Annotated in this window: 54 protein-coding genes (2 of these 54 running past the window's edge); 40 read left to right on the forward strand and 14 right to left on the reverse strand. The window is 67.3% G+C overall.

Annotated features, from left to right (window positions below; genetic code table 11):
- From ACYYG1_RS05905 to rpoD, 29 genes are all read left to right on the forward strand, one after another.
- On the forward strand, positions 1 to 525 hold the 3' portion of the coding sequence (locus ACYYG1_RS05905; protein ID WP_461209363.1) for a protein-L-isoaspartate(D-aspartate) O-methyltransferase. Its footprint begins 120 nt before the window's first position; only the last 525 of its 645 coding nucleotides appear in the window; its start codon lies beyond the left edge, outside the window; it ends in the stop codon at positions 523 to 525.
- A gap of 198 nt (positions 526 to 723) precedes the next feature.
- Positions 724 to 1,683 carry a DUF368 domain-containing protein gene (locus ACYYG1_RS05910; RefSeq protein WP_461209364.1) on the forward strand — a complete coding sequence of 320 codons (960 nt, stop codon included), beginning with the start codon at positions 724 to 726 and terminating at the stop codon, positions 1,681 to 1,683.
- A 125-nt stretch (positions 1,684 to 1,808) separates the two neighbouring features.
- The gene (locus tag ACYYG1_RS05915) at positions 1,809 to 2,723 is read left to right on the forward strand and encodes a P-loop NTPase (protein ID WP_461209365.1); all 915 of its coding nucleotides are present in this window, start codon (positions 1,809 to 1,811) and stop codon (positions 2,721 to 2,723) included.
- Between the two features lie 32 nt (positions 2,724 to 2,755).
- Entirely contained in the window at positions 2,756 to 3,337 is a 582-nt protein-coding gene (locus ACYYG1_RS05920) for a lytic transglycosylase domain-containing protein (RefSeq protein ID WP_461209366.1), read from the forward strand.
- Between the two features lie 3 nt (positions 3,338 to 3,340).
- On the forward strand, positions 3,341 to 3,904 hold the full coding sequence (gene pgsA / locus ACYYG1_RS05925; protein WP_461209367.1) for a CDP-diacylglycerol--glycerol-3-phosphate 3-phosphatidyltransferase: 564 nt from the start codon (positions 3,341 to 3,343) through the stop codon (positions 3,902 to 3,904).
- A 63-nt stretch (positions 3,905 to 3,967) separates the two neighbouring features.
- Positions 3,968 to 5,050 carry a type IV pilus twitching motility protein PilT gene (locus ACYYG1_RS05930; RefSeq protein ID WP_461209368.1) on the forward strand — a complete coding sequence of 361 codons (1,083 nt, stop codon included), beginning with the start codon at positions 3,968 to 3,970 and terminating at the stop codon, positions 5,048 to 5,050.
- Positions 5,051 to 5,067: 17 nt separating this feature from the next.
- On the forward strand, positions 5,068 to 6,237 hold the full coding sequence (locus ACYYG1_RS05935; protein WP_461209369.1) for a type IV pilus twitching motility protein PilT: 1,170 nt from the start codon (positions 5,068 to 5,070) through the stop codon (positions 6,235 to 6,237).
- Between the two features lie 161 nt (positions 6,238 to 6,398).
- A complete protein-coding gene (locus ACYYG1_RS05940; protein WP_461209370.1) occupies positions 6,399 to 7,061 on the forward strand; it encodes a hypothetical protein in 663 nt (220 codons plus the stop codon).
- Positions 7,062 to 7,083: 22 nt separating this feature from the next.
- A complete protein-coding gene (locus ACYYG1_RS05945) occupies positions 7,084 to 7,350 on the forward strand; it encodes a hypothetical protein (protein WP_461209371.1) in 267 nt (88 codons plus the stop codon).
- Positions 7,351 to 7,353: 3 nt separating this feature from the next.
- Positions 7,354 to 7,692 carry an FtsB family cell division protein gene (locus ACYYG1_RS05950; RefSeq protein ID WP_461209372.1) on the forward strand — a complete coding sequence of 113 codons (339 nt, stop codon included), beginning with the start codon at positions 7,354 to 7,356 and terminating at the stop codon, positions 7,690 to 7,692.
- Entirely contained in the window at positions 7,676 to 8,611 is a 936-nt protein-coding gene (locus ACYYG1_RS05955) for a tetratricopeptide repeat protein (protein WP_461209373.1), read from the forward strand. The genes ACYYG1_RS05950 and ACYYG1_RS05955 overlap by 17 nt, the downstream gene beginning before the upstream one ends.
- Positions 8,612 to 8,736: 125 nt before the next feature.
- Positions 8,737 to 9,537 (forward strand): hypothetical protein, encoded by an 801-nt coding sequence (locus ACYYG1_RS05960; protein WP_461209374.1) that lies wholly within the window; start codon positions 8,737 to 8,739, stop codon positions 9,535 to 9,537.
- Between the two features lie 157 nt (positions 9,538 to 9,694).
- Complete coding sequence (gene fbp / locus ACYYG1_RS05965; RefSeq protein WP_461209375.1) at positions 9,695 to 10,735, forward strand: class 1 fructose-bisphosphatase; 1,041 nt, start codon at positions 9,695 to 9,697, stop codon at positions 10,733 to 10,735.
- The gene (tsaD, locus tag ACYYG1_RS05970; RefSeq protein WP_461209376.1) at positions 10,713 to 11,831 is read left to right on the forward strand and encodes a tRNA (adenosine(37)-N6)-threonylcarbamoyltransferase complex transferase subunit TsaD; all 1,119 of its coding nucleotides are present in this window, start codon (positions 10,713 to 10,715) and stop codon (positions 11,829 to 11,831) included. The genes fbp and tsaD overlap by 23 nt, the downstream gene beginning before the upstream one ends.
- 139 nt (positions 11,832 to 11,970) lie before the next feature.
- Positions 11,971 to 12,288 (forward strand): thioredoxin, encoded by a 318-nt coding sequence (gene trxA / locus ACYYG1_RS05975; RefSeq protein ID WP_461209377.1) that lies wholly within the window; start codon positions 11,971 to 11,973, stop codon positions 12,286 to 12,288.
- Between the two features lie 201 nt (positions 12,289 to 12,489).
- Entirely contained in the window at positions 12,490 to 13,218 is a 729-nt protein-coding gene (locus ACYYG1_RS05980) for an outer membrane protein assembly factor BamD (protein WP_461209378.1), read from the forward strand.
- A gap of 67 nt (positions 13,219 to 13,285) precedes the next feature.
- Positions 13,286 to 14,173 carry a hypothetical protein gene (locus ACYYG1_RS05985; RefSeq protein ID WP_461209379.1) on the forward strand — a complete coding sequence of 296 codons (888 nt, stop codon included), beginning with the start codon at positions 13,286 to 13,288 and terminating at the stop codon, positions 14,171 to 14,173.
- 62 nt (positions 14,174 to 14,235) lie between these two features.
- The gene (gene fusA / locus ACYYG1_RS05990; protein WP_461209380.1) at positions 14,236 to 16,287 is read left to right on the forward strand and encodes an elongation factor G; all 2,052 of its coding nucleotides are present in this window, start codon (positions 14,236 to 14,238) and stop codon (positions 16,285 to 16,287) included.
- Between the two features lie 36 nt (positions 16,288 to 16,323).
- Positions 16,324 to 16,854 carry a DUF2062 domain-containing protein gene (locus ACYYG1_RS05995; protein ID WP_461209381.1) on the forward strand — a complete coding sequence of 177 codons (531 nt, stop codon included), beginning with the start codon at positions 16,324 to 16,326 and terminating at the stop codon, positions 16,852 to 16,854.
- Positions 16,855 to 17,118: 264 nt separating this feature from the next.
- Positions 17,119 to 17,931: a trehalose-phosphatase gene (otsB, locus tag ACYYG1_RS06000; RefSeq protein ID WP_461209382.1), complete on the forward strand. Its 813-nt coding sequence runs from the start codon at positions 17,119 to 17,121 to the stop codon at positions 17,929 to 17,931.
- A 94-nt stretch (positions 17,932 to 18,025) separates the two neighbouring features.
- The gene (locus ACYYG1_RS06005) at positions 18,026 to 19,495 is read left to right on the forward strand and encodes an alpha,alpha-trehalose-phosphate synthase (UDP-forming) (RefSeq protein WP_461209461.1); all 1,470 of its coding nucleotides are present in this window, start codon (positions 18,026 to 18,028) and stop codon (positions 19,493 to 19,495) included.
- Positions 19,496 to 19,558: 63 nt separating this feature from the next.
- Positions 19,559 to 20,377 (forward strand): 16S rRNA (adenine(1518)-N(6)/adenine(1519)-N(6))-dimethyltransferase RsmA, encoded by an 819-nt coding sequence (gene rsmA, locus ACYYG1_RS06010; protein ID WP_461209383.1) that lies wholly within the window; start codon positions 19,559 to 19,561, stop codon positions 20,375 to 20,377.
- A gap of 269 nt (positions 20,378 to 20,646) precedes the next feature.
- Positions 20,647 to 20,919, forward strand: a complete 273-nt coding sequence (locus ACYYG1_RS06015; RefSeq protein WP_461209384.1) for an HU family DNA-binding protein — start codon at positions 20,647 to 20,649, stop codon at positions 20,917 to 20,919.
- A gap of 15 nt (positions 20,920 to 20,934) precedes the next feature.
- A complete protein-coding gene (locus tag ACYYG1_RS06020) occupies positions 20,935 to 21,120 on the forward strand; it encodes a hypothetical protein (RefSeq protein ID WP_461209385.1) in 186 nt (61 codons plus the stop codon).
- 165 nt (positions 21,121 to 21,285) lie between these two features.
- The gene (rpsU, locus tag ACYYG1_RS06025; RefSeq protein ID WP_461209386.1) at positions 21,286 to 21,486 is read left to right on the forward strand and encodes a 30S ribosomal protein S21; all 201 of its coding nucleotides are present in this window, start codon (positions 21,286 to 21,288) and stop codon (positions 21,484 to 21,486) included.
- 140 nt (positions 21,487 to 21,626) lie between these two features.
- Positions 21,627 to 22,076 (forward strand): GatB/YqeY domain-containing protein, encoded by a 450-nt coding sequence (locus ACYYG1_RS06030; protein WP_461209387.1) that lies wholly within the window; start codon positions 21,627 to 21,629, stop codon positions 22,074 to 22,076.
- 11 nt (positions 22,077 to 22,087) lie between these two features.
- Positions 22,088 to 24,382, forward strand: a complete 2,295-nt coding sequence (locus tag ACYYG1_RS06035; protein WP_461209388.1) for an endonuclease MutS2 — start codon at positions 22,088 to 22,090, stop codon at positions 24,380 to 24,382.
- Positions 24,383 to 24,391: 9 nt separating this feature from the next.
- Positions 24,392 to 26,128: a DNA primase gene (dnaG, locus tag ACYYG1_RS06040; protein ID WP_461209389.1), complete on the forward strand. Its 1,737-nt coding sequence runs from the start codon at positions 24,392 to 24,394 to the stop codon at positions 26,126 to 26,128.
- Entirely contained in the window at positions 26,115 to 27,887 is a 1,773-nt protein-coding gene (rpoD, locus tag ACYYG1_RS06045; protein WP_461209390.1) for an RNA polymerase sigma factor RpoD, read from the forward strand. Before dnaG ends, rpoD begins: the two co-directional genes overlap by 14 nt.
- Before the next feature lie 74 nt (positions 27,888 to 27,961).
- Here the strand turns inward: rpoD and ACYYG1_RS06050 are convergent, their stop codons facing one another.
- Complete coding sequence (locus ACYYG1_RS06050) at positions 27,962 to 28,741, reverse strand: substrate-binding periplasmic protein (protein ID WP_461209391.1); 780 nt, start codon at positions 28,739 to 28,741, stop codon at positions 27,962 to 27,964.
- Positions 28,742 to 28,873: 132 nt separating this feature from the next.
- On the opposite strand from ACYYG1_RS06050, the gene ACYYG1_RS06055 reads away from it, so the two are divergent.
- The 5 genes from ACYYG1_RS06055 (at position 28,874) to ACYYG1_RS06075 (ending at position 35,690) form a co-directional block, all read left to right on the forward strand.
- The gene (locus ACYYG1_RS06055) at positions 28,874 to 29,536 is read left to right on the forward strand and encodes a thermonuclease family protein (protein ID WP_461209392.1); all 663 of its coding nucleotides are present in this window, start codon (positions 28,874 to 28,876) and stop codon (positions 29,534 to 29,536) included.
- A gap of 216 nt (positions 29,537 to 29,752) precedes the next feature.
- A complete protein-coding gene (locus ACYYG1_RS06060; protein WP_461209393.1) occupies positions 29,753 to 31,795 on the forward strand; it encodes an acyl-CoA dehydrogenase family protein in 2,043 nt (680 codons plus the stop codon).
- Positions 31,796 to 31,809: 14 nt separating this feature from the next.
- Positions 31,810 to 33,675: a 4Fe-4S ferredoxin gene (locus ACYYG1_RS06065; protein WP_461209394.1), complete on the forward strand. Its 1,866-nt coding sequence runs from the start codon at positions 31,810 to 31,812 to the stop codon at positions 33,673 to 33,675.
- Between the two features lie 164 nt (positions 33,676 to 33,839).
- Positions 33,840 to 34,643, forward strand: a complete 804-nt coding sequence (locus tag ACYYG1_RS06070; protein WP_461209395.1) for an electron transfer flavoprotein subunit beta — start codon at positions 33,840 to 33,842, stop codon at positions 34,641 to 34,643.
- 33 nt (positions 34,644 to 34,676) lie between these two features.
- Positions 34,677 to 35,690: an electron transfer flavoprotein subunit alpha/FixB family protein gene (locus ACYYG1_RS06075; protein ID WP_461209396.1), complete on the forward strand. Its 1,014-nt coding sequence runs from the start codon at positions 34,677 to 34,679 to the stop codon at positions 35,688 to 35,690.
- A 79-nt stretch (positions 35,691 to 35,769) separates the two neighbouring features.
- On the opposite strand, the gene ACYYG1_RS06080 is transcribed toward ACYYG1_RS06075, so the two are convergent.
- Both ACYYG1_RS06080 and ACYYG1_RS06085 read right to left on the reverse strand, forming a co-directional pair.
- Complete coding sequence (locus tag ACYYG1_RS06080; RefSeq protein ID WP_461209397.1) at positions 35,770 to 36,597, reverse strand: metallophosphoesterase family protein; 828 nt, start codon at positions 36,595 to 36,597, stop codon at positions 35,770 to 35,772.
- Positions 36,598 to 36,657: 60 nt separating this feature from the next.
- Complete coding sequence (locus ACYYG1_RS06085) at positions 36,658 to 37,446, reverse strand: peptidoglycan-binding protein (protein WP_461209398.1); 789 nt, start codon at positions 37,444 to 37,446, stop codon at positions 36,658 to 36,660.
- Positions 37,447 to 37,594: 148 nt separating this feature from the next.
- On the opposite strand from ACYYG1_RS06085, the gene ACYYG1_RS06090 reads away from it, so the two are divergent.
- Entirely contained in the window at positions 37,595 to 38,281 is a 687-nt protein-coding gene (locus ACYYG1_RS06090) for a DUF554 domain-containing protein (protein ID WP_461209399.1), read from the forward strand.
- A 43-nt stretch (positions 38,282 to 38,324) separates the two neighbouring features.
- Here ACYYG1_RS06090 and ACYYG1_RS06095 read toward each other — a convergent pair whose 3' ends face one another.
- Positions 38,325 to 39,773: an esterase/lipase family protein gene (locus ACYYG1_RS06095; RefSeq protein ID WP_461209400.1), complete on the reverse strand. Its 1,449-nt coding sequence runs from the start codon at positions 39,771 to 39,773 to the stop codon at positions 38,325 to 38,327.
- A 481-nt stretch (positions 39,774 to 40,254) separates the two neighbouring features.
- Between ACYYG1_RS06095 and ACYYG1_RS06100 the strand changes: the two genes are divergently transcribed.
- The 3 genes from ACYYG1_RS06100 to ACYYG1_RS06110 all read left to right on the forward strand — a co-directional run bounded on the left by ACYYG1_RS06100 (position 40,255) and on the right by ACYYG1_RS06110 (position 46,720).
- Positions 40,255 to 44,817 (forward strand): glutamate synthase-related protein, encoded by a 4,563-nt coding sequence (locus ACYYG1_RS06100; protein ID WP_461209401.1) that lies wholly within the window; start codon positions 40,255 to 40,257, stop codon positions 44,815 to 44,817.
- A 109-nt stretch (positions 44,818 to 44,926) separates the two neighbouring features.
- Entirely contained in the window at positions 44,927 to 46,306 is a 1,380-nt protein-coding gene (locus ACYYG1_RS06105) for a serine/threonine-protein kinase (RefSeq protein ID WP_461209402.1), read from the forward strand.
- A gap of 171 nt (positions 46,307 to 46,477) precedes the next feature.
- Entirely contained in the window at positions 46,478 to 46,720 is a 243-nt protein-coding gene (locus tag ACYYG1_RS06110) for a hypothetical protein (RefSeq protein WP_461209403.1), read from the forward strand.
- 117 nt (positions 46,721 to 46,837) lie between these two features.
- Here ACYYG1_RS06110 and gap read toward each other — a convergent pair whose 3' ends face one another.
- Together gap and ACYYG1_RS06120 are read right to left on the reverse strand one after the other, a co-directional pair.
- Positions 46,838 to 47,860, reverse strand: coding sequence for a type I glyceraldehyde-3-phosphate dehydrogenase (gene gap / locus ACYYG1_RS06115; RefSeq protein ID WP_461209404.1), 1,023 nt, complete (start codon positions 47,858 to 47,860; stop codon positions 46,838 to 46,840).
- Positions 47,861 to 47,923: 63 nt separating this feature from the next.
- A complete protein-coding gene (locus tag ACYYG1_RS06120; RefSeq protein ID WP_461209405.1) occupies positions 47,924 to 48,484 on the reverse strand; it encodes a GAF domain-containing protein in 561 nt (186 codons plus the stop codon).
- Between the two features lie 245 nt (positions 48,485 to 48,729).
- On the opposite strand from ACYYG1_RS06120, the gene ACYYG1_RS06125 reads away from it, so the two are divergent.
- Positions 48,730 to 50,094: a TrkH family potassium uptake protein gene (locus tag ACYYG1_RS06125; RefSeq protein ID WP_461209406.1), complete on the forward strand. Its 1,365-nt coding sequence runs from the start codon at positions 48,730 to 48,732 to the stop codon at positions 50,092 to 50,094.
- An 18-nt stretch (positions 50,095 to 50,112) separates the two neighbouring features.
- Positions 50,113 to 50,775, forward strand: coding sequence for a potassium channel family protein (locus tag ACYYG1_RS06130; protein ID WP_461209407.1), 663 nt, complete (start codon positions 50,113 to 50,115; stop codon positions 50,773 to 50,775).
- A gap of 75 nt (positions 50,776 to 50,850) precedes the next feature.
- On the opposite strand, the gene ACYYG1_RS06135 is transcribed toward ACYYG1_RS06130, so the two are convergent.
- From ACYYG1_RS06135 to hemA, 8 genes are all read right to left on the reverse strand, one after another.
- Positions 50,851 to 51,723: a menaquinone biosynthetic enzyme MqnA/MqnD family protein gene (locus ACYYG1_RS06135; RefSeq protein WP_461209408.1), complete on the reverse strand. Its 873-nt coding sequence runs from the start codon at positions 51,721 to 51,723 to the stop codon at positions 50,851 to 50,853.
- A gap of 52 nt (positions 51,724 to 51,775) precedes the next feature.
- Positions 51,776 to 52,003 carry a hypothetical protein gene (locus ACYYG1_RS06140; protein ID WP_461209409.1) on the reverse strand — a complete coding sequence of 76 codons (228 nt, stop codon included), beginning with the start codon at positions 52,001 to 52,003 and terminating at the stop codon, positions 51,776 to 51,778.
- A 12-nt stretch (positions 52,004 to 52,015) separates the two neighbouring features.
- A complete protein-coding gene (locus ACYYG1_RS06145; protein ID WP_461209410.1) occupies positions 52,016 to 52,294 on the reverse strand; it encodes a hypothetical protein in 279 nt (92 codons plus the stop codon).
- Between the two features lie 20 nt (positions 52,295 to 52,314).
- Entirely contained in the window at positions 52,315 to 52,659 is a 345-nt protein-coding gene (locus ACYYG1_RS06150) for a hypothetical protein (RefSeq protein ID WP_461209411.1), read from the reverse strand.
- A gap of 78 nt (positions 52,660 to 52,737) precedes the next feature.
- Positions 52,738 to 53,403: an adenylate kinase gene (locus ACYYG1_RS06155; RefSeq protein ID WP_461209412.1), complete on the reverse strand. Its 666-nt coding sequence runs from the start codon at positions 53,401 to 53,403 to the stop codon at positions 52,738 to 52,740.
- A gap of 62 nt (positions 53,404 to 53,465) precedes the next feature.
- Positions 53,466 to 54,512, reverse strand: coding sequence for a tRNA lysidine(34) synthetase TilS (gene tilS, locus ACYYG1_RS06160; RefSeq protein ID WP_461209413.1), 1,047 nt, complete (start codon positions 54,510 to 54,512; stop codon positions 53,466 to 53,468).
- Between the two features lie 249 nt (positions 54,513 to 54,761).
- The gene (locus tag ACYYG1_RS06165; RefSeq protein WP_461209414.1) at positions 54,762 to 55,097 is read right to left on the reverse strand and encodes a hypothetical protein; all 336 of its coding nucleotides are present in this window, start codon (positions 55,095 to 55,097) and stop codon (positions 54,762 to 54,764) included.
- Positions 55,098 to 55,107: 10 nt separating this feature from the next.
- A protein-coding gene (gene hemA, locus ACYYG1_RS06170) for a glutamyl-tRNA reductase (protein WP_461209415.1) crosses the window boundary here: on the reverse strand, positions 55,108 to 56,159 show its 3' portion. Its footprint extends 310 nt past the window's final position; the window shows 1,052 of its 1,362 coding nt (coding positions 311–1,362); its start codon lies beyond the right edge, outside the window — the gene reads right to left on this strand; its stop codon occupies positions 55,108 to 55,110.

The following is a 56,159-nucleotide window of genomic DNA, read 5'->3' on the forward strand; positions in this document are numbered from 1 at the left end:
GACGAGGCCCTGCACGCCCAGGCCTATGCGGACAACCCCGTGCCCATCGGCCACCGCCAGACCATTTCCCAGCCGTACATCGTGGCCCTCATGAGTCACCTCCTGGAGGTGGAGCCCGGCATGCGGGTCCTGGAGATCGGCACGGGCTCCGGCTACCAGGCCGCCGTGCTGGCCGAGATGGGCGCGCAGGTCTTTACCGTGGAGCGCATCCGGGAGTTGCACCTGGCCGCGCGCAGGCGCATGACCCGCATGCGCTATTCGGCGGTGCGCTGCAAGCTGGACGACGGCACCCTGGGCTGGCCCGAGCAGGCCCCCTTCGACCGCATCATCGTCACGGCCGGAGGCCCCGAGGTCCCGCCGCCCCTGGTGGACCAGCTGGGCGACCCGGGGCTGATGCTCATCCCCGTGGGCGGTTCGCGCCAGAACCAGGACCTGGTCATGGTGCGCAAACAGAACGGGGCCGTGACCCGGGAGAAGAAGGGCGGCGTGCTTTTCGTGGACCTCGTAGGCCGCCACGGCTTCTAGCGCAGGCCGCCCCAAAGCAGCGATCTGCTGCGTTGCTGCGAAAAATCCAGACCCTCGCGTATTGGGATACGCGTCGGGCCTGAATTTTTCTTGCGCCTTGCATCTCACTACTTTGGAACGGCCTGCGCAAACCGATGTTTTTAATGATTTGCCAGGCTCGAAGACCGGAAGGAACCCGCGCCGGAGGATTTTCCGCACATGACCTATAAGCAAGCCTGGATGGCCGGCCCCGGGCCGCGCACCTGGCCCCAGGCCCTGCTCCTGGCGGCCAAGGGCTTCTGCATGGGCGGCGCGGATATCATCCCCGGCGTCTCCGGCGGCACCATGGCCTTCATCACCGGCATCTACGAGGACCTCCTCCTGGCCGTGCGCTCGGTGAACGTCCGGTTCCTCCTGGCCCTGGCCCGGCTGGACTTCAGCGCGGCCCTGGCCGAGGCGCATTTCCGCTTCCTGGTCCCGCTCCTGGCGGGCATCGGCCTGGCTCTGGTGTCCATGGCCGGGCTGATGCACTGGCTGCTCACGAACCATCCCGTGCCCGTGTGGTCCCTGTTCCTGGGGCTGGTGGGGGCCTCGGTGCTGGTGGTGGGCCGCGAGGTGCGGCGCTGGAACGCGGGCGCGGTCCTGGCCCTGGGGGCCGGGGCCGTGGCGGCCTGGTGCATCGTGGGGCTCATCCCCGTGACCACCCCCGAGGACCCGTGGTTCTTGTTCCTCTGCGGGGGCATCGCCATCTGCGCCATGATCCTGCCGGGCATCAGCGGCTCGTTCCTGTTGCTCATCCTGGGCAAGTACGAGTTCGTCACCGCGGCCCTGCGCAACCCGCTGGACGCGGGCAACCTGGCCGTGCTGGCCGTGTTCGCCACGGGCTGCCTGGTGGGCATCGCGGGGTTCTCGCGGCTGTTGTCCTGGCTTTTGGCCCGGCACCACGGGCTCACCGTGGCCCTGCTCACGGGCTTCATGCTCGGAGCCATGCGCAAGATCTGGCCTTTCAAGGAAACCTTGCAGACCGTGGTCATCCGGGGCAAGGTCCATGTGCTGGCCGAAAAGAACGTCTTGCCCGCCTCCCTGGACGGCGAGGCGCTCCTGGCCCTGGGCCTGGCCCTGGCCGGGGTCCTCGTGGTGCTGGGGCTGGAATGGGCGGCGCGTCGCGGCCGGGCGTGAGTTTTTTCGTCCCGGGGCTTTTGCCTGGCCCGGGGAAGCAGTAAGGTGAACTGGACATCCCGGGACCGGGCGGGCATTCCCCGCCCTGGAAATGACCCAACCATAGCAAGCATGAGGACCGCAATATGAGTTCCTGCAAGACCTGCTCTTCAACTTCCTGTTCGTCCGCCTCCGGGGCCCAGGGCGCCGCCGAGGGCAAGAGCGCCAAGCTGCTCATCCAGGACGAGTTGATCAACTCCACCCTGGGACGCATCAAGTACAAGCTGTTCGTCATGAGCGGCAAGGGCGGGGTGGGCAAGAGCTCCGTGTCCGTGAACATCGCCGCGGCCCTGTCCGCCCAGGGCTACAAGGTGGGCATCATGGACGTGGACATCCACGGCCCCAGCGTGCCCCGGCTCCTGGGCCTGTCCGGCGGCGGCCTGGACTCGGATCGCGGCAGCCTGCTCAAGCCCAAGGACTACAGCGAGAACCTCTGCGCCGTGTCCATGGACTCCCTGCTCAAGGATACGGACCAGGCCGTGATGTGGCGGGGGCCCATGAAGACCTCGGCCATCCGCCAGTTCATCTCCGACGTGAACTGGGGCCCTCTGGACTTCCTGGTTATTGACTCTCCCCCCGGAACGGGCGATGAACATATGACGGTCTTGAAGACCATCCCCGACGCCCTGTGCGTCGTGGTCACCACGCCCCAGGAGATATCCCTGGCCGACGTGCGCAAGGCGGTGAATTTCCTGCAGTACGCCAAGGCCAACATCCTGGGCGTGGTGGAGAACATGAGCGGCCTGGTCTGCCCCCACTGCCACGAGGAGATCGATCTCTTCAAGAAGGGCGGAGGCAAGGATCTGGCCGAGAAGTACGGGCTGCCGTTCCTGGGGGCCATCCCCCTGGATCCCGCCACCGTGGTGGCGGCGGACCTGGGCAAGCCGGTGGTCTTCCTGGACGCCGACTCCCCGGCCAAGGCGGCCATGCAGGAATTGGCGAAGACCATCGCCCGGGCGGCCGAGGGCAGCCTGGAGGCGGTGTCCTCGTCGCACGTCTAGCCCCGGGCGGTGTTTCGGGGAGGGCGGGGTACATGCCGCGTACCATGTCAGCATATCTGGCCGGGCTGGCCCTGGCGGCCGGCCTGGTCCTTGTTCCCGGGCCGCCCGCCTGTGCGGACATGTATTTCTACCGCGACGAGAACGGGGCCATGCATTTCACCAACCGCCCCTCGTCCACGGCGTATCGCGTGTTCGCGGTGTTCAGGAACTTCCCCGGGGCCAAGCGCGAGGACATCCTGCGCGTTGTGCGCAGCCGTTCCCGGGCCCACGGGGTGGACCACCGCCTGGTGCAGGCCGTGATCCAGGTGGAGTCGGACTTCAAGCCCGGGGCCGTGTCCGACAAGGGCGCCCAGGGGCTCATGCAGCTGATGCCCGACACGGGCAGGCAGATGGGCATGCAGAAGCCCTTCGACCTGGAGCAGAACATCGAGGCGGGAGTGCGCTACCTGAAGATGCAGCTCGACCGCTTCGGCAGCAACGCCCTGGCCCTGGCCGCGTACAACGCGGGCCCCGGGGCCGTCGAACGCTACGGCGGCATCCCCCCATACAAGGAAACCCAGGATTACGTGCGCAAGGTCCTTTCTCTTTACCGCAAACTCACAGGCGGCGTCTGACTCATGCTCGACAAGCTCAATCTGGCCAACAAGCTGACCCTGGGGCGCGTCCTGGCCGTGCCCGTCATCGTGATCCTGCTCCACTTCCCGGGCAGGGTCACCTGCCTGGCCGCGCTCCTCTTGTTCATGGCCGCGTCCTTCACGGACATGGTGGACGGCATCGTGGCCCGGCGCTACGCCCAGGTCACCAACTTCGGCAAGTTCCTGGATCCCCTGGCGGACAAGATCCTGGTGGGGTCCGTGCTGATCATGCTCGCGGCCAACGCCTGGGTGCCCGCCTGGATTGTGGTGGTCATCGTGGCCCGGGAGATCACGGTCACGGGCCTGCGCGCCGTGGCCGTGGAGCAGGGGGTGGTCATCGCCGCGGACAGGCTGGGCAAGCTGAAGACCGTGGTCCAGTCCCTGGCCCTGTGCCCCCTGACCCTGCACTATGACTGGTGGGGCTTCGATCCCAACGGGGTGGGCCTGCTGCTGCTCTACGCGGCCCTGGTCCTGACCGTTTTTTCGGGGGCAAATTACCTGTACACTTTTTATCGAAATTGGGTATACGGAAAGCAGTCCGAATAGTTAGCGGTTCCGCCGCGCTCGGGGCCGCCCAGTCCAGTCAGAACATCGCAAAGGGGGGGAACAATGGCACAGATAGATGCCTTCTTCAAAATGATGAACGATATGGGGGCCTCGGATCTGCACCTGTCCGCCGGCAACCAGCCCATCATCCGCCTGCACGGCGACCTTGAGCGCGTCAAGTACAAGGTCCTGGCGCACGACGAACTCAAGAAACTGCTCTACGAGATATCGCCCGAAGCCAAGATCAAGGAGTTCGAGGAAACCGGGGACGTGGACTTCGCCTACGAGGTTCCCGGCCTGGCCCGCTACAGGGTGAACTTCTTCAACCAGGCCCGGGGCGTGGCCGCGGTGTTCCGCGAAATCCCCTCGGAGATCCTCACCGTGGAGCAGCTCAGCCTGCCCCCGCTCCTGAAGAGCCTGGCCCTGTTGCCCAAGGGCCTGGTGCTGGTCACGGGCCCCACGGGTTCCGGTAAATCCACCACCCTGGCCGCCATCATCGACTACGCCAACAAGAACCGCAAGCAGCACGTCCTGACCATCGAGGACCCCATAGAATTCGTGCACAAGCCCCAGCAGTGCCTCATCAACCAGAGGGAGCTCGGCCGCGACACCAAGAGCTTCGCCGCGGCCATACGCGGGGCCCTGCGCGAGGACCCGGACATCATCCTGGTGGGCGAAATGCGCGACCTGGAGACCATCCAGCTGGCCATCGAGGCCGCCGAGACCGGCCACCTCGTGTTCTCCACCCTGCACACCATTTCCGCGGCCAAGACCGTGGACCGCATCATCGAGGTCTTCCCCGGGGACCTGCAGGAGCAGATCCGCGCGGGCCTTTCCGAGTCCCTGCGCGCCGTGGTTTCCCAGACCCTGTTCAAGCGCGTGGACAAGAAGGGGCGCTGCGCGGCCCTGGAGATCCTGGTGGGCATCCCCGCGGTGCGCAACCTGATCCGCGAGAACAAGACCTTCCAGATCAACTCCGTGATGGAGACCGGGAAGAAGTACGGGATGCAGACCCTCGACGACGAGATTCTGCGCCTGCTCAACCAGCGCTGGATCGATCCCAACGAGGCCTACGAGAAGGCCCTGGACAAGGCCAAGTTCAAGCAGTTCCTGACCAAGGCGCCCGAGGACTTCACGGACGCGTAGACAAGAGGGGGGAGACCATGCAGCGAGCACAGCTCGATCATATCATCGGTCAGGTCCTGGACTTCGCGCCTTCCACCTCGGACATCTTCTTCGTGGCGGGCAAGCCGCTGCAGGCGGAGGTCCACGGGGTGCTCACGGACGTGGAGCTGAACCCGGTCCTGGGGCCGCTCAAACCTTTCCAGACCGAGGCCTGCGCCCTGTGCATGATGGGCGGCAACACCCGGCTCTACCAGGACATGGTGGATCACGGGTCATGCGATCTGTCATACGAACTGTTCGGCAGGGCCCGGTTCAGGGTCAACGTCTTCAGCCAGCGCGGGTCCGTGTCCATCATCCTCCGGCAGCTGTCCATGGACGTGCCGCGGGCGGACAAGCTGGGCCTGCCCTCGGTGTTCGAGGAGATGGCCCACGAGAAGTTCGGGCTGATCCTGGTCACGGGCGCCACGGGCTCGGGCAAGTCCACGTCCCTGGCCGCGCTCATCAATTCCATCAACGAGCAGTACCCCGTGCACATCCTGACCCTGGAGGACCCGGTGGAGTACGTGCACCCGCACAAGCGGGGCACCGTGAACCAGCGGGAGATGGGCCAGGACTTCGATTCCTTCGCCTCGGGCCTGCGCGCGGCGCTCCGCCAGGCGCCCAAGGTCATCCTGGTGGGCGAAATCCGCGACCACGAGACCATCGAGATCGCCCTGCAGGCCGCCGAGACCGGCCACCTGGTGCTGGGCACCCTGCACACGGCGGACACGGGCCAGACCGTGAACCGCATCATCGGCATGTTCGACCCCAGCGAGGAGCCGCTGATCCGCCAGCGCCTGGCCGAGAGCCTGAAGTTCGTGGTCTCCCAGCGCCTGCCCCAGAAGGCGGGCGGCGGCCGGGTGGCGGCCTTCGAGATCCTGCGCAACAACCTGCGCATCAAGGACATCATCCAGAACGGCGAGTCCGGCGAGAAGACCTTCTACAACGTGGTGGAGCAGGGCGATGCCTACGGCATGATGACCTTCGACCAGTGCCTGGGCGGCCTGTTCACCGAGGGCAAGATCACCGAGGAGACGGCCATGCTCTACGCCTCGGACAAGTCCAATCTCATGCAGCGCCTGGACAAGATCAAGACCGAGCGCGGCGAGAAGGTCACGGACATCGGCGATCTGACCCTGGATGACCAATACGGCAATGGCGATCAATAAGCCATTGAAATAAATCCTTTTAAGCAGGCAGTTCAAAAATGGTGATATGCAAAGCGCAAGGAAAATTCAAGACCGACGCGTACTCCCCGTACGCGAGGGTTTGAATTTTACGCAGCAACGAAGCAGATCGCCGTTTTTCAACGGCCTGCCGGGGGGAGGCGATGCAGTTCAAAAGTCCCTACAACGGCAAGGAATTTTCCATACCCGACGAGAAACTGCCCGACGCGCCGCGCTTCGCCATGAAGTGCCCGTTCACGGGCAAGAAGATGGTCTTCGAGCGCGGGGAGCAGGGTTTTTCCGTGACCGCGGCCGAGACCGTGGCCCCGGGCCCGGCGCCCCGGCCCGCGCCTCCCGAGCCCGTCAAGCCGGCCCTGAACCTGCCCCAGGTGGAGCCCGAGGTCTTCGCGCCCGGCTCCAAGGTGGCCTTCCTGTTCCTGGCGGACGGGGCCTGGGCCGAGGGGGCCAGGAGCTTCTTCGCGGGCAAGGGCTATGAGGTCAGCGGCGCGTCCGACGAGTTGGAGGCCATCGCCAAGCTGCGCCTGGGCGAGTACCACGTGCTCGTGGCCCAGGACGGCGAGGGCGCGGCCAACCTCCTGGACGAGGTCGCCGGGTGGCCCGGGGGCAAGCGCCGCAGTGTGAACTTCTTGCTGGTGGGCGGCGATGCCCCGAGCAACGACCAGCAGGCCGCTTTCGTCAAGGGCGTGAATGCTTATCTGGCCTTGGCTGACGGGCCTCGGGCCGGGGACTTGCTGGAAGGCGCCCTTAGGGGTTATGATCTGTATTACCAATTGATGAACATGGCCGCCAATCGCGAGCAGGGATAACGCAAAGGGGCATATGGATTCCATGACATCGGTCCTCCAGTCGCGGCTCATGAACTGCCTGGAGACCATCATCGAGCTGGAGCGCCATCTGGAGCGCCTGGAACTCGGGCATGTGCTGTTGTCCGAGTTCAACCAGCTTCGGGATTTCATGGACAGGATCGATCAGGTCGCAGTCAACGAAGAGGACGTGCGCCGCATCGAGGCGGCCACGTCCCATTTTTTGGAAGAGTTGAAGGGTCCGCTGGGGCAGCAGGCCCAGGGGCCCGATTCGGACAAGGTCGTGCAATAGGCCATGGCCGCAAGACGTATCTTCCTCGTATTTCTGGTTGTTCTGAATCTGATTCTCGGCTATCGCCTGTTGGTGGGCGATGAGGGATGGTTCGGCTACCTGAAGCTCAGGCGTGAGCATGAAGTCATGCGCCAGCGCCTGGACGAGGCCCGGGAACGGGCCAGGGAGCTGTCCGCCGAGATACGCCGCCTGAAGTCCGACCCGGCCTACCTCGAGGATGTCATCCGCCGGCGGATGAATTACGTGGGGCCGGGCGAGACGTTATATGTTTTCCCTCCGGACGAGGAGGGCCAGGCCGCACCCAACAGCGCGGGAGCCCAGGGGCATGAAAACGAAAATTAAGTGGTTCAAGGAAGTCCTGGAACTGGAGCCCGGCTCCAAGGTCTTTTTCCCGCTGGCCCGCCTGTATTACGAAGACGGCCTGCTGGACGAGGCCGAGGAGACCCTGCTGCAGGGCCTGGAACGCAACGCGGACCATTTGGAGGCCCGTTTCCTGCTGGTGGAGATCCTCGAGCGCCAGAACGAAGACCTGCGCGCCGCCGAGGAGGTCCAGGCCATCGCCCGGGTGCTGTCGCGCTATCCGTCCTTCTGGCAGAAGTGGGCCCAGAACTCCGCGGGCGCGTCCAGGGACTCGGCCATGGCCCTGTCCTTCCTGGCCGCCGGTTTCCAGGGGCAGCCCATCTCCTGGTCCCAGGTCATCGAAAAGGGCCTCGACGTGCTCGTGCCACAGGGGGGCGGCGCTTCCACGGCCACCGCGCCCGCCGCGTTCGCGCCCGCGTCCGACGACGGGGCCAACCTGCGCACCCGCACCATGGCGGACCTTTTGGCCGAGCAGGGCGACCACCAGGGGGCCCTGGATATTTACGAAGAACTGGCCGCTGGTTGCGCGCCGGGCGAGGAGGGCGACCTGCCCGATCACATCGCCCTGATGCGCGAGAAACTCGGCCAGGACGGGGACGAGGACGACCTGGGCGAGACCGTGACCCGCTTCTTGGACGGGCTGGCACCGTCCCGGGCCCTGGAGGACGATTCCCTGGCGCCCCCGGACTACGAGGAACTGGCCGAACTGGAGGCCGCCCCGGACTTCGACGCCGTGGCCCCGGAGGCCGAGCCCCACGAGGCCCTGGACGACCTCGACACTCTGGACGCCCTGGGCGAGCCCGCTCCCGAGGGCCCGCAGCGCGGCATGCCCGGCAAGGACCAGTTGTTGCAGACCCTGGAGGCCCTGGCCGACCGCCTGGAGGCCCGCTCGGCGGTGTAGCGCCCCGTGTTCCGCGCCCTGGCGGGGAAGATTGGCCTTGAACAAACCCGCGATATCTGACACACCACCGGAAACGATGTGCGCGCGCTCCGCGCGGCGTCGAATCCAGCATGAGAGGAACCGAATTGCGTAGGACCGCCCTAGCCTTGTGCGCGTTGTTGGCGTCCTGCCTGTTGCTTTCCGGTTGCGAGAGCATGGGCAAGACCTGGGATTCCACCTGGACCTCGACCAAGGAATACTACAAGGAATACATCAACCCCGAGCCCGTCGTGGACCTCGCGGGGGTGGATTATTCCAGCAACGAGGAAAAGCTGGCGGACCTTTTCGCCCCCGTGGACAGGCCCATGGGCGCCCTGGCCACCTACCTGAACAGCACCGACGTTTTCCCGGGCGAGAAGTGGCAGGACGAGCTGTTCAAGCGCTTCCCCTGGCTCAACGGCTGCGAGGTCAGCACCCTGGCGGGCGAGGTGGTCATGCGCCGCCCCGAGACCACCCTGAAGCCCCTGAACCTGGCCCCGTTCCAGGAGATCGGCCAGGAGATGGCGGACCGCAAGCTGCGCTGCCATCTGGACATGACGCCCATGGGGCCCGAGGTCTATCTGGCCACGGCCATGTTCAAGGGCAACGACATGGTAGGCTTCATCAGCGTGCATTTCGACCCCCGCAGCCTGATCAAGGCCGCGGGCGAGCCCGCAGACCTGATGGTCCTGACCCCCGAGGCCGTGATCTGGCCCGGGCAGGTCGCGGACCGGGACATCCTGGGCGAGCCCTGGAACGAGCTCCTGGCCGACGAAGTGCAGGGCTACCTGGACCGGGGCGGCAAGACCTATTTCTGGATGACCCGCTACCTGGGCGAGAAGCAGTTCGTGTACCTCACCGAGGCCGTGCCCGAGAGGGAGGACGATTCCTTCCTCTGGTTTTTCTAGGCCGACCGGATCGCATTTTCCGGCCGGGCGCGGTTCGCCGCGCCCGGCCGTTTTCTTTGCCCCGGGGCGCATTGCCTTGGCCGACAAGCTGATTTATGTTCGGGTCTTGCCCGGGGCGGCCGCCCGCCGCCCGCAACAGGATACATAAGGAGCGTTCATGCGCCAGGTTACCGTGACCGAACACCTGCTCTTGCACCAGAAACAGTCCCCCATGGCCACGGGGCAGTTCACCCGTCTGCTGTCGGAGCTTATCCTCTCGGCCAAGCTCATTTCCCGCGAGGTCACCAAGGCCGGGCTGGTGGACGTCTTGGGCTTCACCGGCGAGACCAACGTGCAGGGCGAAAAGGTCCGCAAGCTCGACGAATTCGCCAACAACGTCCTCATTCACCGCCTGCGCCGCTCGGGCGTCCTGTGCGCCATGGCCAGCGAGGAGAACGGGGACCTGATCCAGGTCTCCGAGGAGTTCCCCAAGGGCGACTACATCCTGATCTTCGACCCCCTGGACGGGTCCTCCAATATCGACGTCAACGTGTCCATCGGCACCATCTTCTCCATCTACCGCCGCCCCATGAAGAAATCCGGCGAGAGCCCGAGCCTGGACGAGGTGCTCCAGTGCTGCGACAAGCAGGTGGCCGCCGGTTATTTCATCTACGGCTCGTCCACCATGATGGTCTTCACCACCGGCCAGGGCGTGCACGGCTTCACCCTGGACCCCAGCGTGGGCGAGTTCCTGCTCTCGCACCCGGACATGAAGATCCCGGAGCAGGGGCGCATCTATTCCGTGAACGAGGCCTACTGGAACCTCTGGGACGACGCCACGCGCGAGGCCGTGGCCCATTTCCGGCGCACGGAGACGCCCAGCGGAAAGCCCTATTCCTCGCGCTACATCGGCTCCCTGGTGGCGGACTTCCACCGCAACCTGCTCTACGGCGGCATCTTCATGTACCCGGCCAAGACCAACCCGGTCACGGGCAAGCGCTCCGGCAAGCTGCGCCTGACCTGCGAGGCCGCGCCCATGTCCATGATCGTGGAGCAGGCCGGGGGCATGGCCACGGACGGGGTGAACCGCATCCTGGACTACACGCCCACGGAGCTGCACCAGCGCGTGCCCCTGTACATCGGCTCCAGGAACGACGTGCAGGCCGTGAAGGACATCATGACCCGGAAGGAGACCAGTGACGCTCTGCCTGGGAGTTGAGACCAGCTGCGACGAGACCGCCCTGGCCCTGGTGGAGGACGGCCGCCTGCTGGCCGAGCGCATGGCCACCCAGGTGGACGCCCACGCCCTGTTCGGCGGGGTGGTGCCCGAGTTGGCCGGGCGCGAGCACCTGCGCGTGCTCGGGGTCCTGAGCAAGGACCTGTTCCGGGTCGCCGGGCGCGGGCCCTCGGAGCTGGACGCCGTGGCCGTGGCGCGCGGGCCCGGGCTCTTGGGCTGCCTGCTGGTGGGCATGAGCTTCGCCAAGGGCATGGCCCTGGCCACGGGGGCGACCCTGGTGGGCGTGAACCACCTCTGGGCCCACCTCCTGGCCCCGGCGCTCACCGGGGAGCTGGAATTTCCGGCCCTGGGCCTGTTGGTCTCCGGCGGCCATACCCAGACCTATCTCATGCTCTCGCCCCGGGACATGCGGCCCCTGGGCCGGACCCTGGACGACGCGGCGGGCGAGGCCTTCGACAAGGCCGCCAAGACCCTGAACCTGCCGTATCCCGGCGGGCGCTTCATCGACGAGCTGGCCCGGCTGGGCCAGCCGGACAAGACGCTCTTCCCGCGCCCCTACGTGAACAACGACAATCTCGACTTCAGCTTCAGCGGCGTCAAGACCGCCATGGTCAACGCCGTGGCCGAGCGGCCGCATCTGCGCCTGCCGCGCATGGTCTCGGATTTCGCGACCCTCAAGAGCCTCCTGGAGGAGAACGGCCGCCTGGAGGAGACGGCGCTGGTCTGCGCGTCCTACAACTGGTGCATCGCCGACGCCCTGCGCATCAAGGTGGAGCGCGCCCTGGACTCCGTGGCCGGGGAGGGCGTCCTGTCCCTGGTGGTGGCCGGGGGCGTGGCCGCCAACTCCATGGTCCGCGAGACCATGAGCGCCCTGGCCCGGCGCAGGGGGCTGGCCCCGGTGCTGCCGGAGCTGTCACTGTGCACGGACAACGGGGCCATGATCGCCCTGGCGGGCCTGCGTCTGGTGGAGGCCGGCCTCTGCCATGGCCTGGACCTGGAGGCCGTGCCCCGGGGCAGGAAAATCCCCTGGGATTATCGGCGGCTGGACGGGGCCAAACCGGGATACGAAGGCATTTGAAGCTTGACAGGCCCATAGCCAATACTTAGTGTCGGAGTCTGAATCCAACATCGGGTTTCGGCTTGTAACGGGAGGCCGGGAGGACCGGGCCCCCTTTACCGCCACTGCGATTCATTCATAACGCCCAAGGAGAATAGACATGGCTTTGCAGGTCACAGACAGCAGTTTCGAGACGGAAGTTCTTCAGTCCGACGTGCCGGTGCTTGTGGATTTCTGGGCGCCCTGGTGCGGTCCCTGCCGGGCCATGGGTCCTGTCGTGGACGAGCTGGCCACCGAGTTCTCCGGGCAGATCAGGGTGGTCAAGATGAACGTGGACGAGAACCAGTCCACTCCGAGCAAGTACGGCATCCGGGCCATCCCGACCCTGATCCTGTTCAAGGGCGGCGAGGTCCTGGAACAGGTCACCGGCGCCGTGTCCAAGAGCAGCATCAAGGAAATGATCAGTTCCAAGCTCTAGGGCGGCGGCGCGCCACAACGCTTTGCAGAGGCGGCCCGGGTTGGCCCGTGGCCGCCTTTTTCCGTTTTCTTCGCCTGTGGCGTCTTGGTGCTTGACCCGGGCGACCCGCTTTTTGTACGTATCCGTCAGCCGCCGTGCGTCGGCTTCGGCCGCAGGGGATATCCGCCCCGGCGTCCGAAACATCATCATCCGGAAGGGACTATGAGAAAAATTCTTGGACTGGTTTGCCTTGTGGGAATGCTCGTCGTGCTCCCGGGCTGCGGAATCATCGACTACTACTTCCTTCCCGCGCCCGAGGACACCGCCCAGGAGCTGTTCGAGGCGGGCATGAACGCCATGCAGGAGAAATCCTACGACAACGCGGCCGAGTACTTCCAGAGCCTCAAGGACCGCTATCCGTTCAGCCCCTACACCACCAAGGCGGAACTGTCCCTGGCCGACGCCCGTTTCCTGGGCGAGGAGTACCAGCTGGCCGCCGACGCCTACACGGAATTCGAGGCCCTGCATCCCCGGCACGAGATGATCGAATACGTGCTCTACCAGATCGGGCTTTCCAACTACAAGCTGTCCCAGGGCATCGACCGCCCCCAGACCAACGTGGACATGGCCATCGAGTATTTCCGCCGCTTGGTGGGCGCCTTCCCGGAAAGCAAATACGTGCCCCAGGCCGAGATCTACCTCAAGGACTGCCGGCGGCTGCTGGCCGAGCACGAGGTCTTCATCGCGGACTTCTACTGGCGGGCCGAGGAATACGGCCCGGCCTGGGAGCGCTACAACTTCATCAAGGACAACTTCCAGGACATGCCCGAGATAGCGGCCTACGCGGAGAAGCGGGCCAAGATATCCTGGCTGCGCCACCAGGAGCAGTCCTCCGAGGCCGAGCGCGAGCGCATCCAGGGCAGCTGGAAGCAATGGTTCGACTGGCTGTAGGCCGGATGTTTCGGGCGGCTCCGCTAGCGGGGCCGCCTTTTTTGTCGCACGAGGGGAGGGCGGAGCCATGACCGACTCGGGATACCAGGACTGGATGCTGGACTGTCTGGTGGACGACGACCTGTTCGCCGAGGCCTACGGTTCCATGCCCGGCGAGCGCCGTGCCTGGATCAAGCAGACCGCGGCCCAGGCCCACGCCCTGGCCGGGGCCGCCCCGGCCGTCGAGGAGCGCCGCGACGTTCTGGGCAGGCAGGGCTACCGCGTCCTGCGCGAGCTGCGTCCGGTGGAATACGCCGTGATGTTCCTGGACTCCACCTGCTTGTCCCCGGCTCGCGTGGCCGCGGTGGCCGTGCCCATGGTCCTGTCGGGCGCGCGCCATGTCTGCGCGGTGCGCGTGAGCGGGGGGCCTCCCGCTGCCGACGCCGTCCTGACGGCTCTGGAGCTGTCGGGCCTGGAGACGGTGTTTCACCTGGACGAGGGCGCCGCGCGCCGGTTCACGGCCTTTCTTTCGGATCTGGGCTCGGCCGCCGTCGTGTTTTGCGGCCGGGGGCCGGAGCTGTCGGCCCTGGCCGCGGCCGCTGGCTACGCCTCGCCGCCCCTGAAGCTCTGGCGGCCCCTGCCCGGCGAACGGCTGGGGGTCTGGGCCGGAGCCGGGGGTGACTGGGACTGGGAGACCTTGGCCTGGGCCCATCCCTGCTCGGAATTCGAGGTCTGGGGCGCGCGCTCCGGGCTGCCGGACCTGCCCGTGAACTTCAAGGCCGCGCGCGGCGGGTTCGAGCGCTTCCTGGAGGCCGGGTATCCGGCCCTGTACGTGCCCGAGGCGCGCCTGGGCGAGGCCCTGGGCCATGCGCCCCTGGTCCTGGCCCCGGGCCAGGAGGGCTGCTGGGCCTGGCCGGACCTGCCGATGTCCTTTTCCCGGTCGGAAACACTGGCAATCGGCGCCTGGAACAGGTAAATACACGTCCCAGGCCTCGTTCGCAGGCCGTTTTTTCAGGACCGGAGACCAAGGACACGCACATGGGCAAACAGCCTGCCGCACCCAAGGACCATCTGAAAAAGCTGCGCAATATCGGCATCATCGCCCACATCGACGCCGGCAAGACCACTCTTACCGAGCGTATTCTCTATTATTCCGGTAAGATCCATCGCATGGGCGAGGTCCACGACGGCACGGCCACCATGGACTTCATGCCCGAGGAGCAGGAGCGGGGCATCACCATAGGCTCGGCCTGCGCCACCTGCCTCTGGCGCGACTCGGAGATCAACATCATCGACACTCCCGGGCACGTGGACTTCACCATTGAGGTGGAGCGTTCCCTGCGCGTGCTGGATGGGGCCGTGGGCGTGTTCTGCGCCGTGGGCGGGGTGGAGCCCCAGTCCGAGACCGTGTGGCGGCAATCCGAGCACTACAAGGTGCCCAAGCTGGCCTTCGTGAACAAGATGGACCGCCTGGGCGCGGATTTCGCGGCCGTGCTCGACGCCATGCGCGACAAGCTCGGGGCCGTGCCCCTGCCCATGGTCGTGCCCCTGGGCGAGGGCCAGGATTTTTCCGCGGTCATCGACCTGGTGGAGATGAGAAAATGCGTTTTCGACCAGGAGACCAACGGCGCCGAATGGGAGCGGGTGGAGCTGTCCGCCGCCGAGGAGGAGCACGCCTCGCCCTGGCGCGAGCGCATGCTGGAGACCCTGGCCGAGGCGGACGAGGAATTTCTGGACCTCTATCTGGGCGAGGGCGACGCGGGCCCCGAGGCCGTGCGCGCCGCCGTGCGTCGGGCCGTGCTGTCCCTGTCCCTGGTGCCTGTGTTCTCGGGCTCGGCCCTGCGCAACATCGGGGTCCAGCCGCTGTTGGACGCGGTCTGCGAGTATCTGCCGAGCCCCCAGGAGGTGGCCGGGCAGGTGGGCCTGGACCCGCGCACCAAGGCCAAAAAAGAAATTACGCCCGGCCCGGGCGGCGACCTGGCGGCCCTGGCCTTCAAGGTCAGCCTGGAGAGCGGGCGCAAGATGGTGCTCATCCGCGTGTACTCCGGCGTGCTCAGCGCCGGGGAGACCGTGTACAACGTGATCCAGGACAAGGACGAGCGCGTGGCGCGCCTGTTCCGCCTGCACGCCGGGCGCAAGGAAAAGGCCGAGCACGCCTTCGCCGGGGAGATCGTGGCCGCCGCGGGCATGAAATTCGCGCGCACCGGCGACACCCTGGCCACCCGGGAACACCCCGTGGTCCTGGAGAACATCGGCAGCTACAAGCCGGTCATTTCCCTGGCCCTGGAGCCGCGCAACTCCGGCGAGGCCGACAAGCTGGAGGAGGTCCTGGGCAAGGTCCTCATGGAGGATCCGACCCTGGCCGCCGAACGCGACGCGGACACGGACCAGCTGGTCATCTCGGGCATGGGCGAGTTGCACCTGGAGGTGGTCCTGGAGCGCATCCGCCGCGAGTTCGGCGTGGACCCGCGCGCGGGCAGGCCCCAGGTCGTGTATCAGGAGACCGTGCGCGCCGAGGGCCAGGGGCAGGGCGAGTTCGACCGCGAGCTGGGCGAGGTCCAGCACTACGGCCAGGTGTCCCTGCGCGTGGCGCCCCTGCCGCGCGACAAGGGCCGCGAGGTGGTCTTCGAGCTGGACGCCACCCAGTGGCCCGCTGACTGGATCCAGGCTGTGGAGGAGGGCGTCAGCGGCGGCTTGCAATCCGGGGTCCTCAAGGGCTATCCCGTGCAGGACGTGCGCGTGACCGTCACGGACATGCGCCGCGAGCAGGGCAAGTCCAGCGCCGTGGGCTACCACATGGCGGCCACGGCGGCCCTCAAGGAGGCCCTGGCGGCCGCGCGGCCCACGCTGCTGGAGCCGATCATGGAAGTGGACGTCACCGTGCCCGAGGATTTCGTGGGCGACGCCATCGGGCTGTTGGGCTCCAAGGGGGCCAAGATCGACAACATGCTGGACCGTTCCGGCGGCAAGGTGGTCAAGGCCCTGGCCCCCCTGCGGCAACTGTTCGGCTTCACCACGGAACTGCGCTCCGCCACCCAGGGCCGGGCGGCCATGATGATGCAGTTCTCCAGGTTCGACGTGCTGGAATGATTTGCTCCCGTAACATGCCCGCCGTACATTGACCCCATGAAGCGCCGCAATCATCCCTGGTGGGAGCGTTCCAAGCGCTGGAGCCGTTTCCAATACCTGCGCGTCATGCGCCTCAACGCCACGCCCTATTCCATCGCCATGGGCGCGGCCGTGGGCATTTTCTCCGGTTTCCTGCCCATCGTGCCCCTGCAGACGGCCCTGACCGTGGTCCTGTGCCTGCCCCTGCGGGGCAATCCGGTGGTGGGCTTCATGGGCACCTGGATTTCCAACCCCTTCAACTGGGTGCCGTTCTACTACTTCCTGTACATCGTGGGCCGGGCCATGGTGCCCTGGGACGTGCCGGACATGGGCCTGGAGCAGTTCCAGGTCCTGTTGCAGACCCTGGACGTCCGCCATTTCTCCAGCTTCGGCAAGGACCTGCTGGAGTGCTTCAAGGTCATGGTCCTGGCCGGTGCGGTCATGGGTCTGCCTTCGGCGGTGCTGACCTATTTCGTGACCCACAAGCTGGTGGAGCGCTACCGCAAGCGCCGGGCCTTGCGCCTGCTCAAAAAACGTACCCGCCGCTAGCAGGGCGTCCCAAAACAGCGATCTGCTTCGTTGCTGCGAAAAAGGCAAAACCTCGCGTATTAGGATACGCGTCGGTCTTGCCTTTTCCTTGCGCCTCGCATCTCACCATTTTTGAACGCCCTGCATGCCGATTTTCAACTATATTGGATAGATGTTGAGTCATGTCTGCCGTGATGCCGATTTTTGCGCCCTTGCCGCGCCTTGTGTATGCTGTGTGACGCCGCCGCCACCTTGATGTGGCATCATGGCGAAAAAGGAGAGTTCATGAGAAGTTGGGAAGATGCGGCCTCGGACGAGGCCTTGTGGAAGGCCCTGGCGGGCAGGGAAATGGTGTTGATCATGGATTTCGACGGCACGTTGTCCCCGTTCGTGCCGGAGCCCGGGGACGCGCGCCCGTATCCCGGGGTGCGCGAGGTTCTGGGCCGCTTGCGCGAAAAGGGCTGCCGCCTGGTCTTCGTCACGGGGCGGGACTGCCGCCAGTTGCCGGATTTGCTGGGCCTGCCCTTTGCCCCCGAGGTCTGGGGCAGCCACGGGGGCGAGCATCTGCTGCCCGACGGAACCGTGGAGGGCCTGGATCTGGATTCCGCCTCTGAACAAACCCTGGCCCGCGCCCGCAAGGCCGTCGAGGACCTGGGCTATGAAGGTTTCCTGGAGAGCAAGCCCGGGTGCCTGTCCTTCCACGTGCGGTCCATGCCCGAGGAGCGGCATGAAGCGGCCCTGGATATCGTACGCCGGGCCTGGACGAGCAACGTCAAGCCGCAGCCCCTGGAATTGCGGGAATTCGACGGCGGCCTCGAGGCCCGGATCCCGGGCATGCACAAGGGCCGGGCCGTGGAGGCCGTGCTGGCCGAGGTCGGGCCGGAAACCGCGGTCTTCTATCTGGGGGACGACGATACGGACGAGGACGCCTTCGAGACCATCCGGGGCCGTGGGCTGGGCATTCTGGTGCGGCCCAAGTCGCGTTGCACGCAGGCCTCCTGGTATTTGGAGCCTCCCGTGGAGCTGTTGGCCTTTTTGGAGCGCCTGGCCGCGTTGCCGGAGCCCGCGCAGGAGGGGGCTTCCTTGCCAACCCCTTAGCCCTGGGCTATATTTCTGGGATGCTTGTCAAAATCGGCATATGCCTGTCCGGCCCCGGGAATCCGGGGCCCGGACTCCGGGGAGGGCGTCCGTGATGCGCGATGCGGACCGACGCCTGGTGGTGGTTTCCAACCGCCTGCCCATCGTCCTTGAGCGCACGGAGGACGGCTATGCCGTGAGCCCGGGGAAGGGCGGGCTGGTCACCGCCCTGGCGCCGGTGCTGCGCAACCGGGGCGGGGACTGGATCGGCTGGTCCGGGGTGGCCGGGGATGTGGACATCGGCTCCCATCTGCTGGCCCATTCCCGGGCCGAGGGCTACGACCTGCACGCCGTGTCCCTGACCGAGGACGAGGTCCGGGATTTCTACCAGGGCTTCGCCAACGAGGTCATTTGGCCCCTGTTCCACGACATGCAGGCCCTGTGCGCGTTCCGGCCCGAGTACTACGAGGCCTACCTGGGCGTGAACCGCAAGTTCGCCACGGTGGTGGGCGGCGCGGGCCGCGAGAATTCCTACATCTGGGTCCACGACTACCACCTCATGCACCTGGCCCGGTGCCTGCGCGAGGAGGGCTGCTCCCGGCGCTGCGGGTTCTTCCTGCACATCCCGTTTCCCCCGCCGGACATCTTCCTGCGCCTGCCGTGGCGCGCGGAGATCATCCGGGCGCTTTTGGAATTCGACCTCGTGGGCTTCCAGACCCTGCGCGACCGGCGCAATTTCCAGCAATGCGTGGGCCACCTCTGCCCGGAGGTCAAGCTCTCGGGGCGCGGCCCGGTGATCACGGCGCGCCACGGCAGGCGCACCGTGCGCGTGGGCTATTTCCCCATCAGCATCGACTTCAAGGATTTCCAGTCCCTGGCCAGGACCAGGAAGACCGCCGACCTGGCCACCCAGGTGCATGCCGCCTTCCGCCACCGGCCCATCGTCCTGGGCGCGGACCGCCTGGATTATTCCAAGGGCATCCCCGAGCGCATCGAGGCCATGCGCACCTTGTTCACGCGCTATCCCGAGATGCGCGGCACCGTATCCCTGGTGCAGGTGGTCGTGCCCAGCCGCGAGGCAGTGAAGGGCTACAAGGCCATGAAGCTGGCCATCGAGGGCCTGGTCAGCGAGGTCAACGGCCGGTTCTCCGAGCCGGGGTGGGTGCCCATCCACTACCTGTACCGCAACCTGAGCCGCGCGGAGCTGGTGGCCTACTACCGCCTGGCCGACGTGGCCCTGGTCACGCCGCTCAAGGACGGCATGAACCTGGTGGCCAAGGAATACTGCGCGTGCAGCGTGACCGGGGAGGGCGTGCTGGTGCTCTCGGAATTCGCGGGCGCGGCCGCGCAGCTGCAGCGCTGGGCGCTCCTCGTCAACCCTCACGACTACATAGGCGTGGCCGACGCCCTGCACCGGGCCCTGACCATGGATCGCGCCGAGCGGCGCGAACGCATGCACCGCCTGCGCACGTCCATCCGCAAGTACGACATATATTGGTGGGTGAACGCCTTTCTGGAGGCCGCCTTCGGCCGCAGGCTGGGCGATTTCCAGCTTGAGAGCGTGGACTTTCACTCCCAACGCTGATACCTGCCCCAGACGCGGCCGTCTTGGGCCGCCGCACCCAACCCCAGCCAGGCCGTGACCGCCGTGAGCAACCAGCACCTTGAGGCCCCCCCCAGATACGGGCGTTTCGCCAAGAAGCGCTTCGGCCAGCATTTCCTGCACGACCAGGGCGTCTGCCGGCGCATCGTCGCCGCCCTGGACCTGCAACCCGGGGACCGGGTCCTGGAGATCGGCCCGGGGCACGGGGCCTTGTCCGTGCACATCGCCGAGTCCCGGCCCGCGCTGTACGCGGCCGTGGAGCGGGATCTGCCCCTGGCCCTGGAGCTGCCCGGGAAATGCCCGGGGGTCGCGCCCCTGGCCGCCGACGCCATGGACGTGCGCTGGGAGCGCCTGGGCCCGGAGCGGGGCTGGAAGATCGCGGGCAACCTGCCCTACAACGTGGCCTCGCCCCTGATGTGGGAGTTGTTTTCGCGCTGCTCGGCCCTGTCCCTGGCCGTGTTCATGGTCCAGAAGGAAGTGGGGCAGCGCCTGGCCGCGCAGCCCGGGAGCGGCCACTACGGAGGGCTCACGGCCTGGGTCCGCAGCTTCGTGGAACCCCGGATGCTGTTCGTGGTGGGGCCGGGGGCCTTCACTCCCAAGCCCAAGGTGGACTCGGCGGTGCTATCTTTTTCGCCCCTTTGCGGGCAGGGCGCGGTGGACCGCGAGGCCCTGGCCCGGCTGGTGCACATGTGCTTTCAGAAGCGCCGCAAGCAGATCGGCAACATCCTGAAATCATATGTCGATGACCATATGGTGGCCCAGCTGGAGTCCTGGGGCCTGAGCCTGCGCTCGCGGCCCGAGGAATTATCCCCGGAACAGTTCCAGCGCTTGTCATTACTGGTGAAACCGCATTTTATGCCTTGACAGAACTGAAGGTTCGTTGCCAAGGTCAGGCCGTGCTCAAGCCTGGGCTTCAGTACGTCTCTTTTCCAACAAAGCCCTAGACATGGCCCGCCCAATGCTTTAATGCGACTGAGAAGGTCCGAAGCACCCGGCGGTAGAGCACGGACGGCTCCACGTTCGGGCGGTTTCCGGAGGCGTATCCGCCCGTTGCCGCGGCCCTCGCGCCAAAGGCGTGGATGGACTGCTCAATGTTGGGAGTTTGTTGAACTTTTATGAGGAGGAAAGGACTGATGACTAAGGCTGATTTGGTCGTGAAGATTGCTGAGAAGGCGAACATCACCAAAGCCAACGCCGAGCGCGCGCTGAATGCTTTTCTCGAGACCGTGGAAGCCACTCTGGTCAAGGACAAGAAGTTGACCCTGACCGGTTTCGGCACCTTCGTGGTGGAGGAGCGCAAGGCTCGCACCGGCCGCAACCCCCGCACCGGCGACAAGATCAAGATTCCCGCCACCAAGGTTGTCAAGTTCCGTCCCGGCAAGCTCCTCAAGGACGCCGTCAAGTAAGTCAGGGGGCATGTCATGATTCATGGAGAAACCCTGCACAGCCCGCTGCCCTGGGATCTGCCCTGGTGGATGCCCGATCACGTGGTGTTCTTCGGCACCCTCTACATGGTCCTGGGCATTCTCGGCTTGGCTGTGGGCTTTATCTTGACCAAGTCCTACATCGAGACGGTCATCAATCCCAAATCCGAGCACGGCCACTAGGCCATCGGTATTTGCCCGGTATTGCAAACGGCCCGCGCCCCGCGCGGGCCGTTTTTTTGGCCTTGCGCCCCGCGAAATTTCCCTTGCCATGAACCTGGACATGGAGTATCTCGTATCGTTCTACAATGAGCGCCAAAGACCGGCGTCACCAGGGAGGTGATTGTTTTGCCTGGAGTGCTTTTGGAAGATAACGAGAACTTCGATATCGCCCTGCGCCGTTTCAAGAAGCAGGTCGAGAAGTCCGGCATCCTGTCTGAGCTCAAGAAGCGTCAGCACTATGAGAAGCCCAGCGTGCAGCGCAAGAAGAAGCGCGCCGCCGCCCGCAAGCGGCTGCTCAAGAAGATGCGCAAGATGAACATGGGTTAGCGTCGCGCGCGGCCCGTGCGGCCCCTCGCGGGGCCGTTGATCGTGAACCGAAATGTGCAGCGCGGGACGGCTGGTCCGTTCCGCGCCGCATTGCTTTCTCCAGCATGCGGTGATTCCGCCGCCATCCCGGGAGCTTCGCCATGGGAACCCTCCTGAAGACCATTGAGAGCGATTTCATCACCGCGTACAAGGCGGGGCGCGAGGTCGAGGTCGGCGTGCTGCGCATGCTCAAGACCGCCGTGAAGAATCGCCAGGTGGAGCTGGGCGCCGAGCCCGACGACGCCGAGGTCCTGGACCTCGTGGGCAAGCAGCTCAAGCAGCGCCGGGAATCCATCGAGCAGTTCCGCGCCGCCAACCGCGAGGACCTCGCGTCCAAGGAAGAGGCCGAGGTCGAGTTCCTGGCCCGCTACATGCCCGAACCCCTGACCCCCGAGGAGACCGAGGCCCTGGTGAAGGCCACCATCGCCGAGCTTTCCGCCGAGGGCATGAAGGACATGGGCCGGGTCATGGGCGCCATCAACGCCACCCACAAGGGCCGGGTGGACGGCAAGGCCCTGGCCGCCCTGGTGCGTTCCAAACTCGCGGGATAGGCTCCTTTTCCATGCAGGCACGGTCCGAATTCCTCCTGGAATTTCCCAAGGTGCTGCGCCTTCTGGCGCGGTACTGCATGTCCGAGCCGGGCGCGGCCCGGGTTCTCGAAGTGCGCCCCATGGGCGACCCCGGGGCCCTGGCCGAAGCCGTGGACCTGACCCGCCAGTTCATGGCCTGGGCCGGGGAGAGCGACTTTTCCATGCCCGGGTTCACCTCCCTGGAGGGGTTCCTGGACAGCCTGGACGCACCCGTGGAGATTTTCGACCTGGACGCCCTGTGGGCCGTGTTCCAGGTGCTCGGCGACGCCCGCGAGGTGCGCACCCGCCTGGCCGAGGCCGACGCCGGGCGCTGGCCCCTGCTGCCGGACCTGGCCGGGCCCTGGCCCGGGTCCCTGTGGGCGGGGCTCAAGCGCTGCCTGAACCCCGACGGCCTGATCCGCGACGAGGCCTCGCCGGACCTGTACTCCGTGCGCACGCGCATCCGCTCCCTGCACCAGCGCTGCGGGAAGCGCGTGAAGTCCTTCGTGGAGCGCGAGGGCATCGCCCCGTACATGCAGGAGGAGTACCTCACCGTCTCCTCGGACCGCTACGTGCTGCCCCTGAAGGTCAGCTACAAGAACCGCCTGCCCGGCATCATCCACGACTATTCCCAGACCGGGGAGACCTGCTATTTCGAGCCCATGTTCCTGGTGGACCTGAACAACGAGCTTCAGGAACTCAAGAACGAGGAGCGCCGGGCCGAGAAGGAGGTCCGCAGGCTGCTCTCGGACCTGTTGCGCTCCGAGGCGCCCGCGCTCTCCGGGGTCTACGCCTTCATGGTCGACCTGGACGTGCTCGCGGCCAAGGCCGCCTTCGCCCAGGCCCACGGAGCCCGCTGCGTGGACATCGGCCCTGGCAAGGCCCTGCACCTGATGGACGTGCGCCATCCCCTGCTGCCCGCGGACTCGGCCGTGCCAGTGGACCTGGCCCTGGACGAGGGCCAGCGCGCCCTGGTCATCAGCGGCGGCAACGCGGGCGGCAAGACCGTCTGCCTCAAGACCCTGGGCCTGTCCGCGCTGATGGGGCTTTCGGCCCTGCCCGTGTGCGCGGCCGAGGGCTCGTCCATGCCTCTGTGGCAACAGGTTTTCGTGGTCCTGGGCGACGAGCAGAGCATCGAGGATTCCCTGTCCACCTTCACCGCGCAAATTCGTCATCTTTCAAGTGCATACGATGCGGTTGACGACTCCACTTTGGTGATTATGGATGAGTTCGGGGCCGGCACCGACCCGGGGCAGGGCGCGGCCCTGGCCCAGGCCGTGGTGGACGGGTTCCTGGAGAAGCGGGCCTGGCTGGCCCTGGCCACGCATTTCCCGGCGCTCAAGGCCTACGCCCTGACGCGCGAGGGGGTGCGCGCCGCCTCCGTGCTCTTTGACCCGGCCACCAAGAAACCCATGTACCGCCTGGCCTACGACCAGGTGGGCGCGAGCCAGGCCCTGGACGTGGCCCGGGAGCACGGGCTTCCGGCCGACATCATCGCCCGGGCCGAGAAGTACATGCTCCTGGACGGCTCGGACACCAGCCAGGTGGTGGACAGGCTCAATTCCCTGGCCGTGGAGCGCGAGCAGGAGCTGGCGGCCGCGCGCGCGGAGCGGGCCAAGCTGCGCGACAAGCGGGCGCGCCTGGGAGAGCGCTTCGAGCGCGAGAAAAAGGAAGTTTTGGATTCCATCCGGGCCGAGTCCCGGGAGATCATGGACAAGTGGCGCCAGGACAAGCTGGGCCGCAAGCAGGCCATGAAGGAGTTGGCGGACCTGCGCGTGCGCGCCGGCGAAGGCCGCGAGGACGCGGACGAGCCCGTGGCGGAGGCCGGAGCCCTGGCCTGGGACGACCTGGCCGAGGGCATGGCCCTCACGCACACGGGCCTGGGCAGGAGCGGCGCGGCCGTGGAGCTCAACGAGCGCAAGCGCCAGGTCAAGCTGGACCTGGGCGGCGTGGCCGTGTGGGCTGATTTTTCGGACCTGGCCCCGGCCCAGGGCGCGGCGGCCGTTGCTTCGGCCCCGGCGACCAGGACCCCGGGCCCCGGCCCTTCGGCCATGGCCCTGGACCTCAGGGGCCGGCGCGCCGACGAGGCCGAGGTCGAACTGGGAAGATTTCTGGACGGGGCCGTGCTCTCGGGCCGCACGGACCTGGAGATCATCCACGGCAAGGGCACCGGCGCCCTGCGCAAGGAAGTGCACCGCGTGCTCAAGGAGTCCGGCGTGGTGCGGAAATTTTCCCTGGCCCCGGAAGATAGGGGCGGCGACGGCATGACCGTGGTCGAACTGAAGTAGGCGGTGGGCATGGGCAAATACGATTCCGGCGCCATAGCGGCCATCAAGCAGCGCCTGGACATCGTGGAATTGGTCAGGCGGTACGTGGACCTCAGGCAGGTCAGCGGCCGCTGGACCGGGCCGTGCCCCTTCCACCAGGAGACCAAGCCCTCGTTTTCCGTGAACCCGGAGCTGGGCTACTATTATTGCTTCGGCTGCCGGGCCTCCGGGGACGTGATCGACTTCTACTGCAACATCCACGGGCTGGATTTCCGTGAAGGATTGCAGCAATTGGCCGATGAGTTGGGTATCGAACTGGGCAGCGCCCGGCCCGACCCCCGGCAGGACGAGAAGAAGCGCAGGCGTTCCAGGGCGCTCAAGATGCACGCCCTGGCCGCCGAGTTCTATATCAGGAACCTGGGCGCGCCCGCCGGGAAGATAGCCTCCGACTATCTGCGCAAGCGGGGCCTGTCCGAGGAGACCGTGCGCTCCTTCGCCCTGGGCTACAGCCCGGACGACTGGCACGCCCTGGAGAAGCAGGCCCGGGCCAAGGGGTTTTCCCCGGAGGAGGGCGCCCAGGCCGGGCTGCTGGTGAAGAACGAGAAGGGCAACATCTACGATCGCTTTCGCGGGCGGCTGATGTTCCCCATCCATAATCTTTCGGGCCAGGTCATCGCCTTCGGGGCCAGGACCTTGACGGGCGACGACCCGAAGTATTTGAATTCCAGCGAGTCGCACCTCTACGTGAAGGGCGACAACCTGTACGGGCTGTTCCAGGCGCGCCGGGCCATCACGCATCTGAAGGAGGCCCTGCTCACCGAGGGCTACACGGACGTGTTGTCCCTGCACCAGTACGGCTTCACCAACGCCTGCGGGGTGCTGGGCACGGCGCTCACCGAGAGCCAGGTGCGCAGGCTGGCCGGGTTCTGCCCGCGCGTGGGCCTGGTCTTCGACGGCGACGGAGCGGGACGCAAGGCCGCCCTGCGCTCGGCGGAGATGATCCTGGCCCGGGGCATGGACTGCCGGGTGGTCATCCTGCCCGACGGCGAGGACGTGGACAGCCTGCTCCAGACCCGGGGGGCCGACGCCTTCCGGGAGCTGCTGGACGCCGCGCCCGACGGCCTGGAGTACTGCCTGCGCACGGTGAGCGGCCAGTCCACCCGCGAGATCGTGGACTGGGCCGGCGCGTTTTTGCGGCAGCTGGACAGCCCCGAGTGGCGATCGCCCATGATATCGCGCATCGCCCAGCGGCTGGGGTTCAAGGAACAGGAATTTCGCAGCCGGTTGTCCACGGCCAAGGCCCAGGACACCGGAACGGTCCGGCCCGCCACGGTCGGCCCCCTGGCCCCGGGAGGCGGCAAGGGGGGCAAGCTGGATCGCCAGCTTCTGCGCTTCGCGGTCTGCAACCCGCAGCGCGTGCGCGAGCTGGCGGAAAAGGGCATGGGAACGGTGCTCACGAGCGAGTTCGCACTCTGCCTGTGGGAGAAAATGGAGGCAAACCCCGGAAGGGATGTCATGCACATCCTCGCCGCGCACGAAAAGAGGTATTGGGTCGAATGTCTGGAGACCAATACAAGAAATCAAGACGATGCGCAGCGGGAATGGCAGGAAATATGTGGCTATCTCAAGAGCGAGCGGCTCTCGGACGAGAAGCGCTCCGTGCTGGAGGCCCTGCGCAAGGCCCAGACGGAAGGGGATCAGGCCGAGGTGCTCAGGCTCCTCGGTGTGCAGCAGGAGATCTTAAGGAGGCTCAATGAGCAACGTTAAGGAAATCCAACAGATCAAGATATTGATCGCCGAAGGCAAGAAAAAAGGGTTTTTGACCTTTGACGAGGTCAACAAGGCCCTGCCTTCGGACATAAACAAGCCGGAGCAGCTCGAGGAGATCATCGAGATCTTCGACCAGCTCAACATCACCATCGTGGACTCCGAGCAGGACGGCAAGCAGCTCGAACTGACCACCGAGGACGACGAGGGCGGCGGCGACGGCGGCGACGATCTCCAGCTCACGGAAAGCGAGGACGCGGCGGACTATTCGGCCCGCAGCACCGACCCCGTGCGCATGTATCTGCGCGAAATGGGCGCGGTGTCGCTCTTGGACCGCGAGGGCGAGGTGGTCATCGCCAAGAAAATCGAGTCCGGCGAACTGGACGTGCTCTACGCCCTGGTGGAGGTCCCTGTGGCCGTCGAGGAGCTGGTGCGCGTGGGCCAGGACCTCAAGGACAACAAGATCAAGCTCAAAGACGTGGTCAAGACCATCGAGGAGGACGATCCCAGCGAGGACGAGATGAACCAGCGCCAGCGGGTCATCTTCCTCCTCGACGAGGTCCGCCAGTTCTTCCGCAAGAAGCAGAAGATCTATTGCAAGCTCGACGCCTGCGCCACCCTGGACCGCCGCGTCTACGGCCAGCAGAAGGAAATCCTCAAGTACAAGGACGAGGTGGTCACCCGCCTGCGCGACATCAAGCTGGAAAAGACCCTCATCGACAATATCATCGAGACGGTGGGGGACTACGTGCGCCAGATGCACAACTGCCAGCGCGACCTGTCCGCCTATCTCCTGTCCACGGGCAAGCCCCAGCAGGAGATCCAGGAAATATTCGCGAAGCTGGACCAGCGCGAGATCAACCCCGTGCTGGCCGCCGACGAGCTGGGCCTGACCGTGGAGGAGCTGTTCTCCTTCAAGGAGATGATCTCCGGCAAGTTCGAGATCCTGGCCCGTTTGCAGGAGAAGTGCTGCCACTCCGTGGGCGACCTGGAGGAGGTCCTCTGGCGCATCCGGCGCGGCAACCAGGCCGCGTCCCGCGCCAAGCAGGAGCTCATCCGCGCCAACCTGCGCCTGGTGGTGTCCATCGCCAAGAAGTACACCAACCGCGGCCTGCAGTTCCTGGACCTGATCCAGGAGGGCAACATCGGCCTGATGAAGGCCGTGGACAAGTTCGAATACCAGCGGGGCTACAAGTTCTCCACCTACGCAACGTGGTGGATCCGCCAGGCCATCACCCGGGCCATCGCGGACCAGGCGCGGACCATCCGCATCCCCGTGCACATGATCGAGACCATCAACAAGCTCATCCGGACCTCGCGCTACCTCGTGCAGGAGCTGGGGCGCGACCCCACGCCCGAGGAGATCGCCGAGCGCATGGACTACCCCCTGGAAAAGGTCAAGAAGGTGCTCAAGATCGCCAAGGAGCCCATCTCTCTGGAGACGCCCATCGGCGACGAGGAGGATTCCAGCCTGGGCGATTTCATCGAGGACAAGAAGGCCGCCGCGCCCTCCGAGGAGGTGGTCAACACCAAGCTTGGCGAGCAGATCGCGGCCGTGCTCTCGGATCTCACCCCGCGCGAGGAGCAGGTGCTCCGCAAGCGCTTCGGCATCGGCGAGAAGAGCGACCACACCCTGGAAGAGGTGGGCAAGCTGTTCAATGTCACCCGCGAGCGCATCCGCCAGATCGAGGCCAAGGCCCTGCGCAAGCTGCGCCATCCCGTGCGCAGCCAGCTGCTGAGGTCCTACTACGAGAACTAGGCCCGTCCACAGCAACGACGAAGGCCCGTCCGGCATCTGCCGGGCGGGCCTTTTCTTGTGTGCCGTGGGGCCGCCTAGCGGTAGGCGGCCAGGATGCGGCCTATGGTCCCGTCCTCTCGCATCTGCTCGATGCGCTGGTCGAACTGGCGGATGAAGGGCCGCCAGTCGCGGTGTTTGGAGAACATCAGGCGGTAGTGCACCTCGCCCCCGGGCGTGGGCCGGGCGAAGAACATGTGTCGCCGATACTTGGGATCATCGCGCACCATCCAGTCCAGGGTCAGGTGGTCCATGAGGGCGCCGTCCGCCCTGCCCATGTAGACCAGGAAAAGCCCCTTCTGCACGGAGTCCACGTTCACGCGCCGCACCGCGCCCGAAACCTCAAGGTCGTGGATCGCGGGATAGTGGAAGCCGTGGACCAGGGCCAGGGAGCGGCCGCCCAGGTCGTCCAGGGACACCCCGGCCAGCGCGTCCTCAGTGCGGGAGACCAGCATCTCCCGGGTCGTCAGGAAGGGGGCGCTCCACCAATAGTCGTCGGGGTTGTGGACCCATTCCTTGGCCTTGCCCCGGGCGTCCAGCTGGTCCATGTCCAGGAGGGCCTGGCCGCGGATCTCGGGATGCAGGGCCACCCGCAGCTTCCAGCCCATGCCAGCGAGGGCCCGGGTCAGGATGTCGTAGGTGATGCCCGTGAAGCCCGTCTCGGTTTTCATCAGGTAGGGAGGGTAGCCGCCGTTGTTGCAGCCGAAGACCAGGGTCGGTTCCGCGGCCAGGGCGGAATGGGCGGGGACGAGTGCGAGGGTCAGGACGAGTATTACCGCGCCCAGGCGCGCGGCGGAGTCCGGGATGTGCGTGTTCATGCGTGGTGGTGCTGGTTGAGTGTCTTGATCTAATGGATAATTATTATCGATTGACATGGCAATGGGGCAAACCCCCAAATCCTGGCCACAGCCGCCCTTGCCATGGAATCGTTGCTGAGGCATTTTCGGTGCATGCATGGCGGGAAGACGACGCGTTGGCCCCTGGCCCTGGCCTGTGTGTGGGCCGTGCTGGTCCTGGCCTGTCCGGCCCCGGCCGGGGACTGGTTCATGGCCAGGGCGGCCTGGGTTGCGGACGGCGACACCCTGCGCCTGGACGACGGGAGCTGGGTGCGCCTCACGGGCATCGACGCGCCCGAGACCGGAAAGCACGGCGAACCGGGGCAGTACGGGGCGGCCGAGGCCCGGGATTTCCTGCGCCGGGCCGCAGAGGGGCGCGACGTGAGGGTGCGTGCCCTGGGCCGTGACCGCCACGGCCGCATCCTCGGGCTGGTGGCCCTGCCCGACGGGCGCGACGCCGCCGAGGCCGTGGCGCTGGCGGGGTTGGCGTTCTATTACTATCATCGCGATCATTCCGAGACCCTGCGTGAAAGGCTGCTCGCCGCCCAGGTCCGGACCATGGACCGGGGCAGGGGATTCTGGCCGCGCATCCTGTCCCTGCCCGGGGCGAAGCGCCCCTGGGTGGGCAACGGCGCGAGCCGCCGGGCCTTCCCGGCCGGGTCGAAGGCCGCCGGTTCCCTGCGCCCGGAGCGGCGCGTGGAGTTTACGGACCTCGAAGCCGTGTTTCGGGCCGGATACTGCCCGGCGCGGGAATACTCTCCCTGGCCCGCCGAGTAAACGATCATTCCGGGGCGGGGCGATGAAAACCGCCGGATCGACAGAAAAAGAGTGCGCCCGCAATAATGGGTGGAAAAACGGCGTCTCGTCAAGCCTCCCGGGCCTTTGCGGAACGAGGCGGCGTTGACTCGCCCTGGCGAATCATCTACCGTGCTGGCTGCTTTCGGGGCTCTCCCGAGGCCGTCAATCGCAACCAACAATCAGGATTTCTTCATCATGGAATTGCTTCGCACCTTGCCCGGAGACGACGTCCGGCAGATCATGTGGCGTTTCTCCGACCGCTTCGACATGCAGATGGCCGTGCAGTCGGCCCGTTCCATCGCCCGCGGCCTGGTGGCCCGGCTGGTGGCCGACGGCGCGCGCAACACCCACGAATGGACCGAGGCCAAGGGCGAGCTGCTCAAGGCCTTTGACGAATCCGGATTGACCTCCATCTACATGGATCCCTGCCAGGGCGGCTTCATCGAGGGGCCCAAGAACCTGGCCCTGGCCCTGGTGGCCTTCGAGCTGGCCTGGGTGGACGCTGGCGCGGCCACGGGCTCCCTGGCCAGCTGCCTGGGCCTGGCGCCCATCCACGAGAAGGGCACCGACGAGCAGCGCGACCGCTACCTGGGCATGTGCTGCCCGCCCCAGCCCGGGGAGGACCGCACGGTGAAGCGCGCGGCCTTCGCCCTCACCGAGCCCCTGCCCTACGTGGGCGTGGACACGGGCGTGCTGGGCGGCAAGGTGCGCGTGGAGTCCTGGGAGGAGGGCGGCGAGCCCGTGCTCAAGGTGGAGAAGCGCGGCCGCTTCATCACCAACATGGACTTCGCGGACATCGTCACCGCCGCCGTGGAGAGCGACGACCCGCGCATCAAGGGCACCTGCATGGTCATCCTGGAGTCCGAGGACCCCGGGACCTTCGACCGCGGCTCCGCCACCCTGAAGATGGTGCACCAGCTTTCCAGCACCCGCGACCCCGTGATGAGCCTCACCGTGCCCGCCTCGCGCATCATCGGCGGCTACGAGGTCCAGGACGGGGTCATCGTGCCCAAATACAACCATTCCGAGATCATCGCCTCGGTGTTCCACCGCACGCGCATCCCCGTGGGCATCATGACCTCGGCCAAGCTGCTCTCGGCCATCGAGCCCGTGATCCGCTACCACCGCCAGCGCTTCAGGGGCGGCGGTCTGAGCGAGGCGGGGTCTCGCCGTTTCGACCTGGGCCTGCAGATGAACGAGGACGCCCTGCAGCGTCTGGTGGACGTCTGGGCCGCGGGCGAGGCCGGTTCCTCCCTGGGCTTCGGGGCCGCGCGCCTGGCCGACGAATTCGACCCGGTGGAGCGGGCCAAGGACGCCCTGTTCGAGGCCGAGGGCCTGTCCGGTCGCAAGGGCTTCATGGCCCTGCGCAAGAAGGAGCCCGAGGTCCTGGAGTACGCGCATCTCGTGCACCATCCCGAGGAGAACCCCGCGCGCCTGGCCGAGCTGGACGCCGACGTGCTGGTCAAATTCGCCTACATGGACGCCCTGGCGGGCGTGCTCAACCCCGGCACCAAGCTCTGGAACACCGGGGTGGGCGCCACCATGATGCGCGAGGCCGTGTCCTTGGTGGGCGGCTACGGCATCACCGAGGACTGCCCGGGCTTCCTCTGCCACAAGTGGATGGACTCCCAGCTGGAGGCCACCTACGAGGGGCCCGAGGCCGTGCAGCGCCGCCACATGACCCTGACCATGGCCAGCCCCGTGTTCCTGGCCGAGATGGGCGAGTGGATCGCGGCCCTGGAGGCCGGAGACCGTCCCGGGGCCGCCGCCCTGGCCCAGGCCCTGCGCCTGTGGATCTGGACCCTCGCGCGCATGCAGGAAGGGTCCGATGCCGAGGGCCGCAAGCTGTTCCACGGCAAGCGCCAGGGCGTGACCTTCCCCCTGGCCGACGCCCTGGGCTGGCTCATCGCGGCGCGCTACCTCTTCGAGGACGTGGCCGTGCTCGCCGAGCAGGGGCCGCTGAACCCCGTGCTCGCCGAGGGCATCGAGGGGCTGGCCGCGTTCTACGCGGACCTGGCCGCCGTGCAGGCCGCGCACAGCGCGGGCGAGGCCGCCCGCGTGTGCGCCGAGCTGGTCAACGGCTACGGCCTGGAGCTGTCCGCCGACCAGGAGGCCGAGTACGCGGCCCTGCGCCTGGGGCTGGACAAGGCTTTGGCGGGCACGCGCCTGGCCAAGGACCGCGCGGCCACGGCGCTCACCGGGGTCATGATCCCCGAGGCCCTGGACTACCCCCTGTAACCAAAGCGAGCATCATGAGCGACAATCAGACTCCCGAGGTCCCCCGCCAGAGCATGGAGGCGGACATCGTCTGCGTGGGCTACGGCCCGGCCACGGCCGGGTTCCTGACCACCCTCACGCGCGGGCTGGTGGGCGCGGACGGCATGCCCGTGGCCGACTCCAAGGCCATGCCCGGCATGCCGCCCCAGGTCATCTGCTACGAGCGCGCCGACGACATCGGCTTCGGCGTGTCCGGCGTGGTCACGCGGGGCCGGGGCATCCGCGCCTCCTTTCCGGACCTGGACCCCGCCCAGATTCCCATGGCCGCCGAGGTCACCGAGGAGCGGGTGGTCTATCTCTTCGACCACATCGGCGCCAGCCGCCGCTGCCCGGGCATGCGCGCCGCCGAGAAGCTTATGCGCCTGATGCCCGGCAAGGCCAAGGACCTGCACGCCCTGGAGCTGCCCTGGATTCCCGCGTTCCTGCGCAAGGAGCCCGGGCTGATCCTGTCCATGGGCCAGTTCTCCCAGTGGACCGGGGCCCAGGTCATGGGCACGGGCCTGGCCCAGATCTGGCCGGGAACCCCCGTGGCCGCCCCCCTCGTGGAGGACGGGGCGGTGTGCGGCGTGCGCCTGGCCGACCAGGGCGTGGACAAGGCGGGCAATCCCGAGGCCGGGTACATGCCCGGCATGGACGTGCGCGCGCCGCTGACCGTGGTGGCCGACGGGCCCGTGGGCCCCGTGGGCCGGGCCCTGGACAAGGAATTCGGCCTGCCCGAGGGCAACGCCCAGCGCGAGTTCGCCGTGGGCATGAAGATGGTGGTGCAGCTGCCCGAGGGCTGCCAACTCAAGCCCGGCACCGTCATTCATACCCTGGGCTTCCCGGAGCCCGAGATCTTCGGCTTCCTCTACGTGCACGCGGACATGTCCGCGTCGCTCGGCATCTTCGTGCCCTCGTGGTTCGACAACCCCGTGCGCACGGCCTACCGCACCATGCAGCATTGGATGACACATCCGTATCTCTGGCGCTGGCTGGAAGGCGGGACCCTGCGCTCCTGGGGCGCCAAGACCCTGGGCGAGAGCGGCAGGCACGGCGAGCCGTTGCTGGCGGGCGACGGCTACGCGCGCATCGGCGAGGGCTCCGGCACCACCAACGTGCTCACGGGCTCGGGCGTGGACGAGGCCTGGACCTCGGGCGTGCTCCTGGGCGAGAGCGTGCTGGAGCTGCTGGCCCAGGGCCAGGACTTCAGCCGCGAGAACCTGGAGCAGACCTACGTGCGCCGCCGCCGCGCCTCGTGGCTGGAGCAGGAGGCGCGCGTGGCCGAGCACGCCCGCGACGGCTTCCAGTGGGGCATGCTGCCCGGGCTCATCGGCATGGGCCTCACGGGCCTGTCCGGCGGCAAGCTGCACCTGGGGCCGCGCCCCAAGCGCCCCTGGGAGCGCATCGGAAGCATCGAGGACTATTACAAGGGCCGTATCTCCGAGCAGGAGATCATGGAAATCCGCGTGCGCTGCCAGGCCGAGGGCAAGGGGCTGCACGACGCCCTCATGGACCGCGCCGGCTGGCCCGAGATTCCCCTGGACGGCACGCTGCTCGTCTCGCACCAGGACGCGCTGCTCATGGGCGGCAAGGTGCAGGCCGCGCCGGGCTACGCGGACCACGTGGTCTTCAAGGACCCGGACCTTTGCGCGGACTGCGACGAGAAAATCTGTGTCGAGGCCTGCTCCGGCCAGGCCATCACCATGAACCCCGAAGGCGGCGCGCCCCTGTTCGACCGCGAGAAATGCGTGCACTGCGGGGCCTGCCTCTGGAATTGTTCCCGGGCCGACCCGGCCGACCCCGAGGCCTCCAACGTGGACTTCCGCGCCGGAGCCGGCGGGTTGCATTCGGCCGAGAACTAGGTTCGGGCGACGCGAGGCATTGTTTGCCTCCGGCGGCTCAAGGGAGTAACTCCCTTGAGAATCCCTATAATTAGGGATTCCAAAGGGGATTATCCCCTTTGGCCGCCGGAGGCCAAAAAGCCCCGGCCGTGCACGCGCGGCTGGGCCGGAATCAAGGAGATTATATGAGCTATCATATCGTGGTCTGCGGGAGCATCGTCCCGGACCCGTTGCAGACCCTGGAGCCCGTGGCCGGTCCCCAGGGCCCGGCGCTGAAGAACGAGATGATGCTGCCCGCGGTCCTCGACCCCTGGGCGGCGCACGCCCTGTTCGAGGCCGCCAATTTGGCCAAGAACGTGGCCGACAGCAAGGTCTGGCTGGTGAGCATCGGCCCCAAGGCCAAGCTGCAGCAGGTGATGATGAGCATCGCCCAGAAGGTTCCCTTCCAACTGGTGGCCATGGACGGGCCCGCCGGGGGCTTCACCGAGGCCCACGACACGGCCGCGGCCCTGAAGACCGCCATCGACGGCATCGCCGGCCTGGACAAGGGCAAGATGCTGCTCTTCGGCGGCTGGCAGTCCGCCTCGCGCGGCACGGGCGCGGTGATGCAGATCCTCGGCGAGATGCTGGGCGTCACCGAGCAGTTCCAGGGCGTGGACGTGTTCACCCCCGGTGCGGACGGCTCCTTCGAGGTCATGGAGCGCGTGGAGGGCGGGGCGTATCTGAAGAGCGCCTGCTCCGGTGCCCCGGCCGTTTTGGGCTGGGCCACGGGCAACCTGCCCGAGCCGCCCAACAACCCCCAGGTGGGCATGCAGAACATGCGCCTAGTCATACCCGCCCTGCAGCAGGCCAAGCCCGCCGCCCTGGGCGCCGAGGGCGTGACCTTCGAGGAGGTCGTCCTGCCCCAGACCAAGCGCGAGACGCGCATCGTCAAGGACACCCCCGTGGACGAGATCGCTGCGGAGATCGTGGCCTGGATCAAGGGTTGAGCCCTGCCGAATTGAACAAACGAGGATGACGATATGACCAAGATTCTCTATCTGGCGCACACCGAGGACGACGGCTCCCTGTGCAAGACCGCCCTGGAGGCCCTGTCCGGGGCCCGCGCCATGGCCGAGGGCCTGGGCGCGGAGCTGTGCGTGGGCTTGGTGGGCGCGGACGTGCAGGCGGCCGCGGACGGCATCGCGGGCTGCGGCGCGGCGTTCTTCGGGATTTCGGGCTCGGATTTCGGCGTGTCCCGCTACGCCACGGACGCGGCGGCCTGCGAGGCCCTGTGCAGGGCGGCGGGGGCCGAGATCGTTGTGGCGCCCGCCACGGCGCGCCTGGCGCGTTGCATGCCCGGGGTGGCCCAGCGCCTGGGCGGCCGCGCGGACACCAACTGCACGGAGATCACCGCCCAGGGCGGCAAGGCCTGCGTGACGCGCTGGTACTACCGCCAGCGCATGAAGAGCAGCCAGACCCGCGAGCAGCGGCCGTGGATCATGACCGTGGCCCCGTGCTGCTTCGCCCCCGCCGAGGGCTTGGCTGGTTCCGCGCAGGTGCAGGCCGTGGACGCGGGCGCGGACACGCGCACCACGGTCCGGGGCCTGGAGGCCCCGTCGGCCGACGAGCAGACCATCCGCCCCGAGGCCGAACTGCTGTTCGTGGCCGGAGCGGGCTGGACCAAGAAGCAGGCCGACGGCGCGCCGCACCTGCCCGAGGCCGAGCAGTGCATCCTGGGCTTCCTGGACAAGTCCAAGGCGTCCCTGGGCTCGTCCAAGTCCCTGGTGGACCTGTCCGGCGAGGGCGGCGAGGTGCTGTCCTTCATGACCCACTTGCACCAGGTGGGCCAGACCGGCGCCACCCCGCGCCACGCCAAGGGCCTGGCCACCTGCTGCCACGGCGAGGAGCCCCACGTGGTGGGCTGGCGCTTCATCGGCGAGCGCCGCGCCGTGAACCTGGACGCGGGCTGCGGCTGGGCCCAGGGCAAGGCCGACGTGCTCTACGTGGCCGACGCCTTCGCTGTCATGGCCAAGGTCAACGAACTGCTCAGCTAGCGCTTCGGCACCACTGAAAGATCGACGGCCCCGTGGAGCGCTCTCCACGGGGCCGTTTTACGTGCTTGCCATGTGGGGCTCACGGCTTGAAGCTGACCATGTTCACAGCCTCGTGGTCCGGGCCGATCTCCACTTCCCTGAACTGCAACCGCCCGCTGTCGTTGGGCTTCGTGGATTTGCCCGAGGCCAGGATCCATTCGATGCCCCGGCGGCCCTGCCAGGATTCCGAGACGTGCTTGTGGCCGAAGCAGAGCACGTCGACCACGTTTTCCATCACGCCCATGACCTCGTCGCCGTCGTCCATCTTCATGGTCAGGTCCGTGCGCATGAAGGGATGATGGTGGAAGCAGGCCACCACCCGGTGCTTGTCGCCCTTGGCGTTGGCCTCCAGGATCACGCGTAGTTCGTGGATTTGCTTCTCGCCCAGGGCCCCGCGCGCGAACTGGAAGGCGTCTTTGTGGTTGCCGATGGCCGAGTCCAGGGCGACGAACAATACGCCTTCCTCGACCCGGGTCAGGGGGTAGACGTGGGGCCCGACCGGGGCCGCATCCTCCGCTCCGGGCACGCCGAGAAGCTCGCCGAGGATGACCTTGTGGAACAGGTCGTAGGATTCCCTGTTGAATTCCAGTCCGTTGTGTGCGTCGTCATGGTTGCCCGGGGTCACGATGACGTCGAATTCATTCACCAGGGGGCGCAGGAGGTTCTTGGCGTTCTCGTATTGTTCGGGGAACGATTCCGGCCGGGTGATGTCGCCGTGGACGATATCGCCCGTAATGAGCACAAGTGGGCGCTTTTCAGCCATTGCATAGCGATGCTTGATGAAGGCGATCAGCTTGCGGCAGTTCTTGTTTTCCTCCTTGTTTCGCGTGTGGATGTGCAGATCGCTGAGATGGATGAATCTCGCCATGTAGTACCTCCTTGTCTGGCCCGAAAGGCTTGCGCCGGGGCGGGGCCGATTCCGGCCGCATCAGTCCCCGGCGGGATCGCCGCTTAGGCGGTGGCCCGTGACCCTGAGCAGGGCCTCGGACGAGCGCGCGCCCAGGTAGCCGTCCTCCTTGAGGTGCACGCCGGGAAAGGTGTTCAGGAAGGCCTGCAGGCGCTTGCCTTCGTCCGTGGAGGCGTGCGGGTCGTAGACCAGGGCCGGGGCGTCGGGCTCGGGGTGGACGGTCCCGGGGTCGGGGGCGAAGACGATGTCCCGGCGTTCGGCCAGCCGCCGCAGGAGCACGGCGGCCCCGGTCTGCTTGGAAACGGCGGTCTCGGAGAAGGTGCCGTCGGCCACGTATTTGCCCGAGACGTAGTGGCTGCTGTCGCTCCAGAGGTAGGGCGTGAGCACGTGGGGATGGTGCAGGCGGTAGCCCCAGCCGTTGTAGCCCTCCAGCTGGAACAGGCAGCCCGGGACGCTCCAGTCCGTCCAGCGGTCCATGCGCCTTAGGCGCAGGGCGTCCTCGGCGCTCTGTTCCCAGGTGAAGGGCGGATTGCCGTCCTTGGGCCTTCCGGCGGGCTCGTGCACCGTGCGCGCGCTGAGCGGGTCGCCGTTGTGCAGGTGGCGGTTGAAGTTTCGCGAGCTTTCCATGCTGTGGATCACGGCCGCAACGTACCAGGGCACGCCGAGGTCCGCGCCCACGGTCTCGTAGCGCCCGCGCGTGGCCAAGAGGGCGTCCGCCGTAGCCTCCACGGCATCGGCCTTGGTTGGTTTGATGACGCAGGTGGTGAAGAGGCTGGAATATTCCTGCCGCAGGGCCTTGGTCAGCTGCATGGCGTCCCCTCCCGCTTTCGTGCCGGGACGTTTGGGCCTTCAATGGTTCCCGAACCTGGATTCTCCGTCCGCCGCACAATCCGCGCGGGCGGTGCTTTTCTTTTGCGCGGCTTTGCCTTACCAATCGTGCGCAGAAGGAGCGTGCGCAATGGTTTTTCCCCTGGGATCCGTGGTCAATGTCGCGGCCATCGTGGCGGGCGGGCTGGTGGGCCTGATGGCCGGGAACCGCCTGCCCGAGCGGATGCGGTCCATCGTGTTCACGGGCCTGGGCCTGTGCGTGCTGGTCATCGGCATGCAGATGGCCCTGGCCACGCGCAATCCGCTGATCATGGTCTTCAGCGTGGTGCTCGGCTGCGTCACGGGCGAGTTCCTGCGTCTGGAGGACCGGCTGGCGGCCCTGGGCGACCGGCTCAAGGCCCGCTTCGGCTCGTCGGACGCGCGCTTCACCGAGGGCTTCGTCTCGGCCTCCGTGCTGTTCTGCATCGGCTCCATGGCCATCCTGGGCTCCTTCGACGAGGGCCTGCGCGGCGACCACACCATCCTCTTCACCAAGTCCATCCTGGACGGCTTCGCCTCCGTGGCCTTCGCCGCGGCCCTGGGCGTCGGCGTCCTGTTCTCCTGCCTGCCCGTGTTCATCTACCAGGCCGGGCTCACGGCCCTGGCCACGGTGCTCCAACCCTGGCTCAGCCAGTCCATGATGACCGAGCTCACGGCCACGGGCGGCGTGCTCATCCTGGGCATCGGCGTGAGCGTCCTGGAGCTCAGGCGCATCCCCCTGACCAACTTCCTGCCCGCCCTGGTGTTCGCGCCGCTGTTGGCCTGGCTCGCGGGGTAGGGCGGCGCAGCCTCCCGCGCCGCCCGCGTCCTTCCCGTGCGGCTCAGCTCCAGTCCGAGGCGCGCAGGATCAGCTCCGCGTCGATTCCCGGGCGAGTGTTCTTCACGACGGGCAGCCGGTATTCCAGCACCCCCTTGGCGACGGGCGTCCCCGTGGCCGTGCGCGTCAGGGTCGAGGGCGTCTTGCTGTGCAGGCCCCAGCGCAGCAGCGGCCCCTTGGCCCCTCCCGAGACCGCTTCCAGGAGATAGGTGTCCGCGAACAAGGGGGCCGTTTCGTAGTGGTGCTTGTCGAAGATGATGCCGTCGATGACATAGTCCGGCACCAGGATCTTGAGTTCCAGGCTGAAGCTCAGGCCCTGCTTGGCCGTGCGGTTGGGCTGCTCCATGAGGAAGGCGGTGGCCAGGTGCAGGGGCTTCTGCTGCTTGACCATGTCGTCGTATTTGCCGAACAGGGCCGAGCATTCCCGCGTGGTCCTGCGGTGCAGGTTCCACTGCGCCTTGCGCACGCTGGCCACGACATCCATGTGGTAGGAGGCCTTGATTCCCTTGCTCTTTTGCTTCTCCACGGCGGCGGGGAGGGGGAGGCCCTTGACCTGTAGCAGGGCCTCCACGCGGACGCGGCCGAACAGGAAGCGGCGCAGGTTCTGGTAGCCGGATTCGGAATTCACGATGCCGTAGTGCCCGGAATGGCTGCGGTGCACGAAGGCGCGCGCGACGCCTTGGAGGGTGGCGTTTTCAATGCGCACCAGCCCGTCGCTCATCTCGCCCACGGCGAAGCGGGCCAGGGAGTAGTCCTTGTAGTCCGTGCCCACCAGGCAGAAGCAGCGCTCTTCCGGGAATTTTCCGTTCAGGGTGTTCACCTTTTTGGTGCCCTTGGGCAGGCCCAGGTACTGGCACATGTTCTCGCGGTTGAAGTTCTTGACGTTGAGCCAGCCCCAGTCCGGGGCGTTGATCCAGCCTCCCAGGAGGTCGATGCCGTTGTGGGGGGTGGCGTAGGTGAAGAATTTTTCCACCCGCTTCGCGGCCCTGGCCGGAGCGATTTTCTGCATGTAGCAGCGGGCCACGAGCCCGCCCATGGAATGGGCCACCAGATGGACCCGGAAGGCAGGGTCCTTCCCGTAGCGCGCGAAGAGTTTTTCGATGAAGGCGTCGAGGTCTTCGGCGTAGGATTCGATGGGGTGCTTTTTCCCGTCCCCGAAATCCTTGGAGGATTTGTCGTAATAGCGGAATATCCAGATGGATTTGTCCGGCGGCGTCTGGCTGTCGGGGATCACGGCCCCGTTTTCATACACGTCGCGGTAGCCGTGGTCCTTCATCAGCCGGATCAGCGGCGATTCGAAGTAATGTCTTTCCACGTCCCCGGTCCATTGTTGGCGGATCTTGGTGGAGCCCTTGTTGAAGCCCATGTAGGGATCGGCCACCGTGTCCTCCACGGCGTCCATTGTCATGGCGTAGCCCCTGATGTAGACGATGGGGTAGAAGGGTTTTTGCATGCTGCACCTCGTTGCGCTGTGCGCCGGACGCGGAGCGCGGACGGCCGCGAACCGTTTTCGCGGGGCGAGCGCGAGCCCGCGCCCGGGGCGTTTGGATGAGCACCGGAGCCGGTGCGCAAGCGGTGGATGGAGCGGATGGAATCGCGGCCAGGGGCAGGTGCCCATTATCCACCGTGGTATAATCGCCGTAACGTAGTGTCAAACAATTTATCGGTTTGTCTTTCAAAAATCAATACACTGAAATATTAAGTTTATTACAAAAAAAGAAAACAGTTTGTTTCAAAATTGATAAAAACTGCATTTCATTGACTGGGGACGACCATAAATGTATGTTCCCCGTCCTGCATGCAATATGGCCGGGACCTCGCGTCCGCCCGTGGGGCGGAGCGCCAGGGCCGCGGCCGCCGATTTGGCCGCCCGGAGCGCATGCTCCCCACCCCGGCGGACAGGCCGGTCAAGGAACCCGGAAGAGGAGGAGGCCTTGCAACGGTTCACCCACCCCATCGCCCAGGAACGCGACGCCTGCGCCATCATCGCCTTTGTGGACAAGCGCGGACGCTCCACCCACGCCAATATCGTCAAGACCATAGAAGCCTTGAAGAAAATGGCCCACCGCTCCGGTGACATCAACAACGAGGGTGACGGCTGCGGCATCCTCACGGACATCCCCCGCGAGGTCTGGGCCGACCGCCTGGAGCGCGCGGGTCGTTCCCGCCATCTGGCCGAGTCCGCCGGGTTCTTCGTGGGCCACATGCTCCTGCCCCACGGCATCCGCTCCCGCGCCCGGGACATCCTGGCCGGGGCCCGCGAGATATTCGGCAAGAACGGCTGCAAGCTGCTGGCCGAGGTCGAGGGCGGCACCCTGGACCACGAGCTGGGCGACATGGCCCGCGCCGAGGCCCCGCTGTTCTGGCAGGTGGCCGGGATCGCGCCCGTGGACGAGGACGGCAAAACCCCGGAAAAGCGCCTCTTCCACATCCAGATGCAGCTGGAGCGCCTGGAGCCGGACCTGCACGTGGCCTCCCTGTCCCGGGACAGCGCGGCCTACAAGGTGCGCGGCCTGGCGGACCTGTTGCCGCGCGTCTATCCGGAGCTGCGCCTGCGCGAGGCGCGCTCGCGCATCACCATCGGCCACAGCCGTTATTCCACCAACACCCTGCCCACGGTGGAGCGCTCCCAGCCCTTTTCCATCCTGGCCCACAACGGCGAGATCAACACCATCGAGCGCCTGCGCTCCTCGGGCCGCGTGCTGGGCATCGAGCCCGTGCCCGGGGGCTCCGACTCCCAGGACCTGAACCGCATCCTGGAGGGCCTGGTCAACCTGCACGGCTTCGATCCCATGGAGGCCTTCGCCATGGTCTTCCCGGCGGTGTACACCGAGACCGCCGCCTACAGCGACGAGCTGCGCCGGGCCTACGACTATTTCCGCTGGTTCTTCCCGCCCTCGGCCCAGGGCCCGGCAGCCGTCATCGCCCGCCACGGCCAGACCGTCATGGGCAGCGTGGACGCCCTGGGGCTTCGGCCCCTGTGGTTCGGCGAGAGCGACTACGACTACTACCTGTCCTCGGAAAAGGGCGTGGTGGACATCGAGGATACGGCCAGCGACCCCAAGCCCCTGGCCCCCGGCGAGAAGATCGCCGTGCTCTCGGCCCCGGGACGGCACGCCGTGGTCTTCGACTACACGGCCTACCAGAAGCGCCTCGCGTCCCTGATGCGCGAGCGCGGCAACGTGCTCGCCAGCGTGGATTCCCTGTACCGCTCGGTGCCCGCAGACGGGCCCGGGATCTGGCTTCAGGACTTCCTGCCCTCCGGGCTCCTGCCCACGACGGAGCTGACCAGCAACGGCTGCCTGGGGGCCTTCGGCTGGCGGCAGTACGACGTGGACATGCGCAAGCGCACGGCCACCTCGGGCGGCGCGCCCATCGGCTCCATGGGCCACCAGGGCCCCCTGGCCTGCCTGAACGCGGAAGGGTTGCCTAACATCTCGGAATATTTCAATGAAAACGTGGCCGTGGTGACCAACCCGGCCATCGACCGCGAGCGCGAGGCCGACCATTTCAGCACCCGCGCCATCCTGGGCCAGCGGCCCGACGCCCTGGCCTCGGCCCCGGCCATGGCCCTGGAGATCAAGACCCCGCTGCTCTTGGGCGGCTGCCTGGACGCGGACATCTGCGGCGGAGAGCTGTCCAAGCTGGCCCGGTCCTTCGGCACCCAGACCCTGGACGACGTGCTGGGCTTCTTCACCCTGGGCGGGCACGACCGCGCCCGCGTGGCCGTGCTGGACGCCACCTTCGTCCCCGGCCCGGGCTCCCTGGCCGCGCGCCTGGACGAGCTGGCCGAGGAGGGCGCCCGCGCCGTGAAGAACGGAGCGCGCCTCGTGCTCCTGGACGACTCCCGCAGCTTCACGGACGGGCGCTGCTACATCGACCCCTGCCTGGCCGTGGCCTGGGTGCAGCGGGAGTTCGAGGCCCGGCGCATCCGGCGGCAATGCGGCCTGGTGGTGCGCTCCGGGGCCATCCGCAACCTGCACGACGTGATGCTGCTGTTGGGACTCGGGGCCGACGCCCTGAACCCGTACATGATCTGGCGCATGGCCCGCGAGCACGCCACCAAGGAGCGCCCGGCCGAGGCCGTGATCCGCACCACCATGGACGTGCTCCAGAAGGGCGTGGAAAAGGTCATGTCCACCATGGGCATCCATGAGCTTTGCGGCTACGGCCGCATCTTCGCCTCCATCGGCCTGGGCGCGGACCTGGCCGAGGTCTTCGAGTGCGCCAGCTTCTGCACCTCCCTGGGTGCCGGACTGACCATGTCCGTGCTGGAGGCCCAGGCCGTGGTGCGCGTGGCCCGTTCCGGGGCCGGGGACGACGCGGACCTGTGGCGCGACCCCAAGCGCAACGTCAAGGTCGGGCGCATCCTGCGCCGCGCGGCCACGGGCGAGTCCGGGTTCCGCGAGATGGCCGACGCCCTGCGCGAGCTGGAGGCCGAGAACCCCGTGGCCCTGCGCCACCTGCTGGACTTCCGGCGGCCCGAGGGCGCCGCGCGCCAGGCGGCGGGCGACGTGGACCTGGCCGTGGGCGGCCACTCCCTGCCGCTGGTCATCCCGGCCATGAGCTTCGGCTCCCAGGGCGAGAATTCCTTCCGCACCTACGCGGAGACCGCCAAGCGGCTGAACATCGTGTGCATGAACGGCGAGGGCGGCGAGATTCCGGACATGCTGGGCAAGTACCGCCGCAACCGGGGCCAGCAGATCGCCTCGGGCCGCTTCGGCGTGTACATGGGCTTCCTCAACTCAGCCGATTTCCTGGAGATCAAGGTGGGGCAGGGGGCCAAGCCCGGCGAGGGCGGGCATCTGCCCGGCCAGAAGGTCACGGCCATGGTGGCCACGGCCCGGCACTGCAAGCCCGGCATCGGCTTGATCTCGCCCTCCAACCACCACGACATCTATTCCATCGAAGACCTGGCCCAGATCGTCACCGAGCTGAAGACCGCCAACCCCTCGGCGCGCGTGTCCGTGAAGATCCCCGTGACCTCGGGCGTGGGCACCATCGCCGTGGGCGTGGCCAAGGCCGGGGCGGACATCGTGAACATCTCGGGATTCGACGGCGGCACGGGCGCGGCCCGCGAGCACGCCAAGAAGTACGTGGGACTGCCCGCGGAGATCGGCGTGTCCCAGGCCCACCGGGCCCTGGTGGAGTCCGGCCTGCGCGCCCAGGTGGAGATCTGGTGCGACGGCGGCCTGCGCAGCGGGGCCGACGTGCTGCGCATGATCCTCATGGGCGCGGACCGCGTGGGCATGGGCACCGTGGCGCTCATGGGCGTGGGCTGCATCAGCTGCCAGCGCTGCCACCTGGACACCTGCCCGCGCGGCATCTCCACCCAGCTGCGCTCCAGGGAGGAGGCCGAGGCCCGGGGCGTGAAGGGCTTTAGCTGCGTGGACGTGGCCGCCGAGACCGAGAATCTCTCCCGGCTGCTGACCTGCGTGGCCGACGAGCTGCGCGCCCTGCTGGCGGAGCTGGGCTTCTCCAGCGTGCGCCAGGCCGTGGGCCGCGTGGACTGCCTGCGCCAGAGGGCCCGCGCCGAGTCCGTGGATTGTTCGGAGCTGCTGGCACCGCCCGCCCTGGACGGCGCCGCCGCGCCCGAGGGCGCGGTGCGCGGCCTGCGCAGGCCCCTGAACACATTGACCAAGCTCATCGCGGACATCGCCCTCAAGGAGTTCCAGGAGCCCGGCGTGCGCGAGGTGCGCTACACGGATCAGTACGTGCGCAGCGTGGATCGCGCCGTGGGCACCTATCTGGCCGGGGCCCTGACCCGCGAATACGGCGCGGAGCAGGGCCGTTCCGCGCGCCTGCGCCTGGACGCCTCTGTGCCGGGCAACGGCCTGGGCGCGTTCACCATTCCGGGCATGGAGATCATGGTGGACGGCGGGGCCCAGGACGGCACGGCCAAGGGCAGCTTCGGCGGGGCGCTGGGCGTGTTCAAGGGCGTGAACCTCTTGGGCAACCGCGTGGACGGGTCCACGGGCAAGAGTTTCGCCTACGGGGCCATCTCGGGCACCCTCATGGTCCAGAACTACGCGGACTCCCGGGCCTGCGTGCGCATGTCCGGGGCCGACGCCGTGTTCGGGGCGCGCATCCGCGAGATGGTGCGCGACGAGCTGGGCAACATCGCGGCCCGCGCTCATTTGAAAGGCTTCGCCTTCGAGTACATGACCGGCGGCCGAGCCGTGGTCCTGGGCGACCCCGGGCCGTGGATCTGCTCGGGCATGACCGGGGGCGTGGTCTACCAGTGCCTGTATCCGGAGTTCGGGTTCACCCGGGCCTCGCTGGTGCGACGCCTGGCCTCGGGCGCGGACGTGGACATTCTGCCCCTGGACCTGGGCGGCCTCGCGGACGTGCGCGAACTCGCGGCCCGCTACGTGGCCGAGCTGCGAGCCAGCTTCCAGGACCGGGAGGCCGCCGAGGTGGAGCGCCTGCTGGACGAGGCTCGGCACCGCTTCGTGATGATCGTGCCCGCGCACAAGAATCCGCCCAAGGCCGAGTAGGGCGCGATAGGGAATTGCCATCCGGCCCGTGGACGGTGTCGTCCGCGGGCCTTTTGTTTGTTGCGGGACGGGGTTGCGCCACGGCCCGCGCGCCTGTAGAAGGGACGGCATGACCGTGAACTCCCCATCCTCCGCGACCCCTGGCCCGCGCCGCGCCCTTGGCCCGGTGCTCGTTTTCGTCCTGGCCTGCCTGCTGTGCTGCGGCGGGTGCGCGCGCTACATGCAGAAGCTGGACATCGGCGAGGACGAGCCCGAACCGCCCAAGGCCCACGAGGGCCTGCCCGAGGAGCTGGCCCGCGTGATGCTCGCCGCCGGGCGGAACGGCCCGCAGCTGCGCGCCTACCTGGGCGGCTACGAGGAGGGCGGGGAACAGGCCCGCGCCGCCGCCCGCGTGCTGCGCGGGCTGTGCCTGGCCGACGCGGCCGAGCTTTCCGCCGAGGACCTGGCGGGCAACCAGGCCCGCGCCTTCGCCGCGCAGGACCGCGCGCCGTGGGGCCAGGCCCTGCCCGACGACGTGTTTCTGGATTACGTGCTCGCGCCCCGCGTGGGCCGGGAGATGGCCTCGCCCTGGCGCGCCGAGCTGGAGCCGCTGCTCGAATCCGAGGCCGGGGCCGGGAGCGTGGCCCTGGCCGTGGCCGGGGTACGCGTGCGCGTGTACGCCTGGGCCGCGTACACGCCCATGCGCGGGTTCGTGCTGCCGCCCATGGGCGTGGTGCGCCGCGCCTCGGGCAACGCCACGGAACTGGCCGTGCTCCTGGCCGCGTCCCTGCGCACCGTGGGGGTGCCCGCGCGCCTGCCCGCTGCGGACGGGGCCCTGGGGATGGTGGAATACTGGGACGGGGCCTGGAAGACCGTGAGCGTCCTGGACCTGTCGGATTTGCCGCGCGCAGCCTTGTCCCGCGCCGAGGAGGAGCGGGCCCTGCGCGAGCGTTCCTGGCGCGGCGAGGCCCTGGCCTGGCTGGCCTCGCGCCGCGATCCCGGATGCCCGCGCGACGTGGCCCGGCGGGCCCTTGTCGAGGCGCGGGGCAACTGGCGCGAGGTGGCGCGGTTCCTCCTGGCCGTGGGCCCCTGGCGGGCCGAGGTCTACGCCGAGTATCTCAAGACCCTGCGTTCCAATGATCTGGCGGTCTTCGACGCGGACAGGGCGCTCGGCAACGTGCGCTCCCTGCTGGACTCCGGGACGCCCGAGCCCGGGGGCGCGGACTGGGCGCGCTTCGTGCGCCTGAAGCTGCCGTGCCGCCTGGGGGACGAGCCGCCCTCGGCCTGGCGCGAGGGGTATTGGGAGCAGTTCCTGTCCCACGCCCTGATGGACGAGGGCCGCGCCCTGTCTTCCATCCAGGCCTGGACCGGGACCCTGTCCCTGGTGTCGGACCTGGCCCCGGGCCCGGTGATGACCCCCCGCCAGATCATGCGCGCGGGCGGCGTCAGCAGCGAGCGCGAGCGCGAGTTGGCCGGGCGCGCGGCGCGGCGCGTGCTGGGGGTCGAATAGCGGGGACGCTGCGGGCGTTTCGCATCTGTCGCGTGCCGCGGAAGGCATGGCTCCCGGGCTTTGCAGGCGGTCCGGGGCCTGTACCGGTCTTTGTTTTACCCCCGGTTGTCTTTTTTGCCCTGTGTGATACACATGCACTAACCCCCGGAAAACCATGTCAAGGAGGATAGCATGTCGGATCATACGCAGAGCGAGATACCGTGCAGCATCTGTCATGGGGAGATGCTGGTCTTTGACGATGGTCATAAGGTCAGGTTCGAGAGCAACGGGGAAGCCAAGGATATCTTCTTCGGGGACGAGTGGACCGCTTCGGTGCAGCTTTTCCCCTCCAACAGCCATGAATTCGAGGCCGGCGGCAAGCGCATCAAGCTGACGGCGGAATTCGAGGATGCCCTGAAGGTTGAATACGCCTGACGGGCCTTACGCTCCGGGGAGTTAGTCCACGGCCCGCCCCAGGCGGGCCGTTTTGTTTGCGTAAAAAAGGCCGCCTCGCTCAAGCGGGGCGGCCTTTTCATGCGTCGTCGCCGGGGCCTAGAGGCCGCATTCGCCCATGTAGGCGATGAGGTCCGCGATGCGGCAGGAATAGCCCCATTCGTTGTCGTACCAGACGTAGGTCTTGGCCAGGTCCCCGGCCTGCACGATGGTGAAGTCCGCCTCCACGATGCCCGAGCGCGGGTCGCCCACGAAGTCCGAGGACACCAGGGGCTCCTCGGAGTAGCCCAGGATGTCCGCGAGCGGGCCCTCGGCGGCGGCCTTGAGCGCGGCCTTGAAGCTCTCCGTGTCGGTCTTCTTCTCCAAGACGGCCACGAAGTCCACCAGGGACACGGTGGGCGTGGGCACGCGCACGGAATAGCCGTCGATCCTGCCCTTCATCTCCGGCAGGACCAGGGCCACGGCCTTGGCCGCGCCCGTGGTGGTGGGGATCATGTTGCAGGCCGCGGCCCGGGCCCGGCGCAGGTCCTTGTGCGGCAGGTCCAGGATGCGCTGGTCGTTGGTGTAGGAGTGCACCGTGGTCATCACGCCCTTGACCACGCCGAAGGTCTCGTGGATGACCTTCACGGCCGGGGCCAGGCAGTTGGTGGTGCAGGAGGCGTTGGAGATGATGTGATGCCGCTTGGGGTCGTAGTCCGTGTGGTTCACGCCCATGACCAGGGTGATGTCCTCCTCCTTGGCCGGGGCGGAGATGACCACCTTCTTGACGTTGGAGTTCTCCATGTGCTGGGCGGCCTTGGGCCCGGTGCGGAAGATGCCCGTGGACTCCACCACCACGTCCACCTCGCGCTCGTCCCAGGGGATCTGGCGCGGGTCGCGCTCGGCGTAGCTCTTGATGGAGAACTCGCCGCCGATGTCGATGACGTCGCCGTCCACCCGGATCTTCGCCGGGAAGGTCCCGTAGTTGGTGTCGCGGCTGAGCAGGTGCGCGTTGGTCTTCACGTCGAAGAGGTCGTTGACGGCCACGATCTCCAGGCTGTCCTTGTGCCGCTGCCAGACGGTTTTCACCACCTGGCGGCCGATGCGGCCGAATCCGTTGATGCCGATGCGGATTTTCTTCATCTCTTCCTCCGGGCGCGGGGCCGCGCGGGGCGGCCCGGCTGGTGTACAGACGCTGGCCGCGCCCTAATCCTCGAAAGTCTGGTACGTGTAGGCCTCGGCCAACTCGCTGGCGCGCCTGAGCGCGTGGAACAGGCGCGCGTTCTCCAGGGCGATGCCCGAGAGGTTGGCGATGCAGGACAGGAAATCCAGCTCGTCCTCGTCGAACTCGCGCTCCTCGCCGGAATAGACGCGCAGGACGCCGATGATCTTGTCCCCGCGCGCGGTGAGCGGCACCACCACCAGGGACACGAGACCCTCCTCGGCGGCCTGGTCGCGATACTGGAAGCGCTCGTCGTTGCGCACGTCCTTGATGTACACGACGCGGCCCGCCAGGGCGTCCTGGTCCAGGCGGCTCTTGGCCACCTGCACCGGGCCCTTCTTCTCGTAGCGCTCGGACAGCCCAAAGGACGTGTCGGGCAACAGCTGTTCGCCGCTCTGGTCCAGCAGGCGGATGAAGCAGCCCTTGGCCTTCATGGCGCGGGTGGTCTGCTCGGCGATGCCCGCCAGGACCTTGGAGGGGGTCAGACTGGAGTTGACGACCCGGGCGATGTCGTAGATGGCCTTGTACAATCGTGCGTTGTTCATATGCGTATCCCGCCTTGTTTCGGGGTGTTGCGGCGCGTCCGGCCTCGGGGCGGGGCCGGCGGGCGCCGGATAGGTTTTTCGGTTAAAGGCATCCTAGCGCGAATTTCCCAAGACACAAAGGGAAAAACCGCTCCGCCGCGAGACCGTAACCCCGGCCGGGGCCGGAGCGCCCGAGGGAACCGACGCACAGGCGGGGCGGGGGCGTTCGCGTTTACAGTTCCCGTTGGGGAGCGTATAGAGCCGGGATGCTCAATGGTAAACGGCAGTCCCCGTCCAAGATGCTTATCGTGGGCTTCGGGTTGACCATTCTCGCGGGCGCGGCGGCGTTGATGCTCGCGCCGTGCCGCAACGGCCAGGAACTGTCCCTGGTGGACGCCCTGTTCACGTCCACCAGCGCCGTGTGCGTCACCGGGCTCACGGTGGTGGACACGGGCTCCTTCTTCAGCCCCACGGGCCAGGGCGTGCTCCTGGCGCTGATCCAGCTCGGCGGCCTGGGCATCATGACCTACACCAGCCTGGTGCTGCTGTTGTGGCGGCGCAGGGTGTCGTTGTCCGACCGGCTGGCAGTGCGCCAGACCCTGCTGCACGATCCGTCCTTCAGCATCGGCCGCTACCTGTCCCACGTGGTCATGGGCTGCCTGCTCATCGAAACCGTGGGGGCCCTGTGCCTCTATCTTCTGGACTCCGGGGGCTTCAGCCCTTTTTCGGCCCTGTTCCATTCCGTGTCCGCGTTCTGCAACGCGGGGTTCTCCCTGCAGGCCGACAGCCTGACGCGCTGGCAGACGGACCTGGGCGTGAACCTGGTCTTCGTGCTGCTCATCGTCCTGGGCGGGCTGGGGTTCGCCGTGCTCCTGGAGCTGGCCGAGCACATGACCCATCTGCCCCTGCGCGGCCGCAGGGCCCAGGGCGCGCGCCTGACCTGGCACACCCGCATGGTGCTGGCCACCAGCGCGGCCCTGGTCCTGGGCGGGGCGCTGTGGATATTCCTGGCCGAGTTCGCCCTGCACAAGGGCGAGTTCTCGCACCTGGAGGAGTTCCTCAAGTCCCTGTTCCAGTCCGTGACCTGCCGCACGGCGGGCTTCAACACCATGGACATCGGCGGGCTGACCAACGTCTCGCTGCTGGTGATGATCGCCCTGATGTTCATCGGCGGGTCCCCAGGGTCCTGCGCGGGCGGGGTCAAGACCACCACCTTCCGGGCGCTGGTGGGCTTCTGCCTCTCGCGGCTGCGGGGCCGCAGGCAGTCCGTGGTCTCGCACCGCTACGCCCTGGACGCGCGGACCATGAACGACGCCCTGACCCTGATCATGTTCGCCATGGCCATCATCGGCGTGGCGGCCCTGATCCTGTCCATGAGCGAGGTCGGGGCCGTGCCCCACGCCGAGACGCGCGGGCTGTTCCTGGAGATATTGTTCGAATGCGTGAGCGCCTTCGCCACCGTGGGCCTGTCCACGGGGCTGACCCCGACCCTGTCCGTGACGGGCAAGCTGGTGGTCACTGTGCTCATGTTCGTGGGGCGGTTGGGCCCCATCGTGTTCATCACCCTGCTGCACGACCTGCAGCGCGAGGAATCATACAGATGGCCCGAGAAGAGCCTGCCCATCGGGTAGGCCGGGCCGGAGGATAGCATGCCCAAGAAACTGGAAGTCGGTGTTGTCGGGCTGGGCAAGTTCGGGTTTTTCCTGGCCCAGAGGCTCATGGAACTGGGACACGAGGTCGTGGGCCTGGATTCGGACGCGGACCGCGTGCGCCGGGCCCAGGATGCCCTGACCCAGGTCTACCAGGGCGACTCCACGGACAAGACCGTGCTGGAGCAGCTGGGCTTCAAGGATTTCGACCACGTGGTGGTCAGCGTGGGCTCGGCCATGGAGGCCTGCATCCTCATCTGCCTGCACTTGAAGGAGCTGGGGGTGCCCCGGGTCTGGGTCAAGGCCGTGAGCTGGGAGCACGAGAAGGTCTTGCGCAAGATCGGCGCGGACGAGGTCTTCTTCCCGGAGCGCTACGGCGCGCATCAGGTGGCCCTGCAGATCACCAGCCCCGGGCTCATCGAATACCTGCAGTTCGGCAAGGGCGTGCTCCTGCAGAAGCTCACCGTGGACCATTGGGCGGGCAAGACCCTGCGCGACCTGGATTTGTCCAAGAAGTACAAGGTGCAGGTGGTGGCCGTGCGCAAGGCCGAGGCCGAGGACAACGACTTCACCTACCTGCCCAGCGCCGACGACCGCCTGGGCAAGGGCGACGACCTGGTGGTCATCGTGCAGGAGGATATGCTGGAAAAGCTGAAACCATAACCGGTTAAAATAGAATGGAAAAGCCCCCGCGCGGAGTTGCTGCGCGGGGGCTTTGTTTTTGCGGTGTCGCGGGGGCTACAGGGCCCAGCGCAGCCCGGGCATGCCGGGAATGAGGCCCAGGTCCGTGCACTGCTTGCCGAACAGGGCCAGGGCGGCCTGTTCCTCGGGGCCCAGGTCGTAGCCCAGGGTGGAGAGATAGTCGCGTACGCCTTCGTGGCCGATCCAGCCCCGGATGTCCGGCAGCTCGGCGATCTCGTCGGCGGCCTCCATGCACGAGGCCTTGCAGTGGGTCAGGGCCGCGTGCACCTCGGCCAGGAGCTCCCGGCGCTGCTGGTCCAGGTCCCGGCGTACGATCCACAGGGCGAAGACGAAGGGCAGGCCCGTGTGCTTGCGCCACTGGTCGGCCAGATCGATGACGTGCCAGCCCTCGGGCGGGTTCAGGTAGTTGCGCAGGGCGTGGTTGCCGATTTCCAGGAAGGGCCGCCCGTGGGACAGGCCCGTGCCCGGCTGGATGTCCACCCAGCGGGCCTGGGGCAGCTTCCAGTGGAAGGCCCAGAGCACCTTCAAGAGGGCGATGGAGCTGGCCGAGGCCTGGGTCAGGCTGACCGCGGGGCCCTTGTCCGCCAGCCAGGCGGGCAGGTCCGCGAGGGCCACGGGGCTGACCAGGAGCACGCTCTTCACCGGGCCCATGGAGGCCGCGATGGAGAGGTCCGGCAGGAGTTCGTATTTCTCGGCGTGGGCCAGGTATTCGAAGGCTGAGGCCGGGGCCGCGTCCAGCTCCCCGTTGGCCAGGCCCGCGTTCATCTCGGCGGGGTGGCCGGGCACGTACGTGATGTCCGCGTCCGCCGGGAAGACGCGCTTCAAATGATGGTACAGGGGCAGGACGTTGAGATAGCTGATCTGGCCGATGCGCAGGGTGGGCCCGGCCGAGGGGGAGTTGGTATGCATGACGGTTCCCTATCCCAAAACGTGCCTCTGAGAAAGGGCTTTCAAGGGGCCGTCACGGTTGCAGCACCCGGGCCGGGGCCTCGATCAGCTCCTCGAAATCCGCCTTGTACTTTTGCGCCATGCCTCGGGGCACATAGGGCTTGATGATCTCGTGCAGGATGCCGGAGCGGATGAGTTCGACCAGGACCGGGTCCAGGCGTTCGATGGTTTTCAGGCCCCAGTCGGTCCTGGGACAGGCCACATAGCCCGGGATGGTCGGGATCGGCACGTCGAAGGGCACGAAGATCAGGTCCTAGGGCCTGTCCTGGGGCAGGAGGAGCCGCGAAGTGGGCATCAGGGCGTAAGGGAACCAGTCCAGCCTGCCCGCGTCGAGCATTTTGGCCAGGGCCTGCATGGGGTCGCCGCCGACCAGGATTCTGGTTGGGGCCTTTGCGTGCTCGTCCAGAAGGGGTTGCAGTGTGCCGAAGCTGTAGCCCTGGGGGCTGCCCCAGCGCAGATCCGGGGAGCGTAGGCGTTCGACCAGGGGAAAAACGCCGTCGGGCGCGAGGCGGGGGGCGTCCTCGGTGCACATAACCGCGCAGGGCGGGAGGGTCAGGCGGCAGGGCAGGGAGGAATAGACCAGGTATTTCTCGCGCTCCGGGTCTTGAACAGGCCCACGAGGACCATGCGTTCGCCGCGCTTCGCGTCCAGGAAGATGCGCTTGAAGGACATGACCTGGGGCTGGTGCTCGTATTCTGGCAGGGCCTGTTGCAGGGCCCTCTGGATGATGGGGCCGTAGCCGCCGGGTTCCCCCGCGTCCCCGGCCACGAACAGGGGCGGCAGTACCGGGCACGGCCAGGACACGACGTCGCGGGCCCACGCCGCGCGGGGCGCGAGTATCAGGGCCAGGATCAGGGCCAGGGCCCAAAGCCGCGAAAGGCGCAGTCCTTGTCTCATAGAACATTACATAGAAAAATGGCCCCCGGAACGCAAGGTCCCGGGGGCCGTGAAGTCGGTTTTCGACGAAACCGGCTGCTAGGCGAGCTGGCTCATGAGATAGTCCTTGATCTCGTTGATGCTCTGCTCGCCGTCCAGCTCGATGTACTTGAATTCGGCGTTCTTCATGTTCTTGTAGAACAGGCAGCCCGCCATGGTGCCGGTGGTCTCGTCGTAGTAGATGTCGTGGCGCTTGTTGATGGCGTCCTCGTCCTGGTCGTCGTCGCGAGCGGACAGGGCCCCGCCGCACACGCGGCATTTGTCGCCGTCGGGGGCGATGGCCGGGATGCCGATGTTGTTGGGATGGTTGGGGTTGTTCTCACAGAGACGGCGGCCCATGATGCGCGCCTTGGCGATCTCGCGGGGCAGCTTGATCTCGATGACGTAGTCCAGCTCCACGCCGTCCTTCTGCAGGGCGTCCCAGAGCTTCTCGGCCTGCACCAGGGAGCGGGGGAACCCGTCCAGAAGCCAGCCGTTCTTGGAGCCGGAGAGGACGTCCAGGACCATGGGGATGGTGATGTCGTCGGGCACCAGCTCGCCCTTGTTGATGTATTCCTTGGCCTTCATGCCAAGCTCGGTGCCGCCGCCGATGTGCTTGCGGAAGATGGCGCCGGATTCGATGTGGTCCAGGCCGTACTTATCCTTGGCCAGGGTGCCCTGGGTGCCTTTGCCGGAGCCGTTGGGTCCGAAAATCAGGATGTTCACGCTGCTTTCCTCCTACAAGGTAAAAAATTCACAAGGTTCAGTATACCGCGCGGGGCGCGCTGTCAATGGCCGGATGGGCCGTCCTCGTCGTCTTTCCCGCAGCCGGGTACAAAGCGGATTCCCCGGCCCGAGACCCGCGCCTGTTTGTCCCCGGGAAACTGCACCGTCTTGCCCCCTTCGCCCGAGGTGAAGGCCGCATCCAGGCGGCGCAGGCCGTCGGCCAGGGGCTGGCCAGGGCCCAGCTCTTCCAGGCAGGCCTTGTACAGGCGCAGGCGCAGGGCCGGGTGCAGCCCGTCCAGCAGGGCGCGGGGCAGGAAACCGGGCTCGGGCGATGCGGCCAGGGCCTCGCGTCCGAGATTCCGGAAATAGTCCTCGTCCAGGCGGGCGGAGCGCCACAGCCCGGCCACGGATTCCAGAAAATTGGGGTTCTCGGCCAGGAGCAGCGGCAGCACCGAAAGGCGCATGCGGTTGCGCCGCCCGGCCTCCGGGTCCCGGTTGGAGGCGTCCTCCACCCAGGGCAGGCCCAGGGCCCGGGCGAAGGCCTCGATCTGGGCGCGGGGGGTCAGGAGCAGGGGGCGCAGCAGGGCGCGCTCCGCGTCCAGGGCGCGCATGCCCGCCAGCTGCGGCCAGCCCGTTCCCCGCACCAGGCGCAGGAGCACGTCCTCGGCCAGGTCGTCCAGCTGGTGCCCCAGGGCCAGGAACGCGGCCCCGCGCTCTGCGCGCACGCGCTGCAAAAAGGCGTAGCGCGCCTCGCGCGCGGCTTCCTCCAGGCCCGTGCCGCCCGCCAGGGCGGCCACGTCCACGGCTTCCACGGCGCAGGGCACGCCCAGGCGCGCGCAGAATTCCCGCGCGTGGTCGGCCTCGGCCCCGGACTCCGGGCGCAGGCCGTGGTCCAGGTGCGCTGCGCTCACGGTGCAGCCCAGGCGCGGGGCCAGGGCCACGAGCGCCACCAGCAGCACCGTGGAGTCCACGCCCCCGGAGAACGCGCAGACCACTTCGGCCCCGGCCAGGGCCGCGCCCGCGTCGCGCAGCAGGAAGCGCTCCACGCCCAGGCAGAAATGGGCCTGGGCCGGGGGCATGTCCTGAAGGGTATACGGAGTCGCGGGCATGGCGGTCCTGCGGGGCAAGGGTTCATTCAGGCCCGGTGCGGGAAGAGGGGGAGGGGGAAAGCGGGCCGTTTCCATATTTCCCGACAAAGCGTTCAAAATGGTTCGAGTGCAAGGCGCAAGGGGTGGCCGGGGCCGCAGACCTATAGCCGTTGGACAAGTCCGCGAGACAGAGAGCAGCGATGCATCTCAATGCATGAGGGTCCGGCCAGCCCGCAGCAACGCGGCAATCGGGCCATTTTCAACGCTTTGTCAGACGGGGATGTCGAGTTCCTTGAGCATCTTGTCCAGCGTGTCCATGGCCCAGGCGCGCTGGGCCTCGTCCGCATAGGTCACGCAGGAGCAGCGCATGCGGCCCTTGGCGCGCACCAACAGCTCCAGGCTCACGCTGTCCTCGCCCAGCTCCAGGCCCAGGACGTGGGGGCCGCAGTCGTCGGCGTGCTCGGCCTGTTCGGGGCTGCGCAGGGCGTCGGGCAGGGGCAGCCAGTACAGGTCGTCCAGGACCCCGCGCATGTCCTTGGTCTCCAGGAACTTGCGCAGGCGCTCCAGGGCCTCGGCGTCCAGTTCGTCCACAACGTAGGTGCGCATGGGGCCTCGCTCAGTTGCCGTTCTTGCCGTGCTCTTCGGCGCAGCCACAGTCGCCCTCGGCGCCGGGCTTGCGATTCGCGTGGGCGTCCAGCGGGATATCGTCCTCGTCCAGGTTGAACATGCGCCGCGTCAGGCCGATGAAATCGCCGGCCTTGCCGCTCTCCTGGGTGCGCCGCTTCAGGAAGTCGATGGGCTCGTGGTAGAGCTTGTGGACCAGGGAGCGCACCAGGGTTTCCAGCGCCTCCTCCCCGCCCTCGGACAGCTCCGGGCCCAGGCGCTTCAGGGTCTTGGCCAGCTCGCGGCGGCCCAGGTCCTCGCCGCGCGCCAGGAGCTCCACGATGGTGGGCTTGAGGTCCAGGGCCTTGAGCCAGAGCCCGAAGGCCTGGGTCTCGTCGGCGACGATGGCCTCGGCCTTGATCGCCTCGCCCCGGCGCTGGGCCAGGTTCTCCTCCACGACCTCCTTCAAGTCGTCGATGTCGTAGAGATAGACGTTGTCCAGGGCGTTGACGTCGGGGTCGATGTCCCGGGGCACGGCGATGTCGATGAAGAACATGGGCCGGTTCTTGCGCGCCCTCAGCACCGGGCGCACGTCCTTGGCGCGGATCACGGTCTCGGGCGCGCCCGTGGAGGAGATCACGATGTCCGCCTCGGGCAGGCGGTCGATGAGCTCGTCCAGGGCGATGGGGCGGCCGTTGAAGCGCCGGGCCAGCTCCTCGGCCCGGGCGAAGGTGCGGTTGGCCACCATGATCTCGCGGATGCCCGCGTTCACCAGGTGCGCGGCGGCCAGCTCGGCCATCTCGCCCGCGCCCACGAGGAGGGCCCGGTTCTTGCCCATGTCTCCGAAAATCTTCTTGGCCAGTTCCACGGCCGCGTAGCTGATGGACACGGCCGAGGCCGCGATGGCCGTTTCCGTGCGCACGCGCTTGGCCACGGTGAAGGCCTTATGCAGCAGGCGGTTCAAGATGACCTTGGCCGTGCCGTGCTTGACCGAGGCGCGGTAGGCGTCCTTGAGCTGGCCCAGGATCTGCGGCTCGCCCATGACCATGGAGTCCAGGCTGGAGG

Source organism: Desulfocurvus sp. DL1XJH-121 (assembly GCF_054819825.1).

Coding starts and splice junctions, on each gene's coding strand:
- ACYYG1_RS05910 (WP_461209364.1), top strand. CDS start 724: ATGACCTATAAGCAAGCCTGGATGGCCGGCCCCGGGCCGCGCACCTGG.
- ACYYG1_RS05915 (WP_461209365.1), top strand. CDS start 1,809: ATGAGTTCCTGCAAGACCTGCTCTTCAACTTCCTGTTCGTCCGCCTCC.
- ACYYG1_RS05920 (WP_461209366.1), top strand. CDS start 2,756: ATGCCGCGTACCATGTCAGCATATCTGGCCGGGCTGGCCCTGGCGGCC.
- pgsA (WP_461209367.1), top strand. CDS start 3,341: ATGCTCGACAAGCTCAATCTGGCCAACAAGCTGACCCTGGGGCGCGTC.
- ACYYG1_RS05930 (WP_461209368.1), top strand. CDS start 3,968: ATGGCACAGATAGATGCCTTCTTCAAAATGATGAACGATATGGGGGCC.
- ACYYG1_RS05935 (WP_461209369.1), top strand. CDS start 5,068: ATGCAGCGAGCACAGCTCGATCATATCATCGGTCAGGTCCTGGACTTC.
- ACYYG1_RS05940 (WP_461209370.1), top strand. CDS start 6,399: ATGCAGTTCAAAAGTCCCTACAACGGCAAGGAATTTTCCATACCCGAC.
- ACYYG1_RS05945 (WP_461209371.1), top strand. CDS start 7,084: ATGACATCGGTCCTCCAGTCGCGGCTCATGAACTGCCTGGAGACCATC.
- ACYYG1_RS05950 (WP_461209372.1), top strand. CDS start 7,354: ATGGCCGCAAGACGTATCTTCCTCGTATTTCTGGTTGTTCTGAATCTG.
- ACYYG1_RS05955 (WP_461209373.1), top strand. CDS start 7,676: ATGAAAACGAAAATTAAGTGGTTCAAGGAAGTCCTGGAACTGGAGCCC.
- fbp (WP_461209375.1), top strand. CDS start 9,695: ATGCGCCAGGTTACCGTGACCGAACACCTGCTCTTGCACCAGAAACAG.
- trxA (WP_461209377.1), top strand. CDS start 11,971: ATGGCTTTGCAGGTCACAGACAGCAGTTTCGAGACGGAAGTTCTTCAG.
- ACYYG1_RS05980 (WP_461209378.1), top strand. CDS start 12,490: ATGAGAAAAATTCTTGGACTGGTTTGCCTTGTGGGAATGCTCGTCGTG.
- ACYYG1_RS05985 (WP_461209379.1), top strand. CDS start 13,286: ATGACCGACTCGGGATACCAGGACTGGATGCTGGACTGTCTGGTGGAC.
- fusA (WP_461209380.1), top strand. CDS start 14,236: ATGGGCAAACAGCCTGCCGCACCCAAGGACCATCTGAAAAAGCTGCGC.
- ACYYG1_RS05995 (WP_461209381.1), top strand. CDS start 16,324: ATGAAGCGCCGCAATCATCCCTGGTGGGAGCGTTCCAAGCGCTGGAGC.
- otsB (WP_461209382.1), top strand. CDS start 17,119: ATGAGAAGTTGGGAAGATGCGGCCTCGGACGAGGCCTTGTGGAAGGCC.
- ACYYG1_RS06005 (WP_461209461.1), top strand. CDS start 18,026: ATGCGCGATGCGGACCGACGCCTGGTGGTGGTTTCCAACCGCCTGCCC.
- ACYYG1_RS06015 (WP_461209384.1), top strand. CDS start 20,647: ATGACTAAGGCTGATTTGGTCGTGAAGATTGCTGAGAAGGCGAACATC.
- ACYYG1_RS06020 (WP_461209385.1), top strand. CDS start 20,935: ATGATTCATGGAGAAACCCTGCACAGCCCGCTGCCCTGGGATCTGCCC.
- ACYYG1_RS06030 (WP_461209387.1), top strand. CDS start 21,627: ATGGGAACCCTCCTGAAGACCATTGAGAGCGATTTCATCACCGCGTAC.
- ACYYG1_RS06035 (WP_461209388.1), top strand. CDS start 22,088: ATGCAGGCACGGTCCGAATTCCTCCTGGAATTTCCCAAGGTGCTGCGC.
- dnaG (WP_461209389.1), top strand. CDS start 24,392: ATGGGCAAATACGATTCCGGCGCCATAGCGGCCATCAAGCAGCGCCTG.
- rpoD (WP_461209390.1), top strand. CDS start 26,115: ATGAGCAACGTTAAGGAAATCCAACAGATCAAGATATTGATCGCCGAA.
- ACYYG1_RS06050 (WP_461209391.1), bottom strand. CDS start 28,741: ATGAACACGCACATCCCGGACTCCGCCGCGCGCCTGGGCGCGGTAATA.
- ACYYG1_RS06055 (WP_461209392.1), top strand. CDS start 28,874: ATGCATGGCGGGAAGACGACGCGTTGGCCCCTGGCCCTGGCCTGTGTG.
- ACYYG1_RS06060 (WP_461209393.1), top strand. CDS start 29,753: ATGGAATTGCTTCGCACCTTGCCCGGAGACGACGTCCGGCAGATCATG.
- ACYYG1_RS06065 (WP_461209394.1), top strand. CDS start 31,810: ATGAGCGACAATCAGACTCCCGAGGTCCCCCGCCAGAGCATGGAGGCG.
- ACYYG1_RS06070 (WP_461209395.1), top strand. CDS start 33,840: ATGAGCTATCATATCGTGGTCTGCGGGAGCATCGTCCCGGACCCGTTG.
- ACYYG1_RS06075 (WP_461209396.1), top strand. CDS start 34,677: ATGACCAAGATTCTCTATCTGGCGCACACCGAGGACGACGGCTCCCTG.
- ACYYG1_RS06080 (WP_461209397.1), bottom strand. CDS start 36,597: ATGGCGAGATTCATCCATCTCAGCGATCTGCACATCCACACGCGAAAC.
- ACYYG1_RS06085 (WP_461209398.1), bottom strand. CDS start 37,446: ATGCAGCTGACCAAGGCCCTGCGGCAGGAATATTCCAGCCTCTTCACC.
- ACYYG1_RS06090 (WP_461209399.1), top strand. CDS start 37,595: ATGGTTTTTCCCCTGGGATCCGTGGTCAATGTCGCGGCCATCGTGGCG.
- ACYYG1_RS06095 (WP_461209400.1), bottom strand. CDS start 39,773: ATGCAAAAACCCTTCTACCCCATCGTCTACATCAGGGGCTACGCCATG.
- ACYYG1_RS06105 (WP_461209402.1), top strand. CDS start 44,927: ATGACCGTGAACTCCCCATCCTCCGCGACCCCTGGCCCGCGCCGCGCC.
- ACYYG1_RS06110 (WP_461209403.1), top strand. CDS start 46,478: ATGTCGGATCATACGCAGAGCGAGATACCGTGCAGCATCTGTCATGGG.
- gap (WP_461209404.1), bottom strand. CDS start 47,860: ATGAAGAAAATCCGCATCGGCATCAACGGATTCGGCCGCATCGGCCGC.
- ACYYG1_RS06120 (WP_461209405.1), bottom strand. CDS start 48,484: ATGAACAACGCACGATTGTACAAGGCCATCTACGACATCGCCCGGGTC.
- ACYYG1_RS06125 (WP_461209406.1), top strand. CDS start 48,730: ATGCTCAATGGTAAACGGCAGTCCCCGTCCAAGATGCTTATCGTGGGC.
- ACYYG1_RS06130 (WP_461209407.1), top strand. CDS start 50,113: ATGCCCAAGAAACTGGAAGTCGGTGTTGTCGGGCTGGGCAAGTTCGGG.
- ACYYG1_RS06135 (WP_461209408.1), bottom strand. CDS start 51,723: ATGCATACCAACTCCCCCTCGGCCGGGCCCACCCTGCGCATCGGCCAG.
- ACYYG1_RS06145 (WP_461209410.1), bottom strand. CDS start 52,294: ATGTGCACCGAGGACGCCCCCCGCCTCGCGCCCGACGGCGTTTTTCCC.
- ACYYG1_RS06150 (WP_461209411.1), bottom strand. CDS start 52,659: ATGAGACAAGGACTGCGCCTTTCGCGGCTTTGGGCCCTGGCCCTGATC.
- tilS (WP_461209413.1), bottom strand. CDS start 54,512: ATGCCCGCGACTCCGTATACCCTTCAGGACATGCCCCCGGCCCAGGCC.
- ACYYG1_RS06165 (WP_461209414.1), bottom strand. CDS start 55,097: ATGCGCACCTACGTTGTGGACGAACTGGACGCCGAGGCCCTGGAGCGC.